The organism is Flavobacterium erigeronis, from assembly GCF_054075165.1.
Window position 1 is genome coordinate 57,672 of sequence record NZ_JBSKGP010000002.1, and the last position, 57,671, is coordinate 115,342.

58 protein-coding genes and 1 pseudogene (2 of these 59 cut by a window edge) are annotated in these 57,671 nt (G+C 35.5%); 26 read left to right on the plus strand and 33 right to left on the minus strand.

Translation table 11 applies throughout. From position 1 onward, the window contains the following. A protein-coding gene (locus tag ACWA1F_RS04310) for a M14 family metallopeptidase (protein WP_456891898.1) crosses the window boundary here: on the minus strand, positions 1–1,720 show its 5' portion. Its footprint begins 8 nt before the window's first position; the window shows 1,720 of its 1,728 coding nt (coding positions 1–1,720); it begins with the start codon at positions 1,718–1,720; its stop codon lies off the left edge, out of view. A 362-nt stretch (positions 1,721–2,082) separates the two neighbouring features. Between ACWA1F_RS04310 and ACWA1F_RS04315 the strand changes: the two genes are divergently transcribed. Together ACWA1F_RS04315 and ACWA1F_RS04320 are read left to right on the plus strand one after the other, a co-directional pair. Beyond that, the gene (locus ACWA1F_RS04315; protein ID WP_456891900.1) at positions 2,083–3,447 is read left to right on the plus strand and encodes a DEAD/DEAH box helicase; all 1,365 of its coding nucleotides are present in this window, start codon (positions 2,083–2,085) and stop codon (positions 3,445–3,447) included. 343 nt (positions 3,448–3,790) lie between these two features. Then, positions 3,791–4,234 (plus strand): hypothetical protein, encoded by a 444-nt coding sequence (locus ACWA1F_RS04320; protein WP_125719681.1) that lies wholly within the window; start codon positions 3,791–3,793, stop codon positions 4,232–4,234. 288 nt (positions 4,235–4,522) lie between these two features. On the opposite strand, the gene ACWA1F_RS04325 is transcribed toward ACWA1F_RS04320, so the two are convergent. From ACWA1F_RS04325 to ACWA1F_RS04345, 5 genes are all read right to left on the minus strand, one after another. After that, entirely contained in the window at positions 4,523–5,101 is a 579-nt protein-coding gene (locus ACWA1F_RS04325; RefSeq protein ID WP_456891902.1) for a PhnA domain-containing protein, read from the minus strand. A gap of 70 nt (positions 5,102–5,171) precedes the next feature. Further along, complete coding sequence (locus ACWA1F_RS04330) at positions 5,172–6,047, minus strand: alpha/beta hydrolase (protein ID WP_456891904.1); 876 nt, start codon at positions 6,045–6,047, stop codon at positions 5,172–5,174. Position 6,048: 1 nt separating this feature from the next. Then, positions 6,049–6,507 (minus strand): pantetheine-phosphate adenylyltransferase, encoded by a 459-nt coding sequence (gene coaD / locus ACWA1F_RS04335; protein ID WP_456891906.1) that lies wholly within the window; start codon positions 6,505–6,507, stop codon positions 6,049–6,051. Between the two features lie 179 nt (positions 6,508–6,686). Then, positions 6,687–7,379, minus strand: a complete 693-nt coding sequence (locus ACWA1F_RS04340) for a DUF421 domain-containing protein (RefSeq protein ID WP_456891908.1) — start codon at positions 7,377–7,379, stop codon at positions 6,687–6,689. A 177-nt stretch (positions 7,380–7,556) separates the two neighbouring features. After that, positions 7,557–8,528 carry a D-alanine--D-alanine ligase gene (locus ACWA1F_RS04345; RefSeq protein ID WP_456891910.1) on the minus strand — a complete coding sequence of 324 codons (972 nt, stop codon included), beginning with the start codon at positions 8,526–8,528 and terminating at the stop codon, positions 7,557–7,559. Between the two features lie 565 nt (positions 8,529–9,093). On the opposite strand from ACWA1F_RS04345, the gene ACWA1F_RS04350 reads away from it, so the two are divergent. Further along, on the plus strand, positions 9,094–9,714 hold the full coding sequence (locus tag ACWA1F_RS04350) for a PASTA domain-containing protein (protein WP_306157539.1): 621 nt from the start codon (positions 9,094–9,096) through the stop codon (positions 9,712–9,714). Continuing rightward, entirely contained in the window at positions 9,704–10,747 is a 1,044-nt protein-coding gene (locus ACWA1F_RS04355; RefSeq protein WP_125719693.1) for an RluA family pseudouridine synthase, read from the plus strand. The genes ACWA1F_RS04350 and ACWA1F_RS04355 overlap by 11 nt, the downstream gene beginning before the upstream one ends. A gap of 77 nt (positions 10,748–10,824) precedes the next feature. Here the strand turns inward: ACWA1F_RS04355 and ACWA1F_RS04360 are convergent, their stop codons facing one another. The 8 genes from ACWA1F_RS04360 to ACWA1F_RS04395 form a co-directional block, all read right to left on the minus strand. Then, positions 10,825–11,310 (minus strand): hypothetical protein, encoded by a 486-nt coding sequence (locus ACWA1F_RS04360; protein ID WP_456891913.1) that lies wholly within the window; start codon positions 11,308–11,310, stop codon positions 10,825–10,827. A gap of 15 nt (positions 11,311–11,325) precedes the next feature. Next, positions 11,326–11,937: a family 16 glycoside hydrolase gene (locus ACWA1F_RS04365; RefSeq protein ID WP_456891915.1), complete on the minus strand. Its 612-nt coding sequence runs from the start codon at positions 11,935–11,937 to the stop codon at positions 11,326–11,328. A 72-nt stretch (positions 11,938–12,009) separates the two neighbouring features. After that, complete coding sequence (locus tag ACWA1F_RS04370) at positions 12,010–13,242, minus strand: ABC transporter ATP-binding protein (RefSeq protein ID WP_456891917.1); 1,233 nt, start codon at positions 13,240–13,242, stop codon at positions 12,010–12,012. A gap of 91 nt (positions 13,243–13,333) precedes the next feature. Beyond that, a complete protein-coding gene (locus tag ACWA1F_RS04375; RefSeq protein WP_456891919.1) occupies positions 13,334–14,188 on the minus strand; it encodes a sulfurtransferase in 855 nt (284 codons plus the stop codon). Positions 14,189–14,216: 28 nt separating this feature from the next. Then, positions 14,217–15,017 (minus strand): hypothetical protein, encoded by an 801-nt coding sequence (locus ACWA1F_RS04380; RefSeq protein ID WP_456891921.1) that lies wholly within the window; start codon positions 15,015–15,017, stop codon positions 14,217–14,219. Between the two features lie 33 nt (positions 15,018–15,050). Beyond that, entirely contained in the window at positions 15,051–15,908 is an 858-nt protein-coding gene (locus ACWA1F_RS04385; RefSeq protein ID WP_456891923.1) for a ThuA domain-containing protein, read from the minus strand. A gap of 13 nt (positions 15,909–15,921) precedes the next feature. Beyond that, complete coding sequence (locus tag ACWA1F_RS04390) at positions 15,922–16,311, minus strand: DUF1398 domain-containing protein (RefSeq protein WP_306157551.1); 390 nt, start codon at positions 16,309–16,311, stop codon at positions 15,922–15,924. Positions 16,312–16,431: 120 nt separating this feature from the next. Then, positions 16,432–17,421 (minus strand): alpha/beta fold hydrolase, encoded by a 990-nt coding sequence (locus ACWA1F_RS04395; protein ID WP_456891926.1) that lies wholly within the window; start codon positions 17,419–17,421, stop codon positions 16,432–16,434. Between the two features lie 281 nt (positions 17,422–17,702). Between ACWA1F_RS04395 and ACWA1F_RS04400 the strand changes: the two genes are divergently transcribed. Then, complete coding sequence (locus tag ACWA1F_RS04400; protein ID WP_306157555.1) at positions 17,703–18,392, plus strand: hypothetical protein; 690 nt, start codon at positions 17,703–17,705, stop codon at positions 18,390–18,392. 92 nt (positions 18,393–18,484) lie between these two features. Here ACWA1F_RS04400 and ACWA1F_RS04405 read toward each other — a convergent pair whose 3' ends face one another. From ACWA1F_RS04405 to ACWA1F_RS04425, 5 genes are all read right to left on the minus strand, one after another. Next, the gene (locus ACWA1F_RS04405) at positions 18,485–18,922 is read right to left on the minus strand and encodes an acyl-CoA thioesterase (RefSeq protein ID WP_290969754.1); all 438 of its coding nucleotides are present in this window, start codon (positions 18,920–18,922) and stop codon (positions 18,485–18,487) included. A gap of 122 nt (positions 18,923–19,044) precedes the next feature. After that, positions 19,045–19,830: a peroxiredoxin family protein gene (locus ACWA1F_RS04410; protein ID WP_456891928.1), complete on the minus strand. Its 786-nt coding sequence runs from the start codon at positions 19,828–19,830 to the stop codon at positions 19,045–19,047. 129 nt (positions 19,831–19,959) lie between these two features. After that, positions 19,960–21,063 carry a nuclease-related domain-containing protein gene (locus ACWA1F_RS04415; RefSeq protein ID WP_456891930.1) on the minus strand — a complete coding sequence of 368 codons (1,104 nt, stop codon included), beginning with the start codon at positions 21,061–21,063 and terminating at the stop codon, positions 19,960–19,962. Between the two features lie 14 nt (positions 21,064–21,077). Further along, entirely contained in the window at positions 21,078–21,539 is a 462-nt protein-coding gene (locus ACWA1F_RS04420; protein WP_456891932.1) for an SRPBCC family protein, read from the minus strand. Positions 21,540–21,595: 56 nt separating this feature from the next. Next, positions 21,596–22,882 (minus strand): Na+/H+ antiporter, encoded by a 1,287-nt coding sequence (locus tag ACWA1F_RS04425; protein ID WP_456891934.1) that lies wholly within the window; start codon positions 22,880–22,882, stop codon positions 21,596–21,598. A gap of 261 nt (positions 22,883–23,143) precedes the next feature. Here ACWA1F_RS04425 and dnaK point away from each other — a divergent pair, with 261 nt between their 5' ends. The 5 genes from dnaK to ACWA1F_RS04450 all read left to right on the plus strand — a co-directional run bounded on the left by dnaK (position 23,144) and on the right by ACWA1F_RS04450 (position 28,237). Further along, the gene (gene dnaK, locus ACWA1F_RS04430; protein WP_456891936.1) at positions 23,144–25,027 is read left to right on the plus strand and encodes a molecular chaperone DnaK; all 1,884 of its coding nucleotides are present in this window, start codon (positions 23,144–23,146) and stop codon (positions 25,025–25,027) included. Between the two features lie 177 nt (positions 25,028–25,204). Next, complete coding sequence (locus ACWA1F_RS04435; protein WP_244165320.1) at positions 25,205–25,786, plus strand: helix-turn-helix domain-containing protein; 582 nt, start codon at positions 25,205–25,207, stop codon at positions 25,784–25,786. Continuing rightward, complete coding sequence (locus tag ACWA1F_RS04440) at positions 25,783–27,042, plus strand: site-specific integrase (protein ID WP_091491032.1); 1,260 nt, start codon at positions 25,783–25,785, stop codon at positions 27,040–27,042. The genes ACWA1F_RS04435 and ACWA1F_RS04440 overlap by 4 nt, the downstream gene beginning before the upstream one ends. Next, positions 27,039–27,788, plus strand: coding sequence for a hypothetical protein (locus ACWA1F_RS04445; RefSeq protein WP_456891938.1), 750 nt, complete (start codon positions 27,039–27,041; stop codon positions 27,786–27,788). The genes ACWA1F_RS04440 and ACWA1F_RS04445 overlap by 4 nt, the downstream gene beginning before the upstream one ends. A 107-nt stretch (positions 27,789–27,895) precedes the next feature. After that, entirely contained in the window at positions 27,896–28,237 is a 342-nt protein-coding gene (locus tag ACWA1F_RS04450; RefSeq protein ID WP_091491029.1) for a helix-turn-helix domain-containing protein, read from the plus strand. 352 nt (positions 28,238–28,589) lie between these two features. Here the strand turns inward: ACWA1F_RS04450 and ACWA1F_RS04455 are convergent, their stop codons facing one another. Beyond that, a complete protein-coding gene (locus tag ACWA1F_RS04455; RefSeq protein WP_456892597.1) occupies positions 28,590–29,513 on the minus strand; it encodes a Fic family protein in 924 nt (307 codons plus the stop codon). A 329-nt stretch (positions 29,514–29,842) separates the two neighbouring features. Here ACWA1F_RS04455 and ACWA1F_RS04460 point away from each other — a divergent pair, with 329 nt between their 5' ends. From ACWA1F_RS04460 to ACWA1F_RS04495, 8 genes are all read left to right on the plus strand, one after another. Next, the gene (locus ACWA1F_RS04460; protein WP_091491025.1) at positions 29,843–30,520 is read left to right on the plus strand and encodes a Crp/Fnr family transcriptional regulator; all 678 of its coding nucleotides are present in this window, start codon (positions 29,843–29,845) and stop codon (positions 30,518–30,520) included. 91 nt (positions 30,521–30,611) lie between these two features. Continuing rightward, positions 30,612–31,208, plus strand: a complete 597-nt coding sequence (locus tag ACWA1F_RS04465; RefSeq protein ID WP_091491024.1) for a peroxiredoxin-like family protein — start codon at positions 30,612–30,614, stop codon at positions 31,206–31,208. A gap of 7 nt (positions 31,209–31,215) precedes the next feature. Continuing rightward, positions 31,216–31,677 carry a YHS domain-containing (seleno)protein gene (locus ACWA1F_RS04470; protein ID WP_456891940.1) on the plus strand — a complete coding sequence of 154 codons (462 nt, stop codon included), beginning with the start codon at positions 31,216–31,218 and terminating at the stop codon, positions 31,675–31,677. A gap of 4 nt (positions 31,678–31,681) precedes the next feature. Then, a complete protein-coding gene (locus ACWA1F_RS04475) occupies positions 31,682–32,068 on the plus strand; it encodes a DoxX family membrane protein (RefSeq protein ID WP_091491020.1) in 387 nt (128 codons plus the stop codon). A gap of 2 nt (positions 32,069–32,070) precedes the next feature. Next, a complete protein-coding gene (locus ACWA1F_RS04480; RefSeq protein ID WP_456891943.1) occupies positions 32,071–32,559 on the plus strand; it encodes a DinB family protein in 489 nt (162 codons plus the stop codon). After that, on the plus strand, positions 32,547–33,257 hold the full coding sequence (locus ACWA1F_RS04485) for an NRDE family protein (protein WP_091491008.1): 711 nt from the start codon (positions 32,547–32,549) through the stop codon (positions 33,255–33,257). Before ACWA1F_RS04480 ends, ACWA1F_RS04485 begins: the two co-directional genes overlap by 13 nt. Positions 33,258–33,268: 11 nt before the next feature. Next, on the plus strand, positions 33,269–34,303 hold the full coding sequence (locus tag ACWA1F_RS04490) for an ATP-grasp domain-containing protein (protein WP_091491006.1): 1,035 nt from the start codon (positions 33,269–33,271) through the stop codon (positions 34,301–34,303). A gap of 1 nt (position 34,304) precedes the next feature. Then, positions 34,305–34,970 carry a hypothetical protein gene (locus tag ACWA1F_RS04495; RefSeq protein ID WP_091491004.1) on the plus strand — a complete coding sequence of 222 codons (666 nt, stop codon included), beginning with the start codon at positions 34,305–34,307 and terminating at the stop codon, positions 34,968–34,970. 18 nt (positions 34,971–34,988) lie between these two features. On the opposite strand, the gene hemH is transcribed toward ACWA1F_RS04495, so the two are convergent. The 5 genes from hemH to ACWA1F_RS04520 all read right to left on the minus strand — a co-directional run bounded on the left by hemH (position 34,989) and on the right by ACWA1F_RS04520 (position 38,539). After that, entirely contained in the window at positions 34,989–36,002 is a 1,014-nt protein-coding gene (hemH, locus tag ACWA1F_RS04500; RefSeq protein WP_091491001.1) for a ferrochelatase, read from the minus strand. Positions 36,003–36,079: 77 nt separating this feature from the next. Beyond that, positions 36,080–36,970, minus strand: a complete 891-nt coding sequence (locus tag ACWA1F_RS04505; protein ID WP_091490999.1) for an AraC family transcriptional regulator — start codon at positions 36,968–36,970, stop codon at positions 36,080–36,082. 48 nt (positions 36,971–37,018) lie between these two features. Then, positions 37,019–37,570, minus strand: coding sequence for a YceI family protein (locus tag ACWA1F_RS04510; RefSeq protein ID WP_091490997.1), 552 nt, complete (start codon positions 37,568–37,570; stop codon positions 37,019–37,021). 46 nt (positions 37,571–37,616) lie between these two features. Continuing rightward, on the minus strand, positions 37,617–38,156 hold the full coding sequence (locus tag ACWA1F_RS04515; protein WP_456891947.1) for a YceI family protein: 540 nt from the start codon (positions 38,154–38,156) through the stop codon (positions 37,617–37,619). A gap of 14 nt (positions 38,157–38,170) precedes the next feature. Further along, positions 38,171–38,539, minus strand: a complete 369-nt coding sequence (locus ACWA1F_RS04520) for a hypothetical protein (protein ID WP_091490994.1) — start codon at positions 38,537–38,539, stop codon at positions 38,171–38,173. A gap of 171 nt (positions 38,540–38,710) precedes the next feature. Here ACWA1F_RS04520 and ACWA1F_RS04525 point away from each other — a divergent pair, with 171 nt between their 5' ends. The 5 genes from ACWA1F_RS04525 to hemA all read left to right on the plus strand — a co-directional run bounded on the left by ACWA1F_RS04525 (position 38,711) and on the right by hemA (position 42,672). Next, complete coding sequence (locus ACWA1F_RS04525; protein WP_456891949.1) at positions 38,711–39,100, plus strand: OB-fold protein; 390 nt, start codon at positions 38,711–38,713, stop codon at positions 39,098–39,100. 27 nt (positions 39,101–39,127) lie between these two features. Further along, a complete protein-coding gene (locus ACWA1F_RS04530) occupies positions 39,128–39,967 on the plus strand; it encodes a DUF5777 family beta-barrel protein (protein WP_091490990.1) in 840 nt (279 codons plus the stop codon). A 128-nt stretch (positions 39,968–40,095) separates the two neighbouring features. Continuing rightward, positions 40,096–40,530: a hypothetical protein gene (locus ACWA1F_RS04535; RefSeq protein WP_091490988.1), complete on the plus strand. Its 435-nt coding sequence runs from the start codon at positions 40,096–40,098 to the stop codon at positions 40,528–40,530. 20 nt (positions 40,531–40,550) lie between these two features. Further along, positions 40,551–41,141 carry a globin family protein gene (locus tag ACWA1F_RS04540; protein WP_091490987.1) on the plus strand — a complete coding sequence of 197 codons (591 nt, stop codon included), beginning with the start codon at positions 40,551–40,553 and terminating at the stop codon, positions 41,139–41,141. Between the two features lie 226 nt (positions 41,142–41,367). After that, a complete protein-coding gene (gene hemA, locus ACWA1F_RS04545; protein ID WP_456891952.1) occupies positions 41,368–42,672 on the plus strand; it encodes a glutamyl-tRNA reductase in 1,305 nt (434 codons plus the stop codon). A gap of 871 nt (positions 42,673–43,543) precedes the next feature. Here the strand turns inward: hemA and ACWA1F_RS04550 are convergent. The 4 genes from ACWA1F_RS04550 to ACWA1F_RS04565 all read right to left on the minus strand — a co-directional run bounded on the left by ACWA1F_RS04550 (position 43,544) and on the right by ACWA1F_RS04565 (position 48,613). Continuing rightward, complete coding sequence (locus tag ACWA1F_RS04550) at positions 43,544–44,332, minus strand: anti-sigma factor (protein WP_456891954.1); 789 nt, start codon at positions 44,330–44,332, stop codon at positions 43,544–43,546. Then, a complete protein-coding gene (locus ACWA1F_RS04555) occupies positions 44,332–44,862 on the minus strand; it encodes an RNA polymerase sigma factor (RefSeq protein ID WP_456891956.1) in 531 nt (176 codons plus the stop codon). The genes ACWA1F_RS04550 and ACWA1F_RS04555 overlap by 1 nt, the downstream gene beginning before the upstream one ends. Positions 44,863–45,390: 528 nt before the next feature. Then, positions 45,391–47,382 (minus strand): BCCT family transporter, encoded by a 1,992-nt coding sequence (locus ACWA1F_RS04560; protein ID WP_456891958.1) that lies wholly within the window; start codon positions 47,380–47,382, stop codon positions 45,391–45,393. A 172-nt stretch (positions 47,383–47,554) separates the two neighbouring features. Next, a complete protein-coding gene (locus tag ACWA1F_RS04565) occupies positions 47,555–48,613 on the minus strand; it encodes a mechanosensitive ion channel family protein (RefSeq protein ID WP_456891960.1) in 1,059 nt (352 codons plus the stop codon). A gap of 472 nt (positions 48,614–49,085) precedes the next feature. Here ACWA1F_RS04565 and ACWA1F_RS04570 point away from each other — a divergent pair, with 472 nt between their 5' ends. From ACWA1F_RS04570 to ACWA1F_RS04580, 3 genes and pseudogenes are all read left to right on the plus strand, one after another. Next, entirely contained in the window at positions 49,086–50,828 is a 1,743-nt protein-coding gene (locus tag ACWA1F_RS04570; RefSeq protein ID WP_456891962.1) for an APC family permease, read from the plus strand. Between the two features lie 386 nt (positions 50,829–51,214). Continuing rightward, positions 51,215–51,277, plus strand: a pseudogene (locus ACWA1F_RS04575) (hypothetical protein); the annotation flags it as partial. 74 nt (positions 51,278–51,351) lie between these two features. After that, positions 51,352–51,537, plus strand: a complete 186-nt coding sequence (locus ACWA1F_RS04580) for a hypothetical protein (protein WP_456891964.1) — start codon at positions 51,352–51,354, stop codon at positions 51,535–51,537. A gap of 167 nt (positions 51,538–51,704) precedes the next feature. Here ACWA1F_RS04580 and ACWA1F_RS04585 read toward each other — a convergent pair whose 3' ends face one another. The 4 genes from ACWA1F_RS04585 to ACWA1F_RS04600 form a co-directional block, all read right to left on the minus strand. Next, complete coding sequence (locus ACWA1F_RS04585) at positions 51,705–53,141, minus strand: TolC family protein (RefSeq protein ID WP_456891966.1); 1,437 nt, start codon at positions 53,139–53,141, stop codon at positions 51,705–51,707. Next, positions 53,131–56,337, minus strand: a complete 3,207-nt coding sequence (locus ACWA1F_RS04590; RefSeq protein ID WP_456891968.1) for an efflux RND transporter permease subunit — start codon at positions 56,335–56,337, stop codon at positions 53,131–53,133. The genes ACWA1F_RS04585 and ACWA1F_RS04590 overlap by 11 nt, the downstream gene beginning before the upstream one ends. 21 nt (positions 56,338–56,358) lie before the next feature. After that, complete coding sequence (locus tag ACWA1F_RS04595; RefSeq protein WP_091491540.1) at positions 56,359–57,441, minus strand: efflux RND transporter periplasmic adaptor subunit; 1,083 nt, start codon at positions 57,439–57,441, stop codon at positions 56,359–56,361. 160 nt (positions 57,442–57,601) lie between these two features. Continuing rightward, positions 57,602–57,671, minus strand: partial view of a hypothetical protein gene (locus tag ACWA1F_RS04600; RefSeq protein WP_456891970.1) — the 3' end only. Its footprint extends 320 nt past the window's final position; 70 of the gene's 390 nt are visible here — the last part of the coding sequence; the start codon falls outside the window, past its right edge — the gene reads right to left on this strand; it ends in the stop codon at positions 57,602–57,604.

Consider the following 57,671-nt stretch of genomic DNA (forward strand, 5'->3'; position numbering starts at 1 on the left):
CCCGATAAACCGGATACTGCATATGTGCCTTTTCATAATGAGCAGAATTCTTATAAATCCAATTTAACTGCGCTTCAGGATTTTTAGCAAATTCGCGGTCGTTTTGCTTTTTAGCTTCTAATTCGGCTTTTAGAGCTGGATTTTCTTTTAGGATTTTTGCGGCTGAGTCTTCAAAAACATAATCAGAATAATGTTCTTTTTGCTGTAGAATCGCATCGAATAAATTCCAGTTGAAGAATGAATCAACACCTTCTGGTTCAAAAGCTTCTAAGAGATATTTTACGCCTTTTTGGTTCGTCGGAACGTAGTAATCTCCTTTAGCGAAATTCATTTTTACCATTTTAGAAGTTACGGTTGTGTTTCGATGTAAATAATGCCCTTCGTAAGCAGACGGAACGGTTTTAAAATCAGCAATTCTGTAGCTTTCAACCTCAGCAATAGTATCATTCCTAAATTGGCGGAAAGTAATATTATTGTTCTTTAAAAGATCAATAATATTCCAATAACCACGCGGAATAATATAAGCAGACGGAATAACAACGTCTTTTACCGATTTAAATTCTTTAATATACGGAACGTCTTTTTTATACGGTTTGCTTCTGTCATAATACAAGCGATCGCCCGTTGTGGCGTCGCTTTTTTTGTAACCCGCTTCGTAACCTAAAAAGGTAAATTTCGTTGCTTTTGTGCTGTCCATTTCCCAAAGCAAAGTATATTTTTTCTTTGGTTGGTATTGTTCTAGATTTTTTACACGAAGTTCTTTTATTTTTAGATAATTAGCATCGGTAAAATCCAAAGTCGATTTCATGTATTCGTAGGTTACTTTTACACGTTCGGCATATTTTTTCAACATGTGCGTTTCAACTATAAAGCCAATCGTATTAAACAAAGAAGTATAACCCGTAGTATATCGCGGACTGTCAACAAATTGCCCAAAACCTTTATCTGGCGTATCTTTAAATGAATCCACATAAGGCGTGGTTTCGATTTTTTTGTTTTGAAGATCTTTCACCAAAGCAGGCATCATAATATCGTTCATATAATCGCCCAAAACCGTTCCCAGTTTATTGTGCTGTGTCATGATGTAAGTTAGTTTGTATTGATAATCAGAACCATTACTTACGTGATTATCGATAAAAACATCGGCGTTTATTTTTTGGAAGATTTCGACAAAACTTTTGGTATTTCTGGTGTCGGATTTCATTAAATCACGATTCAAATCGTAGTTTCTCGCATTTCCTCTAAAACCATAAATTTCTGGTCCGTCCTGATTGGCGCGCGTTGTAGAGTTTCGGTTCAAAGCTCCGCCAATATTATAAACTGGAATGCAAACTAAAACGGTGTTTTTTGGTGCTTTCATTTTTCCAGTTGCCAAATCTCTGTAGAATTGCATCGAAGCGTCGATTCCGTCAGGTTCTCCAGCGTGAATTCCGTTATTGACGAATAAAACGGCTTTTGTTTTCTGTATTTTAACAAAATCAAATTCTTTGTCAGGATTAAAAGTGACCATATGCAACGGTTCACCAGAATCTGTCAATCCCATTTCTTTAACCTGAATCGTTGGAAAATCATTCGCTAGCATTTTAAAATAGCGAATGGTTTCGTAGTAATCTGCGGCTTGGTTTCCGTTTCCTTTCTCGAAAAACGTATCGTATTTTTTATTGTTTTGAGCGAAAAGAGTGATTGTGAAAAGTGAAAAGAGAATGGTAAAACGTTTCATGGTTTTGGTTTTTAATGCGAACCAAATATAGGATTTTTGTTTCAAGTTTCAGGTTTCAAGTTGGATGTTAAATACTCTGTATTTAGTTTTTGTTTCACGCTCCCGATAGCTATCGGGATTACAGATTTAAGCAGATAAATTTTGATTTTTTTTTAATCTACGTCAAATGCAATCTTTGTTTTTTGTCTCCCGCAGATTTTGCAGATTTCGCGGATTTTTTTATTTAATATTTAGATTTGATCTGCTTGATCTGCAAAATCTGCGAGAGCTAAATATTCACGTAATCTGCTTAAATCTTTTTAAATCTGCGTGAAACAAAAATCAAACTGTACACTGCCAACTATTTTCTCTACTTTTGCAAAATGAATAAAAAACACCATTCCAACGATATACTTTCCAATTTAGGAATTAAGAACCTGAATGAGATGCAGGAAATGGCACATGATGCTATTTTAAACGAAAACAACGTTTTATTACTTTCTCCGACAGGATCTGGGAAAACATTAGCGTTTTTGCTTCCCATTTTAGAAATGTTGCAACCTGAAATCCTTTCAGTACAATGCGTTATTTTAGTTCCATCACGAGAACTTGGACTTCAGATCGAACAGGTTTGGAAGAAAATGGGAACGCAATACAAAGTCAATATTTGTTACGGCGGACATTCAATAGATACGGAAATTAAGAACTTAAGCAATCCGCCTGCAGTTTTAATTGGAACGCCTGGAAGAATTGCAGACCATATTGACAGAGAAACTTTTAGAACCGATAAAATTCAGACTTTAATTTTAGACGAGTTTGATAAATCGCTGCAATTAGGTTTTCATGAACAGATGTCTTTCATTATCGGAAGATTGCCAAAAGTAAACAAACGCGTTTTGGTTTCGGCGACTTCAGATATCGAAATTCCGAAATATACAAGAGTTGTAAATCCGGTTACTTTAGATTTTATTCCAGAGGAAGAGGAAAAGGCCAATCTTTCTATGAAAATGGTGATTTCGCCAGCTAAAGATAAATTGCAGAGTCTATTCAATTTGATTTGTTCTTTAAAATCAGAATCTGCTATTATTTTTTGTAATCATCGTGATGCTGCAGAACGTATCAGCGATACTTTAAACGAAAAAGGGATTTACTCTGTGTATTATCACGGCGGAATGGATCAGGAAGAACGTGAAAGAGCTTTGATTCAATTTAGAAATGGAAGTGTCACGTATTTAGTGACAACCGATTTGGCGGCCCGTGGTTTGGATATCCCAGAAATGAAACACGTTATTCATTATCATTTGCCATTAAAAGAAGACGAGTTTACACATAGAAATGGTCGTACGGCTCGTATGCAGGCCACGGGAACGGCTTATATTATCATTCACGAAAGTGAAAAAGAACTAGATTACATTGATTATGAAATGGATGTTTTGGATGTGGAAGGAAAAGTTTCGCTGCCAAAACCACCTCAATTCCAGACGATTTATATCAGCGGTGGAAAGAAAACAAAACTAAATAAATTTGATATTGTTGGTTTCTTTTCTCAAAAAGGAAAACTAGAAAAAGACGATTTAGGCCTAATCGAAGTAAAAGATTTTGTGTCGTTTGCAGCGGTAAAATACAATAAAGTAAAAGATCTTTTAAAAAATATCAGAGATGAAAAAATGAAAGGCAAGAAATTCAAAATTGAAGTTGCCCGAAATGTTATTAAAAAAGAGGAAGAGGAGAAGAAGGGGAAATATTAGAAATTAGATAATTAGACAATTTGAGAATTAGAGAATTAGGTTTTTGCTATATACTCTCATAAATTTTTATGCTTGAATAATTTTTGAGAAGCTTATCCAGTGTTTGTCATCCTGAGGAACGAAGGATCTCCGCAAGTAGCTCTGCAAAGATTGGTTAAAAGATGAATTGGGATTTGGATTTTTTTTATTGGAATTTATCTTTTAAAATATTGTAATTCAGTGTTTTGGAATTGTGCAACCAAGTTTTACAATTTTATGTTAAAAAAATAATCAATTGATAGGTGTTTTTTCAATATTTCTGTGTTTTTTTGTGATCGTAAAATTTGTAAACCCCAAATACCACATGAAAAAGATTATTACTCTTGCCGCATTGTTTTTTAGTTTTGTTTCGTTTGCACAGGTTAAAGTTCTAGAAACGGTTCCTGTTGAGAAACTAGGAAAAGTAAACAACAACTACATTCAGAAAATTGGTGACGAATACACAGTGTATTACACTATTATTCAAAGTGATGACGATTCTACTTTGAGAAAATTTTCATTCAAAAACATTGATAATGCTTATAACTCTTTGTACAACATTATCATGGGCGGATTTACAGCGTCTCCGTTGTACGACATCAAATTGGAGTTACCTAACAACTACATTTGGTTACACTACACAGGAAATGTTGTTCCAGACAAAGCTACAGTTCAATTTATGGTTTCTGGTAAAGAAAGAGACGCAGCAACAAACAACGTTTCTGAGCCATTCGTAAAAGACCAAATCAGCAAATTATTCCAGAAATAATTTTCTTTAAGGTTCAAAGCCACAAAGTGACAAAGAGACAAAGTTTTTAAGCTTTAGCTCTAACTATAATATAAAAAAGCTGTTCTAATCGAACAGCTTTTTTTGTTTCTTGTTTTTACCGCAAAGTACTCAAAGTTTTTATTTTTTAGAGGCTTTATAAAAGCGCAAAGTTCGCAAAGCTTTGTCAAAAAACTTTGCGACCTTTGCGTATATCTTTGCGACCTTTGCGGTTAAGTTATTAAGCATTAAAAGAAACTTAGAAGCTTAGCAACTTAGAATCTCAGAAGCTTATATTTTCTTCACATATTGTGTAATAATCACAATCTGCTGACCATCGACTTTTCCTTCTATGTATTCAGCGTTTTCGTGATCTAAACGAATGTTTCTAACAGCAGTTCCTTGTTTAGCGACCATGCTAGAACCTTTTACTTTAAGATCTTTAATTAGAACAACTGAATCTCCGTGTTGTAGTACTACACCGTTACTGTCACGGTGAACCAGTTTATTTTCGTCATCTTCGCCTTCTCCAGTTGCTTTTGCCCATTCTAAGGTATCTTCATCAAGGTACATCATGTCTAGCAATTCCTGTGGCCAGCCTTTTGCGCGTAAACGGCTTAACATTCTCCAGGCAACAACTTGTACAGGAATATTTTCGTTCCACATACTGTCATTCAGGCATCTCCAGTGATTTAAATCAACGTTGTCTGGATTTTCTATTTGGTCAATACACGTGTTACAGGCTAATATAGCTTCATCAATTCCGCCTTTTTTAGTTGGCAAAACTTGATAAACTTTTAAATTTTCTTCAGCACCACAAAGCTCACATTTAGATCCGCTTCGTTTGCTTAATTCTCTTTCGATGCTCATTATTTATTGTTTATTTTGAAAATGCGAATTTACTTATAATATGAGTGCTTTGCAAATTTAATGTTTAGAACTATTTATGATTTGAATCGGGGTTGAGGCTTTTAATCCAACCAACAATTCCATTCAGGGCTTTTTGGTCAATGTGATATAAATCATTGTATTTTTTTGTTTCTTTCCAGTCATCATTTCCTTTTACTAAGAAGTGATTAAGCCCATCGATTATATTAACATCAATATTTTTATTATTCACTGAATGCAAAAGTTCTGCAGTTTTTTTACTTTCTAAGAAACTGTCGTTAGAGCCGGCTATGAATAATAGTGGAATATTTATGTTTTCAAATACAGTCTTAGCACTTACTTTTTTAATACTATCAAAAGGGAATTGTGATTTAGTAAATTTTCCATATTTTTCAAATGGGGTTGAGACTAATACAATAAAATCTAAATCCAGATCTTTTTGATAGTTGTCAATAGTTGCAATTCCTCCTAAACTATGCCCCAAAATTCCAATACTTTTTTGAGATAAAGAGCTTACTTTTTTGATATTAGTATAGGCATAATATAAATCACGTATTATCTGATCTACACTAAAATTAATTTTTCCTTCTGATTCTCCAACTCCACGATCATCAAATCTGTAAACAGCAATATTATTTTTTAATATTTCTTCTGCTAAAACATAGTGTGAATTTTTCGTATTCTTTCCACTACCGGGGACAATTATAACAATCTTTGAATATACTGTTTTTGGAGATATTAAAGTACCGCTTAATGTTTCATTGTTTTCGAGATCGATAAAATCAATTTTATCAAAATTATATTGGCTAGAATTTTCTATTTCTTTTTCAAAATTCTGATCTTTTTGAGCTAATAAATTGTTTGATGAAATTGTCAGAAAGAATGTTTGTGCAATAATATAAAAATGAATTTGTCTCTTATTTATCATATTACTTTTTCACTCTAACGGCATTCGGAACTAGCATTTCATATTCGCCGCCATGACGCAATACATCGCGTACAATGCTCGAACTGATAAATGAAGTACTTGCGGCTGTAAGCAAGAAAACAGTTTCTATTTTAGACAATTTTCTATTGGTATGAGCAATGGCTTTTTCGAATTCGAAATCGGCTGGATTGCGAAGACCTCTTAAAATGAAATTAGCTTTTAGCTTTTTTGCCAAATCGATTGTTAGTCCTTCATACGTGATAACCGAAACTTTTGGCTCGTCTTTGAAAGTTTCTTCTATAAAGCGCTTTCTTTCTTCTAAAGAAAACATGTATTTTTTTTCGGCATTGACACCAATTGCAATAATAATTTCGTCAAATAAAGGAATTCCTCTTTTGATAATATCTTCGTGTCCAAGTGTAATGGGGTCAAATGATCCTGGAAATATGGCTTTGCGCATTTGTTTAAGGTTCTAAGGTTCTGAGTCGCTAAGATACTAAGTTTTTTTTCTTTTGACGGTTAATGCTACAAAGGAACGAAGACGCAAAGTTTTTTTTAAGGTTCTGAGCTTCTAAGTTATTAAGCTACTAGTTTTTTTTGAGATTGGAATTTGGAATTTAAAATATTGGAATTTTAGATTTAAGTAATTCTCTTCGTATTTATAGATTCTACCCATTCTTCTTTTTGGCAGACTTGGCAGGTTGCAGTACCTTTTTTTTGTTCAGTTGTGTTGCCGCAGAAAGAGCAGGAATAGATTCCGTCTTTTGGAATAATCTTGCTTTTTGCTTCAAACAATAAAGGAAGAATAGGAAGGCCATAACCGACTTCTTCATCTTTATAATAAAATACACTTATTTCGCCACTGGTTTCAATAAAAGCATGTTTTACTTGCCCAAGATGCTCAATCGATTTGATGCGGAGTTCGGCGAAAAACTCGTCTTGCGCTAATGCTTCTTTTCTGAATGAAGTCAATGAAAATTTTCCGTCGTTAATGAGACATTCGGTTTTTCCTTCTATAAATTCTTCAAATTTCTTGCTTTTTCCTGTAAGCCAAGTCACGATGCGATATAAAACAATTATCACAGTAAACACGATAATGGCGGGAACAATTCCAACATCTTCATAAAACATGGGATCGCCAGCTGCAGAGCCAAGTGCTATAATAATTACAGTTTCAAAAATCGATAATTGTTTTACACCTCGTTTTCCAGCTAATTTTAGCGTTAGCAGCAAAATAATGAACATTACGGTAGAACGAAATATCACTTCCAATAGGAATATTTCAGGAAGTTCATTAAATAATAATCGGTTCCATTCGAAGATTTGTTTCATTTTTTTAAGTTGCTAAGGTTCCAAGTAACTAAAGGTACTAAGTTTTGTTATTCGAAATTTATCGTAATTTCTATGTTATGCAACAATGTCGTATGTAAATTATGAAAGACTTTTATGGACAGATTCAATGAAAATTAAAAAGGCGCTAAAATCTTAGCGCCTTAGTATCTCAGTAGCTTAAACCAAAGCTAACTCAATTGCATTTGTGAATAATTCTTCTAATGAAATTCCGGCTGCTTTTGCTTGTTGCGGAATCAGACTTTCGGTTGTTAAGCCTGGAATTGTGTTCATTTCGAGCATATGTGGTTCGTCGTTTACGATAATGAATTCGCTTCTTGAGAAACCTTTCATTTTTAAAACTTCGTAAGCACGTTTCGCAGTTTCGCCTACTTTTTTAGTCATTTCATCTGAGATTCTCGCTGGAGTAATTTCTTGTGACTTTCCTTCGTATTTCGCTTCGTAATCGAAGAAATCATTGTCTGAAACGATTTCTGTAATTGGCAATACAATGATTTCGCCTTTGTAATTTATAACTCCGACAGAAACTTCTGTTCCGTCAAGGAAACTTTCGATGATGATTTCGTTGTCTTCTTTATACGCCACTTCAATTGCAATTGGAAGTTCGGCTTCTGTTTTTACTTTTGAAATTCCGAAACTTGAACCTGCTTTGTTTGGTTTTACGAAACAAGGCAATCCCACTTTTTCGATGATTTCTGCTGTGTTTATTTTATCTCCTTTATTCAAATAATAAGAAATTGCAGTTTTGATTCCGTATGGTTTTAAAACCGATAATAAATCTCTTTTGTTGAAAGTTAAAGCCGATTGGTAATAATCGCAAGAAGATTGTGGAAGACCGATTAATTCGAAATAAGCTTGCATTAAGCCGTCTTCGCCTGGGGTTCCGTGAATGGCGTTAAAAACACAATCAAATGTGATTTTCTGACCGTTTACAGTAACAGAAAAATCATTTCTGTCGATTGGGAATTCAGCGTCGTTTTCGTCTACATAAACCCATTTTTCTTTGAAAATATGGATACGGAATCCGTTGTATTTTGTTTTGTCAAGATATTGGTAAACGACGTTTCCGCTGATTAATGAGATTTTGTATTCGCTGGAATAACCGCCCATGATAATGGCAATATTTTTCATTTTATATTTTTAGTTTTTAATTGTTTTATTTTTTTGTTGCCACGACTCGAGCGATAGCGAACTGGCGAAGCAATTCACGAATTACGCTAATTTTTTTTGCCACAGATTGTACTGATTAAAAAAGATTTTCCTCTAGGAACACTCTACAAAGATTGTCTGCTCACTTTGCGGTCCTTCGACTTCGCTCAGGAGGACAAACTTTGTCGTTATTTAAATTGCAAAATTTATTCTCATTTTATGTCTTCCTGAGCGAAGTCGAAGGACACGCACAGTAACCACAAAGATTGCAGAATAAAAGCAAATTGTACTATTTTAAAATAAAGAACGTTCTTATGAAACCGAGTGCCCTAGCCCTGATGGGAACGGCATCTCCCGATTTAGAAAAACAAGGCTTTTTAGCCGTAGTTTTTGTTAATCGGGAATACAGTGGACAGCAGGAATAGCTCCTTAAAAATAAAAAATCAAATTTTGAAATTCCAAATTCCAAGAGTTCTATGTTTAAAACAAAATTATCATTTTTTTTGAAACGAAATACTTTATCTTTGTCGCTATTAAAAATAAATTTATGAGTTTACGTCAGTATTTAACAAGCCGAGTTTTTTTCTTGCAATTGCTTGCTGCCGCTGCTATTATTGCGGCTATTGGTTATTTATTTATGCATTGGTTGACTTTTACGACTGATCACGGACACGAAATCGCGGTTCCGAATTTGTCTAAATTAACTGAAGAACAAGTAGAAGCAAAGCTAGATGAACTTGATTTGGACTATGTACTTTTGGATAGCGTTGATTATAGAAGTGAATTCCCAAAATATAGTGTTGTAGAACAAGATCCGCTGCCTGGAACGAAGGTAAAAGTGGGCAGAAAAATTTATATTAAGATTAATGCTTCTGGTTTTTCTTCCGTAAAGATTCCAGATTTGATCGAAAAAACATATCGTGAGGCTGTGCCGACGTTAAAGGCATTAGGTCTTGAGCCAGGAACGATTACGTATATTCCGAATCTTGGAAAAGATATGGTTTTGGAAATGCGTTTGAAAGGCAGAAACTTAAAAGTAGGAGACCGTGTGCTTAAAGCTTCAAAAATTGATTTGGTTTTAGGAGACGGAAAAGCAAGTTATGTAGATGAAAGTCAGGCAGCAGATAGTACTGCGGTGCCTGCAGAAACCCCAAGTGATGAACAATAATATTGAAGAAAATTTAGATCTGGAAGACGAATTATTTGAGCATTACAGATTTGAAGTCCCTAAAGGTCAAGCGTTTTTGCGTATTGACAAATATTTAATGTATTTGATTCCGAATGCCACGCGTAATAAAATTCAGAACGCAGCAACTAATGGAAACATTTTTGTAAATGATATTCCAGTAAAATCAAATTACAAAGTAAAACCTTTTGATGTGATAACGGTTATGTTGTCGCATCCTCCATTTGAAAATCATATTCTTCCTGAAGATATTCCGTTGAATATTGTTTACGAAGATGATGCTCTTTTATTGATTAATAAAGAGCCAGGAATGGTGGTGCATCCAGGTCACGGAAATTATACTGGAACTTTGGTAAACGCATTGGCACATCATTTTGATAATCTGCCAATGAATAGCAGCGAACGTCCTGGTTTGGTGCACCGAATTGATAAAGATACTTCTGGTCTTTTGGTTGTGGCTAAAACTGAGGCTGCAATGACGCATTTGGCGAAACAGTTTGAAGCTAAAACGACTGAACGTGAATATATTGCTTTGGTTTGGGGAAATGTTACTGCAGATAGCGGTACCATTGAAGGCAACCTAGCAAGACATTTAAAAGACCGCATGCAAATGGCTGTTTTTGCAGATCCAGAGATCGGAAAACCAGCCATTACGCATTATAAAGTTCTAGAGCGTTTTGGTTATGTAACTCTTATTTCTTGCAAGTTGGAAACGGGAAGAACGCACCAGATTCGTGCACACATGAAACATATCGGACATCCGTTATTTAATGATGAACGTTATGGCGGTCATTTGATTTTGAAAGGAACGACTTTTACGAAATACAAACAGTTTATTGAGAACTGTTTCAAAGCATTACCACGTCAGGCGTTGCATGCTAAAACGCTTGGTTTTGTTCATCCAAATACCGGTGAATTAATGCGTTTTGATACCGAATTGCCAGATGATTTTAAAGAATGTATTGAGAAATGGCGCAATTATGTGAAAACGCATAATACAGATGAGGAGGAATAAATTAGAGAATTTGGCAATTAGATAATTCTGTCTCACCTTATAAATAAAATAACAAAAAGCTCCTTTGGGAGCTTTTTTTATGATTCTATTTTTATATTTCGATTAAGAAATATTGAGATTCTTTCTGCTATTTCATGTGCCTCTTTTTCTTTTAAGTGTTTTTTTATAACGTAGTCATTAGAAGAAATGGGAAAGACATCCAAGTATACCATCCAGCCTAGACTATATTTCGCGTTTATATAAGCAACATTTACTGATTGCAACTTAAATAATTTGCAATGAAAATTATTATTGATGTACAAATCTTCATTTCTAATGCTAAGGATATGTAACTTGTTTTTGTACCATTCGAAATAATCATTAAATAGTATAAATACACTTACTAGCATTAGCATAATTATTGCAGTAAATGTGTTAGCCAATGTTTCAGGTTTTAACAAAATGAAAATTAATAAGAATGTTGAAATGAAAATTATTGAAGGAACAATTAGCGATTTTTTATTGAAGTAAAATGAGATAGTCATTTCGCTATCACCATTTTGTGCTATTTCATGTTTTTCCATTCGTTAAGACTGATTCTATAAAGTTTTGATTTTCAAATCGGTTATTTTGACCTCTCCGTTGGTTATGAAACCTAATTTTCCTTTTTGGTTTAGATTGCTTTTTTCAAGAGAACATTCTAAAGTTGTTTTATCATCTACAGAAAAGTATAGTTGATTGTTTTCGACTTTGATTTTTACCGAATACCATTTGTTGTTTTGTAGTTCCATTGGTTTTTTAAACAACGTTTTTCCACCTCTTTTTCCATACGAATCGTCTTTTTTATCATAGACACCATCTCCAATTACAATGTTTTGGTCAATTTGATACAAATAGGTTCTAATGTATTTTCCTTTATCCAAATTGAGCATTATTTCAAATAAAGATTCGTTGGTCATATTGACTTTCAAATCGATTTCATAATTCTCTGGAAGCTGTTTTTTGGATATTAAAACTCCCCAAGGCGAAAGTGAACCTTTTCCTATGATGGTGTCATTTTTTAAAATCCATTCTTTAGAATTAATCGTCCAATCTGATTTTAGTTCTTTAGAATCCTTTAAAGTATATTCTTTTTTAGAAGTGGATATCGTGCTTGAACACGAACTTAAAATCAGTAAAAAAATAAATGTAATGCTTATTTGCTTTGTCATAATTTGGTATCGTTCCGGTATTCTGTAGATATGCTTTGCGTTCTATAGATAAATTATCTAATTGACTTATTTTTAATTCAATTCTGAATGATACTTTATTTTTCCGATAGATCCCTTTTCTGAAGGTAAAAGTTCGAAGATAGAAGTAGGAGCGAGGCCTTGTTCTATTCTATGAGAAACGTAAATAATGCTCACATTTGTTTCCTGCTTGATAGTATTGATTAATTGAATTACCAAATCTACATTTTCGTCATCTAAACCTTCAACCGGTTCATCCAGAATTAATAACGGCGGATGTTTTAAAACGGCACGAACAATTAACGCAACACGCTGTTGTCCGATAGAAAGATCAATAAAACGTTTTTTTCTTAAATGCGTCATCTCGATCACTTCCAACCATTGGTTTACGATGTTTTTTTGATGCGTAGTTGGCTCCGTGTATAATCCGATAGAATCGAAGAAACCTGATAGAATCATTTGTTCTAGCGTATGTCCTTTTTGAAATAAATCGGTCATAGAAGTGGTGAAGATTCCGATTTGCTTTTTGATTTCCCAAACGCTTTCTCCGGTTCCTTTTTTTCTCCCGAACAAAAATAAATTCTGTCCAAAACCTTTCGGATTATCTCCTGTAATTAAAGAAAGAATAGTGCTTTTTCCAGAACCATTTGGACCAATTAATTGCCAGAATTCACCTTGTTTGACGGTCCAAGAAATCTTGTTCAGAATTTTTCTCTCTTCGTAACTTACCGAAACATCTTCGAGTTTTATTAATACACTTTCGTGAAAAAAATGCGGTTCTGCGGGTTTTGGAATTGCAGCAGTATTTAAAGTTTTAAAATGATTTTCGGTTTTCACGAAAGGATGCAGTTCAAACGTGTTGTCTTTTATTAACGCTTTGTTCGGAACAAAATCTAATATATCAACAGTACGATTCAGTAATTGAATAATGGCGATAGAATCGGTTAATTTCTGTAATGATTCTGCCAAAACCACTCGAGAAGCTTGATCTAAATGATCAAAAGGGTTGTCGAAAATGATGAAATCAGGTTTTTGGTCAATACAGTAACGTAAAAACTCTTTTTTGCGTTCTCCAGAAGAAAAGGTACGTAATTGTCTGTTTGAAGCCTCAACGCTATCGTATTGAAATTCTTTTTCGATGAATTTTTCGATGGAAATATCAGAGAAAAGAATTCCCTTTTTGCTGTTAAAAATGGCTAAATCTCCTTTTGCTTCGCCTGCAAGTAAAGTGTCTATAAAAGCTTTTTTATTTACTTGATTTGATAAGAGTATATCCCAGTGCTGCATTATTATAATTTTATATTTTTAAAAAGTTTTTGCCTCAGCTTAAAATGATTTAATCTTTTCTAATCCTTTAATTTGTGGCAAAAAGCAATCATTAATTTTGTTTTTTTGTTGCCATTTCGCGGTCATTTCTAGACCATTCACTCCAAGAACCGACATATAATTTCGGAATTGGAAGTCCGGCGTAATCCATTGCTAATAAGGTATGGCAAGCTGTAACACCAGATCCGCAATGAACAATTGTATTTTCTGGTTTTATATCTCCAATTACGGTTTTGAATTTTTGAGCCAATTCCTCTACGGATTTAAATAATCCGTTTTCGTCTAAATTTTCGGTAAGAGGAACATTGATGGCACCAGGAATATGTCCTGCGATCAAATCTAGCGGTTCTGTCAAGCCATCGTAACGGTTTTTATCACGAACATCGATTACGATATTTTGATTGCTTTTACGCGCTTTTTCGACTTCTTCAATATCTGCTAAAAGAAGTTGCCATTCCTGCGAAGGATAGGCTATTTCTTCAAAAGTTTGAATTCCAGAATTTGTTGGAAAACCAGCTTGAATTGCAGCTTGATAACCGCCGTTTAAAACTTGAATTTTCTCATGTCCAATGGCGCGCATCATCCACCAGAATCGTGCAGCGAAATTAGACCCGTTTTTATCATCGTAAACCACAACATGATCTGAAGGAGAAATTCCTAAAGCAGAAAGTGTTTTGGCAAATTCTTCAGGAGAAGGCAAAGGATGTCTTCCGCCATTGACAGGATTTTCTGGAATTTTGGCTAAATCACGATTTAAGTCAACAAAACGAGCATCTTTTAAATGTTCTTTTTGATAGTTTTCAAAAGCATTTACGCCAGCTCGAGCATCAATTAAAATGATTTCAGATGAATCTTGAAGTCTTAACAATCCCTCAACGTTTATAATAGATGAAAATGTAGTAAGCATATTATTTTTTATAGTTTATTTTGAGTAATTAATCGGCAAATGTTTGACTGTAAAAAAGCGAAAAAGTATTATTTGTTTTGTCGTATTTCAGACATTCCCAATTGTTGTATGCAGAACTTGTTGAAATGCAAATTGTGTTTTCTAAATTTGTTTTGGAAGCATTCTTTGAAAAACATCCTTCCTCCAATAAAAAGTTTTCATCTTTTGAGATATCAGTAATCATAACTGGTATAAATTCTAGAAAATATTCTGGATTTATGGTAATAGCACCTTCATTTGTAACTAAATGGTCAACCGCAAATCGATAATCAAGTGTTCCAAAAGAATAGCCGTTACAATTTGCATCTTCTAAATCATTTTTAACTTTAAGATCTTTATAAAGCTCAGCATATGTATTTGTGGCTGCATTGAAAAACAATATTTTAGTTCTGTTATCTTTTACATCATAAACTATAAAAATATAATCTTCGCTATTTTTTTGAAATATATTGCCTTTTGCAAATGAGATTAGCTCATAGTTAGTGTTGGTTTTGAAAAATTGATTCTGTTTCTCATTTAGTTTTGCTGTGATTTTAGCGCTAATATTCGAGAAAAGATTATTCGCAGAAAGCTTTTTTAAGCTTTCTCTTGTATTTAAAATTCTATCTGTAAATTGAGGATCGTCATAAACTGAGATTTGATAATGAGTTGCATCTGCAGTTTTGTCCGTTTTATTTACTTCGGCGCTTTCGTGTATTATTTCTTTTTGATTGCTAGATTTCACTTGCTCTTTGGAGTTGCAGGAAAATAAAGCTAGTGTAATGAGAACGAAAATAATTTTGTCTTTCATGAAAAAAGTAATGTGTTTATTTTGCGTAAATGTTTATTTTTTCTTTGAATTTCCAAGCCAAAGCAAGGCGTTCAAAATTAACTGACTTTGTGTTTTGTTTTCAAAAGTGTACGACAAGGTTTTGTTGGTTCCGCCTTCATAATCGATATCATTGTGCCCCATATTTACGTACAGCATTTTATATTTTTTATTGGTCCAAACAACAGGATAATAACCGCTGTGCCAGATTTCGTGAGCTTTTGGGCCAGTTCCTAAAGGAAAACTGGATTCGTCAATAGCCAGTAAAATCTCAATATCTGGATTCTTGGTTAAATCATTTGACCATCTGTACCATTCATTTGGAGCAGACGTAAAAGTTTTAGGCAGATTTTTGGTTAATGGATGCTGATTTTCGACTCTTAAAACTGCGGAAGTTGGTCGCCAAGTATTGCTTCCGTATTCGCCAGAACCTAAGAAAGTATTGTGGTACCAATCCCAATTTTGCGGATAGCTAGAATCGTTTAAAGCAAATGCCGAAAAATGAAAACCAATAAAACAGCCACCATTTTCCATGTATTTCTGGAAAGCTTCGCGCTGTTCTTTTTTCTCAGGACGGGTGTCTAAAAACAAAACAACCTGATATTTTGCCAAAAATTGTGCGTTTAAATTGTCCCAATTGCTGGTAGAATCGTATTGAAAATGATTTTCTTCGGCTAATTTTGGAAAGTATTTATTGGCTTCATGCACAAAACTGATATGCGCCTGATCATTTTTTGCGGTATAAAAAGCAATAACTTTAAATTTTGGATTTTCTTTTTTCTTCTGCGAAAAGCCAAAAAGAGAAAAAATTAAAATAAAAAGTAAAAGACTTTTTTTAAAAAAGGTTTGGTGGTTTTGGTTAGAAATAGTCATGAATGCTCGAGAATTAGCTAGGAATTTTTTCGATTAAAATTTCATGCTCAGATTTATCAAAATAAGTGCAAGTCATTTCGACAATATCAACTCTCCATTTTGCAATTCCGCATTGTGCACAATGATTGCAGAAAGTCATATAATCGGTTTCTCCGTGCTGATGTTTTACCAAAAGTTCGATAAAAAGTTCTTTGTTTGGAAAATCGGCTACTTTAATTTCAGCATATTTTTCTTCTGCTTCTGCAGTAAAATTATTCAATCCGTAGTAAACAACGCTTCCGTTATGTACATAAGTATCGTATCCTTTTACGCCTAAAATGATTAAATCCTGAATGTAATTTGGGAAATCTGCTCCGCTTTTTACTTTTGAATGCGCTTCTTTGATTTGTTCGATTGTAAACATATTTATTTTAGATTTTAGATTGTTGATTTTTTTATAGCCACGAATTCACGAATTTTATATTAAATAATTCGTGAATTGCTTCGCCAGTCGCTGTCGCTCGAGTCGTGGCGAATAAAAATATTATTTCAAAAATACGATTAATGGTTTTATAAATGAATCAAAAGATTCGATATGTGGCAAATGACCTGTATTTGGAATTTCTACCAGTTTTGAGTTTGGAATTGCCTTCTGTGTTTTTTTGCCTAATTCAGCGTAATTTCCCATTGTTTTTCTCACTTCTTCAGAGACCAAAGGTTTTCCTAAAGCCGTTTTATCTCTAGTTCCGATAATTAATAGCGTTGGACATTTGATGTTTTGAAATTCATACAAAACAGGCTGTGTAAAAATCATATCGTACAAAAGAGCAGAATTCCAGGCAACGCGGTCGTAATCTGGTGCGGTTGTCCATCCAGCGCCAAGTTCGGCCCATTTTTGATAATCGGCATTCCACTTTCCGTCATAATAGTTCGCCATTTGGTATTGCTTGATTCCTTGATAATTCTGTTTCAATTCCGATTCGTACCACCAATCAACAGGTTTGTAAGGAACGACTAATTTCCAGTCTTCCAAACCAATCGGATTTTCTAAAACCAGTTTTTCAGTAGTTTCAGGATACATTAAGGCAAAGCGCGTCGCCAGCATTCCGCCCATAGAATGCCCTAAAACTGTTGTTTTGCTAATTCCTAAATGATCTAAAAGCTTTTTGGTGTTTTCTGCAAGCTGCTGAAAAGTGTATTGAAAATTATCTGGTTTTGTAGATTTTCCAAAACCAATCTGATCCGGAACAATTACTCGATAACCTTCTTTTGTTAACGCTTTAATAGTGGTTTCCCAATAAGCTCCGTTGAAATTTTTTCCGTGCAGTAAAACAATATTTTTCTGATTGTAGTTTTCTGGAATAATATCCATATAACTCATTTTTAAATACTGGCGCTGGACGCTCAATTCGATAAAATGAACAGGAAAAGGATATTCGTAGTTACTTAAATTAATATCCAATTCTTTTATATTTCCCTGCTGTCCAAAACTTAAGCAAGGAATTAGTATTAATAATAGTTTCAGAATTTTCATTTTAGTGGCATTTGTTTTTATGATTTATAAAGTTAAACCGAACCACTTTTAAAACAAAGCTTAAAATCTTAAAATTATCAGAAAAAAAGCGATTGAAATGATTTCATTGTTTTGGTGTTAATAATCGATGATTTATTGAAATTTTATCGATTAAATGATAGTGATTGTGAAAATAATGCATTTTGACGAGTAATGTAGCACTTGAAAGAACTTCTTTTATTAACACGAAAAATGGCTGTAATTTAGTGTTAGAAATGTTGTAAGCCTTAAAAAATAGTATCATGAAAACACTACTTTTGCTCCTGCTCACTGTCCCCACATTTGCCCAAGAACTCAATACTTTTGATTTCGCCGTTATTAATTCAACCTTAATTTCTCCAAATATCGATCTCGACAAAGGCCGGAGTGTTGTTGCGGCAAATAAAGATCAATATTCGGCTTATTTTCAGTATGCTCTTACAATGTGTGAAGACGACATAATTTTTGGCGCTGGAATCGATAAGTCTGAAATTGACCGAACTTATGTTGGCTACATCGGAAAAATTTGCGAGAAATTTAGGGCCACAATTGGAATAGGTTATGTAGATTCTAGAAGCGGTTATGAGGGAACTTTTACAGGTTTTAGCATCTCATGGCACTTTTCTGAAAACACTTATCTTGGCGGAAATTTAGAAAATCTGCATTCGTCTATAATTGATTATGAAACTGATGAAAGCTTTGATTATTATAAAAAACTGGTTCCCAAAGTTTTTGGAAGTTATGAGATAATCCCAAATGTGATAGCTTTTGGACAGCTGAGTTCGAGAGTAAATGACATTGCACTAAAATATCAGGTTCACCGATTTTCAGCGGGAGGATTTTATTCTGGACATTCAGTAGGTGGTATTTTCGGAACTGTAAATGTCGGGCGATTTGCCATTTCCTGCAGTACAACTTTTGAAAAAGTAAACTTTGGATTAAAATTTCAATAACAAAATCAATTAAACTTTTGTTTAGAAAAAAATCCCAAAAACAAGATTTATATGTTTTTGGGATTTTTTATAAAGTTGAAAAGAATGTTGTTTTATAATCCAACGAAATCATCGCTTTTTGGGAAAATGCTCAAAGCTTGAATTGCAATCTCTGGCGTTGGAGAAGCTAGCTTTCTTAATTTAGTGTCCATCCAAGCACCGTCAACCGTAATTGTTGCGCAAAGTGTATCATCTTCTCTTCTAAACTCATGAACGATAGACCAGCGAGAAGCATCGGCTTTCATTTTCGAAGTTTTGGTATGAATGAATATTTTATCAGAAAGTTTTAATTCTTTTCTGAAAACGCATTCTTCTCTAAACAAAACAGGGCCAAAACCTTGTGTCTGCATTACTTTTAAAGTTAAACCTAATTCTTCTAGAATTTCGATACGATGCTGTGCGCCAAAATCGTAATATGCGCTGTGACGAACGTGAAAATTAGGATCAAGATCTGACCAGCGAAATGATATTTCTTTTGTAAATGAAGCCATTTTTAATATTGTATTTTATTGAAAAACCGAAATTACAAATAAAAAATAAATGAATAGCATAAAATTACTATGCGTGCATAATTTTTTTTGTCTTTCAAAATATCAATATGTAGGAGACTAATTTATTTTGAAAGCAGTTTTTTGATCTCGTTTGCGATGTTGTCCAAGTTTCCTTCAGCATTTCCTACGGCCACATATTTTATAACTCCGTTTTGATCGATTAAAAAGTTTTTAGGAATAGCATTTTTAGCATATTGATTCCAAATTATTTCGTTTTGGTCAATTCCGAAATTAAAATCTAAACCGTCTTTTTTTAATTTCACTACTTTTTTGGCAACTTGAGCTTCAGTTTCTCCGCTTGAAATAGCTAAAAACACAAAATTGTCACTTTTAAAAGGCTCTAATATTTTTGATGGAATATCATAAAACTCCTGTAAACACGGCGCGCACCAAGTTGCCCAGAAATTTACAAGCACCACTTTTCCTTTTAAATCAGAAAGTTTTACCTCTTTTCCGTCTATCAGTTTTAGAGTAAAATCTTTGGCTTGATCATTTATGTTTAAAAGAAATTGTTCTTCTTTTGGTTGAGGTTTTTGCTCTGTTGCAACAGCAGTATTTTTTTTGTCATTTTCAATTTTTTCTTGCTTCGTAAAAACTTCAATGACCATTATAAATTCTCTATCGCCAATTTTATCGCCAAATTTTTGAGCCAATTTATCGCGTTCTTCTTGGCTAACGCCTTTGTTCATTGATTTGACATAACCCTCATTGCTATATTTCATTACTTGATCCATTGTGGCAATTTCGTTGTTGATGATAATAACGGTTTCAGGTTTTTTTGCAACTCCGTTTTGGGCATAAAAAAGTTGCGTTGCGAATAGAATCGCAAGAGAAATGATTTTTTTCATGTGATTGATTTTTGATTGTTTAATGATTGATGATGATTGTAAAGATATGTAATTAAGTTTTCATAGTTTTATTTTAGATGTTTATGTACGAATGAATATTTTGTTTGAAAGTTTTAATTCTTTTCTGATTTACTGAATAGTTAATTTTGAAGTTACTTCGTTATGCTGAGAAATGTTCAATAAATAATTACCAATACTTTCTGTTTCATTTATTGTTAAGCTAGAATTAAAATATTGGATGTACGGGATTAATTCGTTAATTCCGAGTATTTTAGTATATTGAAATTGTTCCTTTGGAGTATTGTTTATGAAAACGATTATATTTTTTATGGGAATTTTTCTGTTTCCCCAATGTTGCCTAGCAAAATTCCAATTGTATTTTTTTGCATTATTATCTAAGAGTTTAAATAAAGCATAATTAGTTCTGAGAATTTGTTGAACCGGAGAGCGCAAGTCTAAATTATCAAGGGATCGATTGCTCCAATTTTTCGTTTCAATTATAAAAATGCCAGCTTGAGAAATTAAGAGATGATCAATTTGAATAGATTTTATAAAATCACCATTGCTCTGCTTAATTGGATTTTCGAAACTATAACAGAAATTGTTTATTAAAATATAATCATCAGAAAGTTTCTTTAATTCATTTTTTACTTTTTGTTCACCAATTGCTCCGTAGATTGTATTGTTAAGTGCAGTTATGATTCTTTTTTTTAGTTCAAATTTTTGTAAATCTACAAAGCTGCTATTCGCTACAGCATCTTGAAAATTTGTAGAAATATATAGAAAACGCTTATTCTTTTTTGAAATTAATCTTTTAGCTGAATGCTTAAAGAAAATAATTCTAATAGGAAATGCGAATTGTACAAACCAAAACTCTAGATGAATTATAAGATTTATCCAATAATCTTTTATTGTAGCAAAGATTTTAGAATTGGTTTCAGGCAAATCATCAATTTCTTGATTTAGGTCATTTAGCTTTTGTCTTAATTCATTCTTTAAATCAATTACTTTTTGAGGTATAAGACTATTTAATTCAGAAATTTCATTCTCAAGAAATATCTTTTCATCTTGTATTGATTTGTTGTGATCTGAAATAATTTTTTGTTCGGTGATGTGAAAGTTTTTTTGAAAATCAATAAGTTCATTTATTGAAGAAAATTCATCGATATTATTTCTGAATAATTCAAGTTGTATGGTATTTAGACATCCAATTGTATTATAAACTTTACACATAATCTTATACTTCTTTATAATTTCATTTTAGATAATTCAACTTCCAGTTTATCAAAGTTTTCCTCATTTTTATCCACCACATAAGGCTTTAGTTTTTGGCATTCTTCCTCAGTTTCAAAAAGCATTTTAAAAACCACTTTGGTTTGGTTTTCTGCAACAGTTTCAAAAGTGGTTAAGATTTGAAAAAGCGGTTTTGAATGGCGTTTCCAAGCAATAAGATTCGGTTTTTCTATTTTAATGAATTCAACATCATTTTCATAATTGCCTTTTTCGGGACCGTGCATCGTAAAAGTCCATTTTCCGCCTTCGCGAAAGTCAAACTCGTGAAAAGTATTGGTGAAACCTTTTGGTCCCCACCAATTTTTTAAATGTTCGGGTGTGCTCCAGGCTTTAAAAACAAGTTCTTGTGGGAAATTTAAAACGCGAGTAGTTACAATTTCTGAATCTGGCGTTATAGTAAGAATAGCTGAAGTCATTTTTCTTGGTTTTGATTGAAATTCAGTCGAATAAGTAAAATTACATTCTTTTTCGGTTAGTTGGAATTATCTTTTATTTGCTTTTTCGCTTCAATATCATTTATTTTTTTGACGATAAAAGGCAATGTTAATCCTTGTCCAATTAAAGTCAGCAGTACTACTGCAACAGAAATAAATATTATGGCATTTCTGAGCGGAAAAGGAGTTCCGTCTTCTAGAAATCTCGGAAGCCCGATCGCGATAGCTAAAGATACAATGCCTCGCATTCCAGACCAGCTAATAATTAAACTATTTCCAAAATCAAGAAGAGCATGTTCGCTTACTCTTCTTTTTCCTTTTTTAGTACTTTGAAAGGCTTTTTGCAAATTGATTTTTTGCAGATAAACTCTGACCATTCTGATTAAAAGCGCAACAATGGTAATTATGAGTGCATAACCAATATAAGGAAGAATCATGTCGTTGTCGATATCTTTTAGAATGTATCGAAAGTTGAGTCCAATTAAGATAAAGATTAATCCGTTTAATAGAAAAACGATAACATCCCAAAGCCCTTTTGATTGGTTTTTAAGGCTTTCCGGGAATATTTTTTTGCTGAATCTTGAAATCGCCAATCCTAATATTACCACAGCAATTACTCCAGAAACATGTAGATGTTCGGCGATAAGATAAGTTACAAAAGGCATTAAAAGCATGAAACTAATAGTAACTTCTGGCTTGTTTTTTACTCGTGCTAAAATAAAAGACAGGATTTTTGACATTACAAATCCGACAAGGAATCCGCCACCGAGTAATAGCACAAATTCTAAAGCCGCTTTCCAGATTATAAAAGCGGCACCCATTACAGCAGCAACCGCAAATCGATAGGCAACTAAAGCAGACGCATCATTAATAAGACTTTCTCCTTCTAGAATGGTTATTGTTTTGTGAGATATTTTGAGTCCTTTGGTAATACTTATGGCGGCAACAGCATCGGTTGCCGAAAGTATTGAACCTAAAACGAAAGCTAACGGCCAGGTCATTTCAGGAATTAAATAATAGGCCGCCACAGCTATGCCGACTGTTGTTAGGAAAACAAGCCAAATGGCCAATGTTGTGATGGTATGAAGGTTTGTTTTAAAATCTTTGGACGAAATATTAAATGAGGCATCATATAATAACGGAGGTAGAAATAATAAGAAAATAATTTCGGGATTTATTTCGATTTCTGCCATAGTTGGTATAAAACCAATTTCGACACCAACAATAACCAAAAGAATAGGATAGGGGAGTTTTAGCTTGTCTGCAAATGCAGATAGGCCTATTACGACAGTTAAAATGAAAATGATGATACTGTAGTTTTCCATTGGTTAAATTTAATTAGCTAATGTAATTAATTTAAAAATCATTCGGCTTAGTTTAAATTTTGTACATGAAAAAAAACTAAAAATGACAGCTAAAGTACTGATATGCCATACCTGACAGGTCTTAAAAATGTCATGTTGTCAGATGGTTTTGAGTGCTCAGACAGTAAAACTGACAAATTCTATTGGTTTTTTATATTGGCACAAAGATTGACTTATGCCACCTGAGTTATTAAATTTAAATCAAAATTAAATATATAAAAAATGGGTAAAATAATCGGAATTGACTTAGGTACGACGAACTCTTGTGTTTCTGTAATGGAAGGTAACGAAGCAGTTGTTATCCCTAACGCAGAAGGAAAAAGAACTACACCATCTATCATCGCTTTTGTTGAAGGTGGAGAAATTAAAGTAGGTGATCCTGCAAAAAGACAAGCAGTAACTAACCCTACAAAAACGATTGCTTCTATTAAACGTTTTATGGGACACACTTTTGCTGAAACTCAAGAAGAAGCAAAAAGAGTTCCTTACAGTGTTGTAAAAGGTGACAACAATACTCCACGTGTGGATATTGACGGTCGTTTATACACTGCTCAAGAATTGTCTGCTATGACACTTCAAAAAATGAAAAAAACTGCTGAAGACTATTTAGGTCAAACAGTAACTGAGGCAGTTATTACAGTTCCTGCTTACTTTAACGATGCTCAGCGTCAAGCTACAAAAGAAGCTGGAGAAATCGCTGGTCTTAAAGTTATGCGTATCATCAACGAGCCAACTGCAGCTGCACTTGCTTACGGATTAGATAAAAAAGGAAATGATCAAAAAATTGCTGTTTACGATTTAGGTGGAGGTACTTTTGATATCTCTGTTCTTGAATTAGGAGACGGTGTATTTGAAGTATTATCTACAAACGGTGATACTCACTTAGGTGGTGATGATTTTGACCAAGTTATTATTGACTGGTTAGCTGACGAATTCAAAACTGAAGAAGGTATTGATTTACGTTTAGACCCAATGTCATTACAGCGTTTGAAAGAAGCTGCTGAGAAAGCTAAGATTGAATTATCTTCTTCTGCAGAAACTGAAATCAACTTACCATACGTAACGGCTACTGCTTCTGGACCAAAACACTTAGTGAAAAAATTATCTAGAGCTAAATTTGAGCAATTATCAGATTCTTTAGTAAAACGTTCTATGGAGCCAGTTGCTAAAGCATTAAAAGATGCAGGTTTATCTACATCTGATATCGACGAAGTAATCCTTGTAGGAGGTTCTACTCGTATGCCAAGAATCGCTGACGAAGTAGAGAAATTCTTCGGTAAAAAAGCTTCTAAAGGTGTTAACCCTGATGAGGTTGTGGCTATTGGAGCTGCTATTCAAGGTGGAGTTTTATCTGGAGATGTAAAAGATGTATTGTTACTTGACGTAACTCCTCTTTCTTTAGGTATCGAAACTATGGGTGGTGTATTGACTAAATTAATCGAGTCTAACACAACTATCCCAACTAAAAAATCTCAAGTATTCTCTACTGCTGCAGATTCTCAACCATCTGTTGAAATCCACGTATTACAAGGAGAAAGAGCAATGGCTGCTGATAACAAAACTATCGGTCGTTTCCACTTAGATGGTATTCCACCAGCACCAAGAGGAGTTCCTCAAATCGAAGTAACTTTCGATATTGATGCTAACGGTATCATCAAAGTTTCTGCAACTGATAAAGGAACTGGAAAATCTCACGATATCCGTATCGAAGCTTCTTCTGGTTTAACAGCTGAAGAAATCGAAAAAATGAAAAAAGATGCTGAAGCTAATGCTGATGCAGATAGAATCGCTAAAGAAAGAGCTGAGAAATTGAACGAAGCTGACAGTACTATCTTCCAAACTGAATCTCAATTGAAAGAGTTAGGAGATAAATTGACAGACGATCAAAAAACAGCTATCGAGTACGCTTTAACTGAATTGAGAATGGCTCACCAATCTCAAGATCTTGAGGCAATCCAAAAAGGATTAGACAATGTAAATGCAGCTTGGAAAACAGCTACAGAAGCAATGTACGCTCAAGGTGGTGAAGGACAGCAAGCTGCTCCACAACAAGAGCAGTCTTCTGGAGATAACGTAGAAGACGTTGAATTCGAAGAGGTCAAATAAGTACTGATTAACATCAGTTAACAATAAGTGTTAAACCGCTGTAAACGTAAAGTTTACAGCGGTTTTTCTTTTTTATGCATTTTTGTTTCTGCTGTTTTTTAATCGTTTTTTATCATATATTTGTACCATATTTGTACCGGCACTTAAAAGGCGATAATGTGGCACTTATGTATACTTATGGCACTTAAATTGGAGATAAAGGCGATGAAAAGAATAAACAAACAATGTATCGTATGCGGGGAAGTGTTTCTGCCCAAGACCGTAACTTCTGTCTACTGCTCGCCAAAATGCAGTAAAAAAGCATACAAGCAGAAGATGAAGCAGCTTAAAAATGAAGCAGACATCAAAGCGATGATAGAGAAAATACCACAGGATAGGGCATTTCTTTCCGTCTCTGAGGCTGGCATGCTTTTTGGGATTGCCAAAAGAACCCTCTACAGGTTTGTGGGGCAGGGAAAAATTCCTTCGGTTAATTTGGGAACCCGCCTTGTAAGGATCGACCGCAGAGTCATGGAAGGGATGTTCGGCCCTGCCCGAAGCCTGCCGCAGGCTGAGAGCGCACCGAAGAAAAAATTATACAGCCTTGAAAAAGAAGACTGCTATTCGATTGGTGAAATTGCTCAGAGATTTCAGATATCTGAAGGTTCTGTCTACAGCCATATCAGGAAATATTCAATACCTACCAGGCAGATCGGAAAGCATGTATATGCTCCAAAAAGCGAAATTGATAACTTGTATAATGGAAATGATTTTATATGAAACAATTAGCAAAAACCAAGGTGACTGTGCGTCTTCGAAAAGCAGAAGACCGAGAGGAATGGTATGTCTACATAGAAAGCTATCCTGTTGAGGTTTCCGGAAAGAAAACGCCACAGAGAATCCGTGAATACTTAAACAGAACCGTAAAGACCGTGGAGTGGGACAAGCAGAGAACCGCCCGTACTGATGCGCAGGGCATAAAATCCTATAAGCCCAGACGCAGCGATAACGGAATAATAATCACCAGAAGCGAAACCGACCGTGAAATTATGCTCTATGCCGACGGAGTGCGTAAAATCAGGCAGAAAGAATACGATAATACAGATCTGTACAGTGATGCCGAGAACCTATTGGCTGAACAGAAAGAAAAAGCAAAAGAGGATTTTATCAGATACATTGCCTCTGTGGCAGCAAAAAGGCATGCCCGAAGCTCAAAATCCATTATGATCAATTGGGAGCGGACCAAAGAGTTTTTAAAAAGCTATTCCAAAGGCAGGCTGGTGTTTTCCCAGATTGACAGCAGAATGGCGGAAGATTTTAAGCTGTTTCTGCTGGCTGCGCCGCTCGGAGGAGGCAAAAAAGGGATACTTTCCCGCAACACTGCAGCAAGGTATTTTTCCATATTTAAAGCGGTTTTAAAACAGGCCTTTATCGACGGATATCTAACCGTTGATTTGTCTTCAAAAATAAAAGGCATACCTGAGCAGGAATCAAGACGCGAATATCTTACCATTAAAGAATTGAACGTGCTGGCTGAAACGCCCTGCGAAAAAGATGTCCTTAAAAGAGCCGCGCTTTTCTCAGCGCTTACCGGCCTGCGGCATTCCGACATCCAGAAGCTCCGCTGGAAAGAGATAAGCCTTGAAGACGACATGGCCAAACTGCATTTCACACAGAAAAAAACAAGGGGTGTCGAATATATGCCTATTTCCCAGCAGGCTTTGCAGCTCTGCGGAGAGCCAAGGCTTCCCGGGCAGCTTGTTTTTGAGGATCTGCCGGACCCGTCGTGGATTTCACGTCCTCTGAAAAAATGGGTTGAATCTGCCGGCATTAAAAAAAACATTACCTTCCACTGCTTCCGCCATACATTTGCAACACTGCAGCTGTCCAGCGGGACAGACATCTATACGGTCAGCAAAATGCTGGGGCATACCAACGTAAAAACGACTCAAATCTACGCCAAGGTAATAGATGAGAAGAAGAACAGAGCTTCTCAGGCAATACAATTGGAATCTTTAAAGAAAAGAGCGCAATGAAAATAAAGTACTTTGAATATATTGCAGTTTACCTGTCTGTTTTTTTAGTCTGTGTTTTTGTCGGTGCAATCGGAAGACTGGTGCTTTTGGAAAAAGGTGCGGATGAATATACGGCCGGCGTTTTCTTTTGGATCAGCACTGGATTTGGAGTTTTAATGTTTGCAATTCTAAGTTTATTTCTAAATGGTCTGGCTGAGAGATTGGTTAATCGTTTTTTGAAGGCAGAAAAAAATGAATCGCCTGAAAGCTGCATTGCAAGTAAGGACCATGTAAAAATAGAAGAGGAACGGCAGGATGCTTTAATCAAGTCAGAAATTCCTGAAAATAAGAATGCAGCCATTGATATTGAGAAGATAAGGAAAGAGCGGCAAAATGCAGCCAGAGATCAAAAACAGGCCAGAATTGATATCGCCATGCGATATGCGCATCAGGAGTTCGCGCCTTACATGTCGGATGATGATCTGGAGCAATTGGGCAGCAACGTAATTATATATGCTGAAGGCCTAAATTTTGAAAAGATTAAACCGGTAAAAGTAAAAGAGCTGTCCAATCTGGATCTGTATCATTTTGGCTGGAATATCTGGAATTGCTTTAAAGCCACCAGACAGGACAGAGCCGCGGAATTTCTAAAACTGACTTTTGCTGAAGCTCTAAAAGATGTCGAGCAGAACAGCATTAAAACACATCTCAAAGATGATGAACAGAAAGGGCTTATAAAGATTATGGAAGATCTTGCAGATTTTTAAATACCAATAGGTTTAAAGCACTGTGTTTTTTAGGTGTTTCTGCTGTGAAGAAAGACACAGAAGAAACACTTTTTTCATTTGCACCATAACTGTTAAAAACGATAGCTATGGACATTAACGAAATCTCTTTTGAGAACCTGCCCAAAGCAGTAGCGCATTTAGTGAAAGAAATTGCCGAGATCAAACTTCTGATTCAGAATGTGCAGGTATATGAATCTAAAGAAAAAAGCATTCCTATCGGGGTTGAAGAAGCAAGCCGGCTGATAGGGAAAGCAAAGCCTACAATTTACGCTCTTGTAAAGCAGAGAGAAATTCCCTGCTATAAATATGGCAAAAAGCTGTATTTTTTTGAAGAAGAGCTTTTAGAATGGATTTCTAAAGGGAAAAGGAAAACCATGCAGGAAATCGAATCAGAAGCAATGAAATACAATGATAATCGAAATAAATAGAGAGATAAAAGCTGGCAAGAATACTTATATCACTTCATTGCATCATCAAAAAACATTTAATGCAAAGCGATAAGTTATTTTAGACTAAATACAGCTTTCTATTCAAATTTATTGATTTGATACGATTTCAACCGTTTCAAGGAGAGCAGGATTTGAACCTTAAGCCCGGAACCCCCTTATTTGCTGCGTTTGTCGTTTTTTAAAACCTAAGTTGCCATTAAACAAAATGGTTGATTTTTAAGTGTTAATACTTTGATTTTTAATGTGTTATTTTGTTTTTTGTTATTGTAATTCTTTTGCAGGTAATTTAATTGTTTTTCTTGTCAAATTGATTGTTTCGTCCTGTTTTTTTTTACCTGTATTGTATCTCGAAATAATTTAGTATTGATTTGTAATTATCCTGAGCAGTGAGACATGTGTCCATCAGGTATTCTTTTATATTATTCCATTCCTGAAGCCCCCTGTAATAAAACAGTTTTAGTTTTTCATCTATTATAAATGGGACTATATTGTTGGCCAGGCATTCCTTAAAAATGATTAATCTCCCTACACGGCCGTTTCCGTCTTGGAAAGGATGTATAATTTCAAATTTATAATGAAAATCGATAATGTCTTCGATACTTTTATTTTTTATCGCATGGTAATCCGACAATAGTTCTTTCATCTTTTGGGAAACTTCTTTCGGCGGACAGGTCTCATTGCCCCCCACTTCATTTGGCATTCTTTTGTATTCCCCTACATTAAACCAATCTTTTCCGCTATCAGAAGTTCCGGACTTTAATAAAAAATGGAGTTCTTTAATAATGGATTCATTAAGCTTGTTATTTGCTTTTTCAATAATAAAATCAATGCATCTAAAGTGGTTAGAAGTTTCAATAATGTCATCTACATTTACACTTTCTTTAGATGCCCCAATTGTATTGGTTTCAAAAATATATCTCGTTTGATCATGGGTTAGTCTGCTGCCTTCAATTTTATTCGAATTGTAGGTTAAATCTATTTGCGTGCGGTGGTAAATACCTCCTTTTAGCTTCATATTCTTTTGTTCTTTCAGAATTTCCAATAAAACATTTGCACTTCCTTTTTTATTTTCTTTTTGTGATATTACGGCATCTTCAGGAATATTCCATGTTTTACCGGTTAGGAAAGCCCCTTTTAATTTTCCTGTAGAACAATAATTACGAACCGTCCTTTCAGAGAGATTCAGTTTTTTTGCAAATTCGACTACTGAAAGATACTTCATGTTTTTATATATGATTCCGTTATCGGCAAATATACGTTAAAAATCTTGGGGAATAAATGTTTTTTTTGCCGATATCGGAAATGTGTTGAACCAAACACTTTTTCAAAGTTAATTGCTCAAGGATATTATACAATGAAAAAACAGCTTCCTTGATTATAAATTTTATTTAAACCGCCTTAGCTTTTTGTGGCAAAATTGAAGGCAACTCCAGTCCTTTGTTTATTGCTAATTGAATTAAATAATAGTTTAGTATCTTAATTACGGCGAACCTTCCTTTACATTAAGTGATGCGTTATCAGAGCAGTTTTGCAGAATTTACATATTATAATTATTATATTTACTGAAATAACAGCTGTCAGTCTATGTACGAGGAATTAAAGTATTGGTATTTAAGGGATCATAAATTATTTAGAACACTTAGCTATTCGCAAATTAAGCAATTATGCATTATTACTGGTTTTAAAAAAGCAGCTAAAGGGGAGATTATTTATTTTTCCTCTTCAGATGTACCTCGTATTTTTTTACTCAAAAAAGGAAACATAAAAATTGTGGCTATTGATGATGATGGCAATGAAACAATAAAAGACATTATTCAAAAAGGAGATTTGTTTGGCGAATTGACTTTGGAAGCTGATAGTAAGGAAGAAGAATATGCAAAAGTACTTTCTGATGATGTTGTAATCTGCAGTTTTTTAATGTCTGATTTTGAAGATTTATTGCTGCGAAATCCTACTCTCGCAATTTCATATACCAAATTTGTTGGTTTAAAAATGAAACGGGTCAAGAACAGCTATGCCAATTTAATTTCTAAAGACGCCAAAACCAGAATGTATCAGTTCCTTAAAGACTGGGCAGAAAAAGAAGGTGTTAGAAATGGAAATACGGTAGCAATCGAAAATTATTTAACCCAAAATGATATTGCCCAGATTATCTGCACTTCGAGGCAAACCGCTGTACAATTACTGAATGAAATGGAAATTAACCAGCTGTTGAGTTACAACAGAAAGGAAATTATCATTCCTGATATTACCAAACTATAATTATTTTAGGCAAAGTGTAAATTAGACGACATTTTGCTTTTTCGCAGTGCTATAATTTTACATCATCAAAAAGATGTAAAACAAATACACTATGAAAAAAATACTTTTAATTTTTCTGACAGCCCTGACTTCGGCTGCTTATGCACAAAAACCGACTCCTAAATCGGCAGCGGATATTGCACCTTTATTGATTGGTGAAAAAATTCCAAATGCAAGTTTGAAAACACCTGAAAATGTAGATGTTAGTATTTTAGACCTGCTTAAAAAGAAAAAAACGGTTCTTGTTTTTTACCGCGGCGGCTGGTGTCCGTATTGCAATATCCATTTGCAGTCATTGGCCGGAGCCGAAGAACAAATTATCGATTTAGGTTACCAGATTATTGCTGTAAGTCCGGATTCTCCTGAAAATCTAAAAGCAACAGCAGAAAAAGACAAAGTAAAATACAGTTTGCTTTCAGATTCAAAAGGAACATTCATAAAAGCAGTAGGAATTGATTATCAGGCTCCCGAAAACTACAAAGAGGTAATTAACGTACATTCTAATGGAATCAATAACAGTTTACTGCCGGTTCCATCAGTTTTTGTAATAAGCACAGATGCTGATATACTTTTTGAATACATCGCACCTGATTTTAGACAGCGTATCTCAACAGAATTATTGGTATCAGTATTAAAAAACTTAAAATAGAGTAAAGATGAAAAAGCTGGCATTATTGTTATTGATTTTAATTTCAGGCAGTTCATTTGCTCAAAACGATGCAAAAAGAATCAGCCAGTATAATTTAGAAAACAAGATAGGTATCCAGGGTTATGATCCTGTTGGATATTTTAATCAGGGAAAAGCAGTTAAAGGGAAAAAAGAAGTTTGGGTTTCGTATCAGGGCGTGACTTATAATTTTTCTTCTGCTGAAAATAAAAATGCATTCTTAAAAAATCCATCAAAATACGAACCTCAATATGGCGGCTGGTGTGCTTATGCCATGGGGAGCACCGGAGAAAAAGTCGAAATAAATCCGGAAACTTTTAAAATTGTTGATGGCAGACTGTATTTGTTCTACAATGCCTATTTTAATAATACATTGAAAAGCTGGAACAAAGATCAGGATAATTTAAAAGGGAAAGCAGATACGAATTGGAAAAAAATATATAAAAACTAGGGTCATGAAAACACAAGTATTAACATGGGTTTTGAGGCTGACGGCATCTGTAATTTTACTGCAGACTTTGTATTTTAAATTTACAGGAGCACCAGAAAGTGTGTATATTTTTTCGACTTTAGGGATTGAGCCCTACGGGCGATTAGGATCTGGAATTGCCGAACTGATTTTTGCGATTTTAATTTTGATTCCTAAAACAACGTGGCTAGGCGCTTTAGGCGGAATTGGTGTTATGACGGGCGCTGTCTTTTCGCATTTTTTTGTTTTAGGAATTGAAGTTAAAAACGATGGCGGGCTTTTGTTTACTCTCGCTCTGATTACGTTTCTATGCTGTTTAGGATTGCTTTATTTAAATAAGAACAAAATAATTAACCTTCTAAAAACAAAATAATCATGCTGATAAAATCAATAAACCAAAGTTTAGATGAGTTAACAGATTTATTAAACCAGTTATCTGATCCATTATATTCAAAGCCTTGTGCGGCTTTGAGCAGCTCAAGTATTGGAGAACACATGCGCCATATTATTGAAATGTTTCAATGTCTTGAAAACAGTTATGAATCTGAAGTTTTAAATTATGACAGCAGAGAACGCAGCAAACGTATTGAAACCGAAACTCAATTTGCAATTGAATGTATTCTGAAAATAAAAAAAGGTCTAAAGTCAGACAATAAAATTCTTTTTTTAGAACAAATGATTGACGGACTTACTTTCAGGATTCAGAGTAATTATTATAGAGAACTGCTTTATAATTTAGAACACTGCATCCATCATCAGGCTTTAATAAAAGTAGCTGTTTTGCAATTTGAAAATGTCTCATTAAATGAAAATTTTGGTGTAGCAAGTTCCACAATCGAATATAGAAAACAATGTGTACAGTAAGTTTTGTAAATAATAATGGGGCTGCCATTATTACCTCAAACAGGGATGAAAAAGTAATTCGGCCGGGCGCAATTGTGCCGCGAAATTACAGTCGCAACGGAAAAAAAATTATGTATCCTAAAGATTCAAAAGCGGGAGGAACCTGGTTTGCCGTTGATGAAAACGGAACGGTCGCGGTTTTATTAAATGGAGGAATTATAAAACATACGCCAATTCTTCCGTATCGAAAAAGCCGCGGATTAATTGTACTGGATATTATCGAAAATGATTCTCCAAAAGATTTTTGGAAACAGATTAATCTCGAAAACATAGAACCTTTTACGCTGGTTTTGTATCAGCAGAAAAGTTTATACGAACTGATCTGGGATGGTTCCGCCAAAAGAACAGCAAAGCTGGATGAAACGCAGAGTTACATTTGGTCCTCGGTTACTTTGTATCCCGAAGAGGTTAGAAAAAAACGATCTGATTGGTTTTTTGAATTCATCAAAGACAAAAATGAAATCTCGGCTCCGGATATGCTTCATTTTCATAAAAACACTCATACTGATGATGTGCAAAACGGTTTAATCATCAACAGAGAAAATATAATGAAAACCTTAAGTGTAACTCAGGTAGTAACAGAGCAAAATAAAGGTGCCATGAAATATTATGATTTAGTTAAAAACAAAGATTTTTCGGCCTCTTTTATTCAAATTTAAAATCGAAAACAATGAAGTTATTTTTTCATAAAGTTACCAATTGGGAATACTGGCCGTTTCAGGTTTTATATTTTCCCATTTATTTTCTTTGGGCCTATTACGCTATAAAGGCCAGATCTGTTTTTTTCTTTAATGCTTCCAATCCCAAAATTAAAAATGGCGGGTTTATGATGGAAAGCAAAAAACAGATTTACGATCTGCTGCCCAAAAAACATTATCCGAAAACTATTTTGATTCACGAGAATTCTGATTTTAAAGAGATCCTAAATCTATTGGAGGAAAATGAAATTGATTTTCCGTTAATCGCAAAACCCGACATTGGACTGAGGGGTTCTGGGGTAAAAAAAATCAAATCTGTTTCTGAGCTGGCTGATTATGCAGGTAAAGCAAACTTTGATTTTTTACTGCAGGATCTCATTTCGTTTGAAAAAGAAGTAGGGATTTTTTATGTACGCCTTCCGTTTCAGAAAAACGGAAAAATCACTGGAATCGTTTCTAAAGAATTTTTGATTGTGAAGGGAGACGGTAAATCTACCATTGAAGATTTGATTAAACAGAATCCAAGATTTGAACTCCAAATGGATGCTTTAAAAAAAGAATATGGAAAACAGCTGCAGCAGATTTTACCTCAGGATGAAACATTGAATTTAGTTCCTTTCGGCAATCATGCGCGCGGAGCAAAATTTCTTGACGGCAGTGAGTGGATAACGCCGGAATTAACCGAGACAATTAACAGGATTGCTGTTCAGATTCCGGAATTCTATTTCGGACGTTTTGATATCATGTATCATACTTTCGAAGAATTAGAACAGGGAAAAAATTTTCAAATAGTCGAACTAAACGGTGCGGCAAGCGAACCTACTCATATTTATGATCCCAAACATTCCCTATGGTTCGCATGGAATGAACTGGCCAGACATATAACCTATATGTATGAAATAAGTACGCAAAACCATAGAAGAGGAGTACCCTATCTGGATTATAAAACAGGCATCAAAGAATATAAGCTGCATGTAAGACACAACAGTAAAATTATAAATTTTTAAGATGAAACAGTTCATGAATTTTACCTCTGGATTTGTGGTAGGCTTTTTAGGATCGGTCCTGCCCGGGTATTTAAGTTTTGCCGGATTGGAAATTTATTCAGATTCAGGGCTGTATCATTTAATGCTTTTTTTATTGGGGATAATTTTTGTGGAATCTTTTGTTGTTTATTTTACCCTTTATTTTGCTGATGGCCTGGTAAGGATCAGGAAACTTTTAGTAATAATAGATATATTTTCAATAGTATTAATGTTTGCAATAGCCTATGTCTTTTATAAGGGGAGTGGCCATCAGACATCATCTTATGAATTTCTTATGCGATCCAGAAGCTATTCCCCTTTTGTAATGGGACTAGTTTTAAATGCTTTTAATTTTTTGCAGCTGCCTTTCTGGACAGCTTGGAATTTGTATCTGCTAAAAAAGGGGTATATTGATCCTAAAAAAAAATTGAAGCACTATTATTTAGCCGGAACTATGATTGGAGTTTTTCTGGCAATGTTGATCTTCATCGTCGTTGTGCATGCCGTTTTTCAGAACATAAATCCGTTTTATAAGTCTGCATTTTCTAATATGATCTCTTTATTTTTTATAGGTTTAGGAATTAACAATTTATATAAAGCATATCAGAAATATTTCAAATCTCATCCGATTAATTTAATGGATCGATAGAGAAGTGCCCGTTCAGGATTATTCTGACCAGTCCCTAATCCATTTACCCACTGTCCGGCACCATTGGTCGTCGTCATTCAAACATGGAATTGCCAAAAACTCTTCTCCTCCTTTTGCTTCAAAATCTTCTTTGGCGCGCATGGCGATCTCCTCTAAAGTTTCTAAACAATCCGAAACGAAAGCCGGTGTTACAACCGCCAATTTCTTGATTCCTTTTGCCGGCATGTTATCAATTTCAACATCTGTATAAGGTTCCAGCCATTTATCGCCGGCTAAGCGGGATTGAAATGTCAGACTGTATTTGTCTTCTGAAAGACCTAATAATTTTACGACTTGTCTTGTTGTTTCGTAACATTGGTGACGGTAGCAGAATTCGTGCGCCGGCGATGGTGTGCTGCAGCAGGATCCGTCAATTTTACAATGCGATTTGGTCACATCGGTTTTGCGAATATGACGTTCTGGAATTCCGTGGTAAGAAAACAATAAATGATCGTAATCAAAACCATTTAAATGTTTCTGAATGGAATCGGCTAAGTTTTTGATGTAATCCGGTTTATTATAAAATGCCGGAACATCTATAAATTTCATGTGAGGGAATTTCTTCTTGCGAATTTCTTCGGCCTTTACTAAAATAGTTAAAGTTGAAGCCATTGCATATTGCGGATACAAAGGAAAAAGCATTACGTCTGTAACTCCTTTATCACTTAATTCCTGAAGTCCTTTTTCTATTGTCATGCTTCCGTAACGCATCGCTAAAGAAACTGGAACATTTACAAGAGGCTGAACCTTTTTCTGCATTCTTTCAGACAATACTACCAAAGGAGAACCTTCATCCCACCAAATTTTTGCGTAAGCGTGCGCTGATTCTTCTGGTCTTTTTCTTAAAATAATACCGCGAACCAATAATGCTCTCAATAAATACGGAACGTCGATCACGTATTTATCCATTAAAAATTCATCTAAATAAGGTTTTACATCTTTTGGAGTTGGACTTTCTGGAGACCCAAGATTTACTAATAATACGCCTTTCATTATCGTTTTTGTTTTAATTTTCCTCAAACTCAGTGCTTGCCGCTTCTTAAAATTAATCAATATATTTTATTTATGCCCTAATCTATAAAAGCGATACTGTTCTTATGATTGGTATTAATGGACATCAGATATCTTTTTGGGGTTGTGGAAAATTTTTTCTTGAATCCAGCAATAAAGTGGCTTCCGGTGCTGTATCCTATTTTCAGCCCGACTTCATTTACATTGTAAGAACCGCTGTCCAATAGTTTTAAGGCGAAATCCATTTTGTAGTCAAACAGAAAACCGTATACCGTATCACCATAAATTTGTTTGAAGCCTATTTTTAATTTTTTCATATTCAGTCCAATTTCATCTGCCAGCTGCTGCAATCCTGGCGGTTCGGCCATATTAGCGATAAGTATTTCTCTGGCTTTTTTGATTTTCAGCACGTTATCTTCATCAATCAAAAATGGACATTGCAGTGCGTTTGGATCTTCCATTTTATTGAAATACAAACTCAATAATTCATATCCTTTTCCTTTATAATAAAGGTTCTTTAGGGAAGGATGAAGGCTGTAATGAAACAGCTGGCTCAAAACAACAGCCATAGAAGGACAAATGGTCCCTTCGGCATAATACTTTTTTTTCTTCTTATCGGGGCTTAAAATAGAAATATAATCTGCCTGAACGGAAAATAACGAGTGAAATTTATTAATCGAAACAATAACAGAAATCACCCATGAATTTGGAGAAAGTTCTAACTTAAGCAATGACTGATGCTGCAGATTGCACAAAATCAGGGATTTTTCCTCTTTCAATTCTAAAGCACAATGATCATGATTGGACAAAAACAATGCATTGCCTTTTAGTCCGAAATGAAACTGTAACAGGCCAGCACTAATTTCGTGCTGTGCAAAAAAAGATTCTGAACTGTCGTTCTGGAAACGAATAAGGGTAAGACCGTCCTCAATTTTTATTTCTTCCTGCATTTTTTTTATATAAAAAATTATTGACTTTTCAAGATAGTTTTTAGGCGGTTATTGCCTATTGGACCCTAAGACTGCGGCAACCTGGATATTTATTTTATTGGAAAGCTTGCTTTTAACCAAATTTGGGATTTCAATATTAAAATCACTGGCATTTACGCTGAAATTACATGAAATGCTGACCCCTGATGGTGATCTGCTTATCCTTGCAGCAGTATTTATATCCCTGGATTTACCGTGGAGTTGTAATTTGCCTTTAATGATAAAATCCTTAGCATCTGCGCTTAGGCTTTGAAGATCAAAACCTTCTATTTTTCCTTTAAATACTGCTTTTGGATATTGGTCACTTTCGATGTAATTTTCATTAAAGTGTTCTTCCATTAAAGCAACCTTAAACTGGAAACCTTTCATCAGGGCCAAACTTGCAATCTCTCCTGTTGCTGGATTCAAAACAAAAGTAACATTCTTGTTTACTGCTTTAACTTCTTCAAAAGAAGGAACGGAAGCTTCAAAAATGACTTTTGCTGATTTACTGACCATTTTTTCTTGTGATACGCCAATGGCGCAAACACACAGCATTGCAATAAGTATTGTTTTTTTCATTATTTCGCCTTTATTTTTTTATAAAATCATCCTGTTTTGCGCAGTCTTATTTTAAAACTGCAATAATTTGAATTTTGACTTTATTATCCAGTTTATATTTAATAAGCGCTGGAATTGGAATGTTGAAATCACTTGCATTTACTTCAAAATCAGATATAAGGGTGACTCTGGAACCCGATCTTGTAATTTTTGCATCGGCACTTATATCCTTGGATTTTCCATGCACTTCTAATTTTCCTTTTATGATATAATCTTTATAATCTTCAGTTAGATTTTTAATGTCGAATCCTTCTATTTGCCCTCTAAAAATAGCTTTTGGATATTTATCGGTTTCCATGTAATTTTCATTAAAATGTTCTTCCATCAATGCAATTTCAAACTGGAATCCTTTCATTAAAGCCAGACTTGCTACTTCTCCAGTTGCGGGATTCAAAACAAAAGTTACATTGCTGTTAGTTCCTGCAACCGGCTGAAAAGAAGGTACTGAAGCTTCCAGAGTTATTGTTGCAGATTTAGTTACTATTTTTTCCTGTGAAAAAACAATAAAAGAAGCCAATAGCATTGGCATTATTATGATTTTCTTCATGTTGCTGTTATAGATTATTTTTCTAATAATCCATCCTGATTCCATTTTTTTATAATGTCGATAGTAGCTTGAGGCAATCTTGGTCCACCTTGCGGCATTAAGGAACTATCTCCATTTTCTAAAGAAATTCGTGTCAGCAGTCCACGGTTTAAAACTGCATTTTTTACCTGTTCATAAGTAACTAAAGACATTGGCGCGCCATTTTTAGGAACTGCCGCATGGCATACAACACAGTTATTATCAATAATAGATTTTACATTTTGGTTGTATGTTGCCAAACCATTCATTGGTGTAGAGTCAATTAAAGTACTTGGATCGTCATTGGCACAACTTACAAAAATTGATGCTAATGATGAAATGGCGAAAAGGGTTTTTAAATTCATAAGATTGGTTTTTAGTTATAAATAAATGCATGATTTTTTTAAGGATCATCAGGCATTTCAAAATCATATACGTTGAAAAGAATAATACAGATTTGGCAAGAGGCATATTTAATGTTTTAAATCCAATAGGTATTTTTTAACGTAGATAATTTGAAATACTAAAAACCAGTTATGAGAAAAAAAATACTAATTGCAATTTTCCTTTTTATAATAATCGGAATTTCAGCGTACCTCTACATCTACAAAGGGCATAGAAATATAGAATCAGAAACTGCCGATTATGCTGTAACGGTCAGCGGACTGGAGAGAGAGTTTACTTCAAACGACTCTCTGGCTTACATCAAATATCAGGACAAAACAATTGAACTATCTGCAAGGGTAACTAGTATCGATAAAGCCGGCAATGGTATTGTTATGGGCGAAAAAGTATTTGTGACATTCAAAGACCGTTTGCCGCAAAATATTATATCCGGGAAAAACCTAAAAATTAAAGGGCGTTTTTTAGGATATGACGAACTGCTCCAGGAATTTAAAATAGACCAATCTTCAGTTGTACACTAATGCAAATAACAATTTAAAACTAACCACATGAAAAACTTTATTCTACTACTTTTTTTATTTCCGCTGTTAACCTTCTCTCAAACCGATTTGCTTAATGGGGTAGAAACTCCTTCTGTAAAAGAAAAAGTGACTTCTGCATTCAAAGCCTTAAAAATTGTTAATCTCGAATCTACAAAATTGGCAGCAAAAGGCGATTTGTATTTTGTTGTTGCACACCGTTTCGGCTCAATTAAAGACGGCTTTGAAGGGTTTTACGGACTCGATAATGCCAATACGCAGATTAAATTTATTTACGGTCTAACAAATGGACTCAACCTAAGTGCCGCCAGGAGTGAATTTGCTTATGATTTTGCGACAAAGTATATGCTGTTTCCTCAAATAAAAGACGGTTTTCCTGTTACTATCGCGGGCTTTAATAGTTTGTCTATTAATAACACATTAAAAGAAAGCCTGTATCCGAAACTTCAATTTAAAGACAGGCTGACTTATGTAGCGCAGCTGCTGATTTCCAGAAAATTTTCTGAAAAGCTGTCTTTAGAAATTGTGCCGTCATTCTTTCATCAAAATTTTGTTGAAGACGTAGACCAAAGCAATTCCCAATATGCCATAGGATTTGGAGGGAGGTATAAATTCGCAAAGCGCTGGTCTTTAAATATGGATTATGCGGCGCATTTAAACAGGGCGCCAAATTCTCTTTATAAAAATCCGCTGTCTATTGGTTTTGATCTGGAAACCGGCGGTCATGTTTTCCAGATGCATTTTACCAGTTCACAGGCAATTGATGAGGCTGGGTATCTGGGAAGAACCACTGGCGACTGGACAAAAGGAGATATATTTTTTGGATTTAATCTTGCCAGGGTTTTCTAGTATCTGCTTTATAATTAAATTATTAGGTAATTTCTGTATTTAAAATGATTCTAAATTGATCGATTTATTGCTATTTCTAAAACCGCATTGATCAAGTACACGTAGATAATTTTAAAACCATAAAAATTATGAAAACTAATAAAATAATCAAAAAAGGACTTTTAATTCTGAGCGGCATATTTGTACTGTTTGCCGCGATTTTGCTTTTTCACATTATAACGGCCAAACCGCCCGTTTATGACACCCCGAATCTTCAGGTAAGCAGAATCGATTTTAAATCAGACATCGATTCTCTGCAGGCCAGAAAAATCTGTGCCGACCTGAGAACCATAAAAGGCCTGACATCAGATTCTATCATCGTTAAAAGAAATGTTGTGGTGTACTTTCACAATAATAAAATTACAAACTCTGAGAAAGTTTTCAACGAGCTGATGGCTAAAGGACGTTACGATGCGAAGCGTTATATACTGCCGGCAAATTTAGCAGACAAAGAAGTCTGCCCAATGAATCAAAATAGTTTGAGCTATAGACTGTCTCAAAAGATAAATCGTTTTTTTAATTAACCCTTTAATACTTTAAATTTATGAAAGTTTATTCAAAACTTACACTTAGTGTACTAATTGCTGCATCGGCAGCTATGATTTCCTGCAGCAGTAATGACGACGAAACCCCAGCACCGGTTAAAGCTTCTATCTACGAGCGTTTAGGCGGAACTAAAATGGTTTCTGATCCTGATAATTCCGGCCAGATGATCGAGCAGGGACGTTTAAGTTTCCGCAAAGTGGTAAATTCAACTATCGGATTGATTGTTGCTGATATCCAATCGAACGCATCAGGCAATCTGCAGGCACATTTTGCTCCTTTGCTGGCAGAAACGGGAACTACCCAGTCTACCAATATTGCTAAATTATCAGATAATCTGACTGATTTCTTTTCGTTTAATACGGGAGGAACAAATGCTGTAAATACATATTCTGGTTTGAGTATGTCAGCTGCTCATGATCCTGCAAAAAATCCTCGTATGGGAACAAAATCCAGCAATGCAGATTATACAAAATTTGAAGGATATGTTGGAGCTGCTGCCAATGCGAATGGCGTTGCTTCAAATACAGAACTTTATACCGATATAGTTGCTGTTTTGGAATCATTGAGAACTCCTATAGTTCAAAAATAAATTTCTTCTCAAAACGCTGCCTGAAAAAGGCAGCGTTTTATATTTCAATACTATTTGAAGTATATAAATATTTTTCAAAACCTGTTAGTTAGCTTTATAATACCTGGAAATTATCTAAAACCGCAGTTTAAGTACATTTATTCCATAGTGATCTAAAAAGCATTTCCGGCGCTGTTATATAAATCTGCAGTTACTAATTTTTGAACTTTTTAAGGAAACCATAAATATGGAAAATTTTACTATGTCCGGATCCACTACTTTTTACGCATTAGGGCTAAGCTATAAGAAAGCAGATGCAGTTATAAGAGGAAAATTTAGTCTAAATTCTAAAGCACAATCTGATTTATTGCAGCAGGCCAAGGCAGAAGGCATAGAATCACTGGTTGTTACTTCTACCTGCAATAGAACTGAAATTTATGGTTTTGCCCATCATCCTTATGAACTCATCAAACTGCTTTGCGAGAACAGCAATGGCTCTGTAGAAGAATTTCAGCAGGCTGCTTATATATATAAGAATGAAGAAGCTGTCAGCCATATGTTCCGGGTAGGAACAGGTTTAGACAGTCAGATTCTGGGTGATTTTGAAATCATCAGCCAGATTAAAACCGCCTTTAACAATAGTAAACGGGAAGGTTTGGTCAATACATTTCTGGACCGGCTGGTAAATACAGTTATTCAGGCGAGCAAAAAAGTTAAAACGGAGACGAAAATTTCTTCCGGTGCAACGTCAGTTTCTTTTGCATCAGTGCAGTATATCATCCGAAATGTGGCGGATATTGGAAACAAAAATATTTTGTTATTCGGAACGGGGAAAATAGGAAGAAATACGTGCGAAAACTTAGTAAAACATACTAAAAACAGCCATATTGCCCTTATAAACAGAACAAAAAACAAAGCCGAATTATTGGCTGGCAAGCTGAATGTTATTGTAAAAGATTATGCTGATTTAAAACAGGAACTGCAGCAGGCCGATGTGCTGGTTGTAGCTACAGGAGCACAAAATCCGACTATTGACAAAACAGTGCTTGCTTTACAGAAACCCTTATTGATCTTGGATTTATCCATTCCGCGCAATGTAGATACCAATGTAGAAGAAATACCCGGCGTAACTTTGATACATCTGGATGATCTGTCTCAAATTACAGATGACACGCTGGAAAGAAGAAAACAGCATATTCCTGCAGCAGAAGCCATTATTGATGATCTGAAATTAGAACTGAATACCTGGGTGAACGGCCGAAAATGTGCTCCGACTATCCATGCCTTAAAATCCAAGCTAAATGATATTGTATCAGCAGAATTTGCTTTTCAGAAAAAGAAAACAACACATTTTGATGATGTACAGATGGATTTAATCAGTTCAAGAATTATTCAAAAATTAACAAACCATTTTGCCAGCCATTTAAAAAATGAAAACACTTCAGTGGATCAAAGCATTGAACTCATTGAAAAAGTATTTCAGATAGGACACCTTGCACCGGATAAGGCTTCTTCGCCAATAGAAGAAAAATACAAAATCAATCTGTCATAAATGCTTATTGAGCTGCAGTTTTAAAGCTTGCCAGAGTTCTGAAACAAGTGATGCAAAAATAGAACCCGTCAGCTGCGCTGCACGCTGCGACGGGCTTGTCCATAAACATAATCTTCCAAAAAATGTTTACTTAATTCTGCATGGGAGTAATCAATTCCTCATTTGGTAAAGTTAGACTAATTAATATGGTGATAATTACATGATTATTAATTAATTTTATCGTTACCTTGTTTACTATAAATAATATGAGATCATTGATCCATATTATAAAAAAGGCAGGCCGGCGTGCCAGCTTGAGTAGTAAACTAATTTTCTGCCCCAGCTGAGCAATAATTGATAATTAGAGAATGAGAGCGGAAAATTCAATAAATGATAAATAGTCAACCATTTTTAATGGGTTGTCATTATTTCAATTAATAGAAATTTAAAAAAAAGGAGGATGTAGGCTATTCCATTTTTGGCGTTCGAATCCTGTTAACTTTTAACTTACGCTAAGCTTCAATTTATCTTATTTTTCAAGTCGATTGAGAAGATGATTATTTGAAATTGTTAGTCAAAAACAGTTTATAAGCATCTTTAAGGGTTAAACACTAAAAAAAACTTAAGCATAAACTTTTTAATCAAATAAAGTATCAGTGGAAAGTATCTAATTATTGAAAGCATGCTTTAAAATTCTACTTTGGCGGCACAAATTTAAACTATTATCATGAGAAAATATTCAAATCAAAATTTGACGATGATTTTAGATTTTTTTACTACGGCTAAGGGGTTTGAATAAAGTTCCGCCAGAGTATAGTTATAGTATTGAATCCCAAAAAGCGCATATTGAATAGGATCAATATGCGCTTTTTAGTTTGGACTTTTTATGGAATTAGACTTTTCCTAAAGTATAAAGCTGCTCCATTGTAGGTGTAAGGCTTCCCCCTGCAGGTTCCAGCGTGATGCCAAAAGCTTCAGCTGAATCGGTTTGGCTTACAGCGAAGATTTTTTGAGAGTTTTCTTCAAAATTATCCAGAAGACCAATACTTGTCGGGGTAAGCACCGGACTTAGTTTTAAAGACCAAACCTGGTAAACCATTCCTTTTGGAGGGTTTGGCAGACCTGCCGCGTCGATATAAGTCGTTTTTGCTTCTTTGTTCCAGTACACTTTTGCAAATGATGCCGGAGATACAGATTGTCCTCCCAGAGTAACGCTTGTGTTTTTAATGTCTCTCACAATGCTTAGGTTTTTCTCAGTCTGTTTATTCTGCTGATCTAAAAAAGCATATTCTCTTTCAATTTTATTTTTTTCGTCTCCGGTCTCAGATACTGCCTGTTTGGATTTTGCCAGTTCTAAAGTCTGATATCCAAAACCTAAGAGTAGTAATACGGCCGCAGCCCAGCTCAAGTACTGCGAACGGTTTGATGGTGATTTTATATTGAAAACTTTACCGTCGTTAAGCTCTAAACGCGCTTTTGTTTTCTCGAAATTGGCGACCGAATGGAAAGGAGAGAAGCTTGATGATAAGGCCGAAACAGCTTTTTCTATAGAAATGATTTCACTTTCAACCTCGGGGTTTTCTCTGGCCAGTTCGGCAATTTCCAGGTTCTCTTTTTCTGTCAGCAGGCCGTAAACGTACAGTTCTAAAATGCCTGATTCAATATATTGCTTCGCTTCCATTATATCTTTAAATAATTTCTTAAATCGTTGATACAGTTCCTATTTTGTGTCTTTACAGTCCCCAAAGGTATAGCTAACTCTTCTGAAGCTTCCTGCTGGGTATATCCTTTAAAAAACAGCAGATCAATAATCTCAATGCATTTTGGTTTCAGTTTTTTAACGAACTCCTGAATACCAATTGCATCTAGTTTATTAGCTAATTTATTGCTGTCATCTAACAGATTTACGAAATTATCCGAAGAAAGGTTTTTTTGGGTGTTGTTGAAATTTTTGGAACGCAGCTTGTCAATCGATGCATTCCTTGCAATATTAAGGATCCAGGTGTAGAACCGGCCCTTGCTTTCACTGTAGCTATCGATGTTTTTCCAGATTTTCACAAAGACTTCCTGCAGGACATCTTCGGCTTCTTCCCGGTTTTTTACCAGAACATTTATGACCGAAAACAAGCTTTTTGAGTACATATCGTAGAGATGGGTGAAAGCTCTTTCATCTTTTTTGCGGATTAATACCAATAATTCTTCTTGGCTCATAGGATTGGATTTAAAGCTTAAATAAATTTTGATTTCTTATAAAGTGGTAATGCCGGATAAAGGTAATTTATTTTTTACGCAAATAATCCAAAAGCAGAAATATAGAGTATCACTTTAAAAAAAGCCAATTTTCGAAGGTTTATGCCTTGAAGCTGTTTTTGCCTCGCACCACTTTTTATAGACTTCGTTAAAAGTCTAGCAGTTGCTGCTGCGTTTTTTTTTGTATTATACAGCGGCATTGGCGATAAACCTCTGGTGCAGACGCGCATAATTCTGCACGGACTAAATTAACAAGGAATTTGGAACTGTCAGCCGGCATCTGATATCAGAGGCCGGCACAGTTTTTTTTTGACATTATTTTTCAGCTGCTCTTCCCGAGATGCTTTCTTCCCGAGTGCTATAGAACTTGCGAAGCGATCTTTTGTCCCGAACATCGGCACAAAAGTATTTCCAATGCAGCCGGGCTGATATCATTGATTCGATTGCAGGGATAAAACTAAGATTATCCTAAAGGGCAGCTTTTTCAACTTATTTACTGGTAAACATTTCGTTTGACTGTTCTGCAGTAATATCAATGAATCTTTCGTAATGCTTCAGGACATCACTGATCAATTCATTTTTAGTAAAATATTGCACATCGTATCCTGCTCTGGTATCGCCAAAGTAAGTTTTAGGATAGTAAGTTCTGCTGTTTTGGAATTCAGGCAGATTCTGCTCTTCAACGAGATTATTTGAAACCATTTTTGATTCGAGCTTAACGCCGTATATGAAATTATGCACCAAATCATGTGAAATTTTGAGCTCCACACTAAAAGGATCTGATAAAGATCTGATTGATGCCTGAATTCCCCTCAAAGCAAATTCATCCTTCAGTTCGGTAAAGGCCTGTTCTGCCTTAATGATAATAAATTCCTCTACAGAGCGCTTGTCTTTGAAAGCAACAATCTGTTTTAAGCGCTCTTTCCATAATTTTCCCGACCAAGGTACGGTCGATACGGAAAAATTGCGCTGGTAATATCTGTAATCGATAAAGAGGCCTTTCATTAGCGCAGCAGCCATAAAAAGCATGATCGCTGCAAAAGGCAGGGCAGTTATAAGTGTCATAGTCTGGAGTGCTTTGAGCCCTCCCGCCTTTAAAAGCATAAGGGCCAGAGCAGCAAGCAGTACGCCCCAAAATATTTTCTGCCATGTCGGGGAGGATTGAGAGTTTTTTGTAGCAATGCTGTCCATCACCAAAATTCCCGAATCGGCAGAGGTCATAAAAAATATAATTACAATCATGATAACCAGTGCCTTTGAAATCAGGGGAAAAGGCAGGTACTCCAAAAAGCTGAACATCAAAGCTTCAGAATTCTTTACCAGGCTGCTTAGTCCTCCTGAGGCTATATGAAAGTCTGTCCAGATGGCGCTGCTGCCAAAGACGGACATCCAAATCAAATTGAATATTGTCGGCAGAAGAAGTACTGCCGCTATAAATGATTTTATAGTGCGTCCCTTTGAGATGCGCGCTATAAACAATCCCACAAATGGTGCCCACGAAATCCACCATGCCCAATATAATATCGTCCAGTTGTAAAACCATGGCAGGGACTTTTCGTCATACACGTGTGTGTTGAAAGATATGGTGAAAAAGCTGCTTATATAATTCCCCAGACCCTCGGTAAAGCTTCCAATAATATATACGGTTGGTCCTGCAATGAGCACAAAAAGCATTAAGACTATCGCGGCCGTTATATTAATATTGCTTAAAATTTTAATTCCTCTGCTGACTCCAGAAATGGCTGAGAAAATAGCCAGTGAGACCAATACGGCAACAATGCTCACCTGAGATATGAAGTTAGTGTCGGATACTATATTTAAAGCCTTAAGGCCTGAATTAATCTGCACTACTCCGAAACCTAATGTGGTTGTAATTCCAAAGAAAGTGCTGCACAGCGCAAAAACATCTATGGCATTGCCCCATCCGCTGTTAATTTTGTCTTTTAAGAGCGGATAAAGGCAGCTTCTAAGGGATAAAGGCAGGCGATAGCGATAAGTAAAATATGCAAGCGAGAGCCCCACCAGGCCATAAACTGCCCAGGCATGAATACCCCAGTGAAAAAAAGTATATAATTGCGCATTTTTTGCCTGATTGATGTATTGATCGGCAGCAAATGCATCATCAGAATAATGGGACATAGGTTCCGCAACGGCAAAGTACATCAGACCGATTCCCATTCCCGCCGCGAAAAGCATGGATATCCAAGAGAAGAAAGAATGTTCAGGCCTGCTGTCATTATCTCCCAATTTGATGCTTCCATACTTGCTGAACATGAGATATACCAGAAAGATTACAAATATTGTAACGGACCAGACGTAAACCCCGTTCAGATTTATAAAAATGAAATTTTTAATATTTTCAAGTATTATTTCAGTTGGTTTGGGAAATAACACTGTAAATGCGCAGATTCCCAAAATAAATAGCAGTCCGGGAATGGTGACTCCTTTATCAAAAGTTGTTTTTTTATTATTTTTTTCCATATTAAGAGTTTTATGCAGACTGATCAGATAGCTTCCAGTGTTGCTCGTATGTCCTTGTTTTAGAAATCTGCATACTGAATACAGCCTTAAGTGGTAGTTTCAGCGCTGCTTCGAATTTTGGTAAAGCGTATTAGAATTATAGCCGGAATTGAGAATTTAAACAGAATGCCATTCAGTTCAATCTGGATTCTTTGTCCATAACGATGGTTTGGGTAGGATAAGCAAAATCGATACCCCGATTCTCAAAAGCAGAAAAAATTTCAAGATAGACCTCCTGCTGGTTATCCATATAAAGGTTATAATCCGCATCAAGCACGTAATACACAAATTCAAAATTCAGGCTGAAATCACCGTATCCCGAAAAGTGCCCTCTGTCAAATTGGAGCTGGAGCTTTGAGGATATAACTTCCCTTACAATTTTAGGTATTTCTGATAATTGGGAATGCGTGGTCTGGTAGGTAACCCCAAGAGAAAAAACAACACGTCTTTTTTCCATTCTTTTATAGTTTCTCAATCTGGAATTGGTAAGGTCCGTATTGGAGCAGATCAGCTGTTCTCCGCTTAGCGTGCGGATACGTGTGGTCTTAATGCCAATATATTCTATCACTCCATTGTCAGATCCCAATTGCACGAAATCGCCAATTTCAAAAGGTCGGTCAAAAAAGATGACAAAATAGCTGAAAAGATCCCCCAGAACGGCTTGTGCAGCAAGGGCAATTGCAATACCTCCGACACCCAGTCCTGCAATAAGCGTAGTGACGTTGTAGCCCATATTATCAATAAGGAATATAATGCCGCAAATCCATATAATAATATTGACAATGGCAATAAGCCCCCCTGCCTGTTTTTGTTTGCTTTCGCTTTCTTCGGATCTCTGGATAAAAGAATATACAAATTTTTTAAAGGCGGCACTGATAATTTTAAGGACAAAAAATGTAAAAGCAAACATGTAGGCGGTATGGATGACTTTAGCAATGTCCTCTGGAAGCTTAAGTGTGAGCAATGCAAAATAAAAAGCAGTGATATACAATATAGGCAGCACAGATTTATCTACCACTTCGATAATAAAATTATCCCAGGTAGTCTTGGTGTTCATAGCCCAGCGATTAAGCCTTTTAATTACGGTAGCTCTGACAGTCTTGACAATAATTACAGAAGCTATTATTATTCCGGCTGCTATAAGCCAGCTTATGATAGTGTTGTCTAAAAAGGTTGTGTTTAAGATATCCATAGAAAATTTTTAATGTTTCGATTGAAAAAGATTAAACTAATGGAACACCTTCAATTACAGAAGCATAAAATAGATGCAAATTTTGCCATCAATATTTTTAGTTGAAAAAAGCTCAAAGAGTGCTGTCTCAAGACAGTGAAAGCTAGGAAATAATGATAAATATTGGATCAACGGTTATTGATATAAGCAGCAACGAATTATTTACACAGCTACAATTTTGCAATAGGTGAACTGATAATTAATATTTTCAAAGTTACCCATATAAAAAGCCGATTCCAAGAAAAATTCTGAATACTTCTATTTTTTTTGAATATTTTCAGATAGCAGATGAATCAGCCTTATTGGACTTTTAGAGCTTTTGTTGGGTAAATTATTAATTTAGGCTTAACTTTGTGATTAGAGGTATTAAGCCTAAAAAAAAAACAAAGGTTTAAAAGCCTTAAGCCATAGCTGATAATAACCTTTAATTTTTATGAAAAATCATATTGCTAAAAAACTGAATGAACTTCAGGCAACTGCCATCTGCGGCAATGACATTACCTCTTCCTGTCTGTACGTCTCTGCTCTTACTATTGGTTATGCAGGCCAGTATGCTTGGATCTCACTTTTAATTGTAGCATTTGTGCTGCTGCTTTTTCGGAAAATTTATGGTGAAGTTGTTGGCGCACTGCCTCTTAACGGAGGAGCTTATAATGTGCTGCTTAATACATCAACAAAAAAAATAGCTTCATTTGCCGCTATTCTGACCGTACTGTCCTATATGACAACAGCAGTTATATCAGCCACCGAGGCCATGCACTATCTCCATACCATATTTGACGGACTCAATATCCTTATTGCGGCGGCAGTCGTATTGGTTTTATTTACCATGCTTGCAATTATAGGAATAGGCGAATCGGCTACAGTCGCTGTGTGCATATTTGTAATTCATTTGGTTACACTGATACTCCTTGTAGTATTTTCAGTTTTTTTCGTTTTAAACAATGGATTGAATACTTTTAATCTTAACTGGGAACTGCCATTGAGTTCAAATGGTATCTTATATACGCTTTTTTTGGGCTTCTCGGCAGCAATGCTTGGTATTTCAGGTTTTGAAAGTTCTGCTAATTTTGTGGAAGAACAAAGGGCAGGGGTATTTCCTAAAACCCTCAGGAATATGTGGGTGATTGTCAGTTTTTTTAATCCTGTGATTGCCCTTCTGTTAATTGCGATAATACCTATTGCCCGCCTTGGAGAGCATAAAGAATCGCTTTTATCGTATATGGGGCATGCCACAGGCGGAGAATGGCTTTCATGGCTGATCTCCATTGATGCAGTTCTTGTTTTGTGCGGAGCAGTTCTTACTTCTTTTGTAGGGGTATCAGGACTTCTTAAAAGAATGACTCTGGACCGTATACTGCCTAATTATTTTCTTAAAGAAAACAAAAGGGGATCAAGCTACAGGATCATAGTGAGCTTTCTGGTGCTCTGCCTGTCTGTTATGGCCGTTACTAAAGGGAGGCTTGAATCATTGGCAGGTGTTTACACTTTTTCTTTTCTTGCCGTTATGGCGCTTTTTGGAATTGGAAATCTGCTTCTTAAAATAAAGCGCAGAAAACTGCCCAGACCTGAAAAAGCAAAGGGAATAGCGGTAGTGGTTGCGATAGCATTTATAATAATTGGATTTGCAGGAAATATTCTTCTAAATAAGACGGCTTTTTACACTTTCATTAATTATCTAGTGCCAGCAGCTTTATTTGTACTCATTATGCTAAATCGATCCATGCTGATACAGACTATGGTCGATATTTTGGAATATTTCTATGAACCTGTCCGCAGATTTGCCATTGTAAGTAACCGCTATCTGCGAAAATTACAGCATAAAATCCATTCCCAAGAATTTGTATTTTTTACAAAAGGGGATGACGTGGCGATACTAAACAAAGTAATGCAGTATGTGCAGAACAATGAGACTACCAGAAGGCTTAAGATTGTAAATGTACATCATGAGGGGAATAGTAATGAAGAACTTAAAAAAGATCTTGAAGTGCTTGATAGGGCTTATCCCGAGATTCATATAGAGTTTATTGAGCTTATTGGAATATTCGGTCCTGATCTTATAGATAAGCTTTCCAAAGAATGGGCAATCCCAAAAAACTTTATGTTCATCGCTTCTCCAGGGGATAAATTCTCCTATCGTGTGTCAGAACTCGGCGGGGTAAGGCTGATTATGTAGCAGCTTGAAAACAGTCGTTTATTTTATTTTTTTTTGCCAAAAAGCAGAAGTCCTAATGGTGTGAACTTCTGCTTTTAGCTCTAGGTAAACTGTTGCCTGGATATAGAAACAATTTTCAGTAACAGTCCCGCTTTCTGGAATGTCAGGCATTCACTGCCAATAAAAGAAGTCATAACATAGCAGAACAGGAAATTGAAATACTGTTAATCAGAACAGGAATGATGCATTGTTAAGAAAAAAATAGCGTGCATCTGAGCAACATCTCAACACGATAGTGCGTCCCCTTATGCAATTCCGTCTCAAGTGCATGGAAGTTACAGGCGTATCTTACCTGAAAGGCCAGCAATTACTATTGTGCAGGCGCCTATTATGAAAAGGATGGGAAAAAATACACCCTTGCAGCTCCAACTGCTGGAATTATAGTGGAAAACCTTTCGGATGGCCGATGAGGTTACTATCGGGAAAAAGAAGCTAATGTTTTAAAATATGGCCTGCGTGACGGATCTGCTGAAAGAGCACACAAATGAAAACAAAACAGGCAATCAGGATAAAAGCGGTCTGGAAACAGTGCAGAATTAAAATTCTAAGCCGAAAGTTGCATGATCTGCAGAGGCCGGCCAAATTGGCAATAGCTGGTAAAGATGGAATGTATTATCTCAATTATTTTTTAACGGCCTCTGAAAATGATGCAGAGCTGATAAAATCATGATAGATGCAAGGGAAGATTGCGGACAGACTCTATCGCCTCAAGGGCATACGCTTAGGAATTGTACAGCTGGATTAATTTTAAATTTGATTCGGGATTAAGCGGAAAGCAGAAAAGAGACCTGTTTTTCAACAGGTCTCTTTTTCAAAAATAAATAAAAATGAAAACTACTAATTCCAGCCGCCTCCTAATGCTCTGTAAACATTTACAAAGGCATTCATCTGCTGTTTTTTGGTTTCAATAAGTTCAAATTTAGATTCTAAAGCATCTTTCTGAGTTAGCAAAACTTCCATATAATCTGCTCTCGCAGAACTGAAAAGGTTATTGGATATTTGCACAGACTCGTTTAAAGCCTGAACCTGTTTTGACTTCAAATCATAACTTTGTGCTGTATTTTGAATTTTAGAAAGCTGATTCGCAACTTCAACATAAGCGTTTACCAAAGTTCTTTCATAATTGTAAACTGCCTGAATTTGCTTGGCGCTTGCAGTAAGATAACTTGCCTTAATAGCATTTCGGTTAATTAAAGGAGCAACCAAATCACCCGCAATGGAATACAATAAAGATTCTGGTGATGTCAGCAAATATTTGGTATTAAAAGCCTCATATCCAATTCCGGCTGAAATTCCAAGTGAAGGATAGAATTGTGCTTTCGCTGATTTTATATCCAGTTTTGCGGCGATTAATTCCATTTCTGCTTTTTTGATATCCGGACGATTTTCCAGAAGCTGGGAGGGTATTCCGGCATGAACATCCGCAGGAGCTATAGTACTGAAAGTATCGCTGTTCCTTGCAATTTTCTGAGGAAAACGACCCAATAAAAAATTGATTTTATTTTCGGTTTCTGTAATCTGTTGTTGAATGTCAAACTGCAGACTTTGCGTACTTAAAATCTGAGCTTCAAATCTGCGTACCGCCAGTTCATTAACTCTGGCAGCTTCTTTTTGAATTTTTACAATTCTTAATGCGTTAGACTGAATATCAATATTTTGTTTGATAATTTCCAGTTGATTGTCCAAAGCCAAAAGTTCATAATACGAATCTGCTATTTCTGCAATCAGATTGGTAACTACAAAATTCTTTCCTTCAATAGAACCTAAATAACGATTCAAAGCTGCTTTTTTAGCATTATGAAGTTTGTTCCAAATATCTATTTCCCAGCTTGATGTAAGCGCAAAGCGAAAATTTGGAAGCGGATCCGGTGTTTCTTTACCAGGCATAATTTCTGTTGTAGCTTCACCTGAGCCTGTGCTTGTATATCTTCCGGATTTAGTTACATCAGCACCGGCACTAAAACCTACAAACGGCAGGTATTCTCCTTTTCTGGCTTTTACTTCACTTTTTGCAATTTCGATTTCCTGAAGTGTAATGTTTAACTCCTGATTATTTTTCAGTGCAATATCAATCAAACTGTTCAGGTTTTCATCCGTAAAATAAGTTTTCCATTTTACTTTTCCGGTATTGAGCGTGTCTAAACTGTTATTAGCGTAAGTTTCGGGTACTGTTTTGTTTTCATTTTTTTCTACTATAGCAGGAGTTTTACAGCCAACGATAGAGAGTAATACGCAGGCGATGCCTGCGTATTTTATATTTCTGTTATTCTTCATTTTCATCTATTTGATTGTTTTTCGAAAAATCATCTACATGATGCATAAACTCATCAGACAATGAACTTTCTTCTTCTCCTTTAATTAGTTTTCTGCCTTCGGCCATCGAACCAAAGATGTAGTAAAGTCCCGGAACGATAATCACACCGAAAATAGTCCCGAAAAGCATTCCTCCAAGCGCAGAACCTCCAATAGTTCTGTTACCAATTGCACCGGCACCTGAAGCAAAAATCAAAGGAATTAAACCGGCAATAAAAGCAAATGAAGTCATTAAGATTGGTCTGAAACGCACTTTTGCACCTTCAATAGCCGCTTCGAGTATTGTAGCGCCCTGCTGATGCTTGAGCACCGCAAATTCAACTATCAGTACGGCATTTTTTCCCAGCAGTCCGACAAGCATGATTAGTCCGATTTGCGCATAAATATCGTTTTGTAATCCCATCATTTGAAGAATTACAAAAGAGCCTAAAATTCCAACAGGAATAGATAAAATTACAGACAGCGGAATAATAAAGCTTTCGTATTGCGCAGCAAGAACAAAATACACGAATGCCAATACAACAAGGAAGATGTAAAGTGATTCATTTCCTTTTGCGGCTTCATCATAAGATAAACCTTCCCAGGCAATATCATAGCCTTTAGGAAGTGTCTTAAGAGCGGTTTCCTGCACGGCTTTAATGGCATCTGCAGTGGTGTACCCTTTTGCAGGCTGTCCCTGAATAGCTGCAGAGTTGTACATATTGTATCGCGTTACCTCATTTGGTCCCTGCGTTTTCTTAAGCGTCATAAAAGCAGAGTAGGGTACCATTTCACCATGATCATTTTTTACAAAAAGATTCAGTACATCTGAAGGAAGTCTTCTGAATTTTGGATCAGACTGTACATACAATTTAAAGAAACGCCCGAATTTGATGAATCCTTGTTCGTAAGTACTTCCGATTAAAATATTCAGGTTTTCCATGGCTTTACCAATAGAAACTCCTTTTTGCATCGCCAAATCATTATTAATTTCCAGTTCATACTGTGGATAATTGGCAGCGAAGAAAGTAAACAAACCCGAAAGCTCTTTACGTTTCCCTAATTCATTCATAAACTGTTTGTTGATTTTATCGAATTCCTGATAATTGGTACTCGTCGTTTTGTCTAGTAAACGCATAGAGAAACCTCCTGAAGAACCAAATCCCGGAATTGCAGGCGGTTCAAAAAATTCCACAACAGCTCCCAGATCTTTTGATTTCTTCTCCAGTTCTTCCATGATTTCTGTTACAGAATGTTTTCTGTCAGACCATGATTTTAAGTTAATCAGACAGGTTCCTGCATTAGATCCTCGACCTTCAGTCATAATTTCATAACCTGCCAATGATGAAACCGATTCAACTCCTTCAACACTTTCGCAGATTTTCTGCAGTTTCTGTGCTACCTGATTGGTTCTTTCCAAAGTAGCTCCCGGTGGTGTCTGAATAATTCCGTAAATAGTTCCCTGATCTTCACTTGGAATAAATCCGGAAGGCAATACCTGATTTTCAATGAAAATAAAAGCACAGAATGCGATCAGGATTCCAAAAGTCAATACTCTTCTGCTTACTATAGATTTTAAAACGGTAACATATCTTCCTGTAAGTCTTTCAAACCAGGCGTTAAAAGCATCTAAAGATTTTGTGAGTACATTTCCTTTTTTCTCTTTTCCATGATTATTTTTTAGAAGAATAGCGCAGAGAACAGGAGTAAGGGTCAAAGCTACAATTGCGGAGATAATAATCGAACTGGACATAGTAACCGAGAACTGTCTGTAAAAAGTTCCCACCGGTCCTGACATGAACGAAACAGGAATAAATACAGATACCATTACGGCAGTAATAGCGATAATAGCACCACCAATTTCGCCCAATACCAGTTTCACTGCATGATAAGGCGTAATATGCGGAAATTCTTCAAATTTGGCGTGAACGGCCTCGACGACGACAATGGCATTATCCACCACGATACCGATCGCTAATACCAAAGAGAATAAGGTTACCAAATTGATAGACATTCCAAAAAGCTGAATCACAAAGAATGCTCCAACCAAAGAAACCGGAACAGCAATAATTGGAATTAAAGTCGAACGCCAGTCTCCTAAAAATATAAATACAACCAAAGCAACCAGGATGAAGGCGTCTCTCAAAGTATGCACTACCTGATCGATAGAAGCATCCAGGAACTGCGAAACGTCATAACTGATTTTATAATCCATTCCGGGAGGAAAACTGCCTTTCATTTCTTCCAGTTTTGCTTTAACGGCATTGATTACATCACTGGCATTACTTCCGTAATTTTGTTTTAAGACAATAGCTGCAGAAGGATGACCGTCCAGATTCGAGTAAATATCAAAGAATTCACTTCCTAATTCTACTTTTGCGATATCTTTCAGGCGAATACTTTCTCCTTCAGAATTGGCACGTACAATTACATTTTCGTATTGTTTTGGTTCGTCATATCTTCCTTTATACGTTAATACATATTCTAAGGACTGTGCTGCAATTCCAGAACTTTGTCCCAATCGTCCGGGACGACCAATAATACTTTGTTCCTGAAGCGCTTCCATAACTTCTTCAACAGAAATTTTATAAGCTCTCATTCTGTCAGGATTCAGCCATACACGCATTGCATATTTACGGCTTCCTAGTATTTGCGTTCTCGCAACCCCTTTTACACGGCTGATTTCGGGAATCATTTTTACATCGGCATAGTTGTAGAGAAACTTCTCATCCATGCTTTTGTTTTTCGAATAAAGGTTCACATACATCAACATACTAGGCTGAATAGGAGTAATTACAACTCCTTCTCGTTGAACCAGTTCAGGCAATAATGGCATTACCTGATCGACTCTTGTTTTAACCCTGATTACGGCTTCATTAGGATCGGTTCCCGGTTCAAATATTATTCTGAGTGTTGCTTCTCCGGCACTTGTAGCATCTGTTGCCATGTAACGGACACCTTCTGTACCGTTAAGAGAATTTTCTAAAGTAATTAAGGTAGATTTCACCAATACATCGGCACTTGCTCCGGGATACGCAATAAAGATATTTACAGTGGTGGGCGCAATTTGTGGAAATTGCGATATAGGAAGCTGTTTGATGGACAGCGTACCTAGAAAGACAATTATAATCGAAATTATAATTGCAAATACGGGTCTATGTATAAATTTATTAAACATTGCTTCTTTTTTTAGATTCGGTTATTCTGCATATAGCTCTAAATTGGACATAACCGATTGAGGTTTTACCACTTCGTAGTCTATTTTGTCATTTTCTTTCACAAGACGAAGCCCTTCTAAAAGTATTTTATCATTGATTGATAAACCTTCTTTAATAACAAATAAATGTGGCATTTCGGCAGCAATAACCACCTCTCTTGATTTTACAGTATTGTTTTTGTCAATTACGTAAACATATTTTTTATCTAAAACCTCGAAAGTTGCTTTCTGAGGTATCAACATGGCATTTTTCAGTTCAATCGGCATCTGGATGCTTCCGGTTTCGCCATGTCTTAATAATCTTTTTGGATTAGGAAAAACGGCTCTAAATGGAATGTTTCCGGTTTCATTATCGAAATCCGCTTCGATAGTTTCAACCACTCCGGAATAAGGGAATTTTTTGTTATTGGCCATCAAAAGATTGACTTTCATCTTTCCACTTTTTTCAGCCTTTTCCTGATAATCCAGATATTCAGATTCCGGAACATTATAATATACCCACATCGAACTGTTGTCTGCCAGTTCTGTCAGCAATTCTCCTTCATCAACCAAACTTCCCTGACGCACATGAAATTTGTCTATAATACCGTCAAAAGGCGCTCTGATTTCTGTAAACTGAAGATGCACTTTGCTTAAAGCCAGTTCGGCGTCTGCTTTTTCCAGTTTTGCTTTTGCCATTGCCAGTTCGTTTGGCGAAACCACTTTTTCATCGGCTAATTTTTTTGCATTTTGGTATTCAATCGCGCTGAAACTTACTTCTGCTTTCGATTTTTTCATTTCTGCTTCGTAAAGTGCAGGCATAATTTTAAATAACAGCTGACCTTTTTTTACCATTTGTCCTTCGTCAACATAGATTTTTTCGAGATAACCGCGTTCCTGAGCTCTTATCTCGATATGTTGGATGGAATGTATCTGCGATACGTAATCTTTTGTAATTGTAGTATCTCTTTCAATTGGAGTTGTAACCACAAATTTGGTTTTTTCTTCTTTTTCTTCTTCTTTTTTGGAGTTACAGCCAGCAAAAACTAAGGCGCACAAACTCATGATCATGAAAGTTCTTTTCATAATTATTTCAGCATTAAAATGTAATTTATTTTTGATTTTTAAATAAAAAGGCCTTTGGGAACAAGCCATAGGAGTTCATATCCGTCTACTTTCTAACTAAAGAATAACAGAGGATAAAACTATAAAGTGATTGGCTATTGGTAAGCAATAGCGTTAAAAATCAAATTCTAAATACCTGAAATAGCAGATAGACTTTGTTATCCAGTAAACTGAAAATTTTGCAGTCATTT

Bases quoted from the DNA above. Each gene is read 5' to 3' on its own strand.
- ACWA1F_RS04315 (WP_456891900.1), top strand. From the start codon at position 2,083: ATGAATAAAAAACACCATTCCAACGATATACTTTCCAATTTAGGAATT.
- ACWA1F_RS04320 (WP_125719681.1), top strand. From the start codon at position 3,791: ATGAAAAAGATTATTACTCTTGCCGCATTGTTTTTTAGTTTTGTTTCG.
- ACWA1F_RS04325 (WP_456891902.1), bottom strand. From the start codon at position 5,101: ATGAGCATCGAAAGAGAATTAAGCAAACGAAGCGGATCTAAATGTGAG.
- ACWA1F_RS04330 (WP_456891904.1), bottom strand. From the start codon at position 6,047: ATGATAAATAAGAGACAAATTCATTTTTATATTATTGCACAAACATTC.
- coaD (WP_456891906.1), bottom strand. From the start codon at position 6,507: ATGCGCAAAGCCATATTTCCAGGATCATTTGACCCCATTACACTTGGA.
- ACWA1F_RS04340 (WP_456891908.1), bottom strand. From the start codon at position 7,379: ATGAAACAAATCTTCGAATGGAACCGATTATTATTTAATGAACTTCCT.
- ACWA1F_RS04345 (WP_456891910.1), bottom strand. From the start codon at position 8,528: ATGAAAAATATTGCCATTATCATGGGCGGTTATTCCAGCGAATACAAA.
- ACWA1F_RS04350 (WP_306157539.1), top strand. From the start codon at position 9,094: ATGAGTTTACGTCAGTATTTAACAAGCCGAGTTTTTTTCTTGCAATTG.
- ACWA1F_RS04355 (WP_125719693.1), top strand. From the start codon at position 9,704: ATGAACAATAATATTGAAGAAAATTTAGATCTGGAAGACGAATTATTT.
- ACWA1F_RS04360 (WP_456891913.1), bottom strand. From the start codon at position 11,310: ATGGAAAAACATGAAATAGCACAAAATGGTGATAGCGAAATGACTATC.
- ACWA1F_RS04365 (WP_456891915.1), bottom strand. From the start codon at position 11,937: ATGACAAAGCAAATAAGCATTACATTTATTTTTTTACTGATTTTAAGT.
- ACWA1F_RS04370 (WP_456891917.1), bottom strand. From the start codon at position 13,242: ATGCAGCACTGGGATATACTCTTATCAAATCAAGTAAATAAAAAAGCT.
- ACWA1F_RS04375 (WP_456891919.1), bottom strand. From the start codon at position 14,188: ATGCTTACTACATTTTCATCTATTATAAACGTTGAGGGATTGTTAAGA.
- ACWA1F_RS04380 (WP_456891921.1), bottom strand. From the start codon at position 15,017: ATGAAAGACAAAATTATTTTCGTTCTCATTACACTAGCTTTATTTTCC.
- ACWA1F_RS04385 (WP_456891923.1), bottom strand. From the start codon at position 15,908: ATGACTATTTCTAACCAAAACCACCAAACCTTTTTTAAAAAAAGTCTT.
- ACWA1F_RS04390 (WP_306157551.1), bottom strand. From the start codon at position 16,311: ATGTTTACAATCGAACAAATCAAAGAAGCGCATTCAAAAGTAAAAAGC.
- ACWA1F_RS04395 (WP_456891926.1), bottom strand. From the start codon at position 17,421: ATGAAAATTCTGAAACTATTATTAATACTAATTCCTTGCTTAAGTTTT.
- ACWA1F_RS04400 (WP_306157555.1), top strand. From the start codon at position 17,703: ATGAAAACACTACTTTTGCTCCTGCTCACTGTCCCCACATTTGCCCAA.
- ACWA1F_RS04405 (WP_290969754.1), bottom strand. From the start codon at position 18,922: ATGGCTTCATTTACAAAAGAAATATCATTTCGCTGGTCAGATCTTGAT.
- ACWA1F_RS04410 (WP_456891928.1), bottom strand. From the start codon at position 19,830: ATGAAAAAAATCATTTCTCTTGCGATTCTATTCGCAACGCAACTTTTT.
- ACWA1F_RS04415 (WP_456891930.1), bottom strand. From the start codon at position 21,063: ATGTGTAAAGTTTATAATACAATTGGATGTCTAAATACCATACAACTT.
- ACWA1F_RS04420 (WP_456891932.1), bottom strand. From the start codon at position 21,539: ATGACTTCAGCTATTCTTACTATAACGCCAGATTCAGAAATTGTAACT.
- ACWA1F_RS04425 (WP_456891934.1), bottom strand. From the start codon at position 22,882: ATGGAAAACTACAGTATCATCATTTTCATTTTAACTGTCGTAATAGGC.
- dnaK (WP_456891936.1), top strand. From the start codon at position 23,144: ATGGGTAAAATAATCGGAATTGACTTAGGTACGACGAACTCTTGTGTT.
- ACWA1F_RS04435 (WP_244165320.1), top strand. From the start codon at position 25,205: ATGGCACTTAAATTGGAGATAAAGGCGATGAAAAGAATAAACAAACAA.
- ACWA1F_RS04440 (WP_091491032.1), top strand. From the start codon at position 25,783: ATGAAACAATTAGCAAAAACCAAGGTGACTGTGCGTCTTCGAAAAGCA.
- ACWA1F_RS04445 (WP_456891938.1), top strand. From the start codon at position 27,039: ATGAAAATAAAGTACTTTGAATATATTGCAGTTTACCTGTCTGTTTTT.
- ACWA1F_RS04450 (WP_091491029.1), top strand. From the start codon at position 27,896: ATGGACATTAACGAAATCTCTTTTGAGAACCTGCCCAAAGCAGTAGCG.
- ACWA1F_RS04460 (WP_091491025.1), top strand. From the start codon at position 29,843: ATGTACGAGGAATTAAAGTATTGGTATTTAAGGGATCATAAATTATTT.
- ACWA1F_RS04465 (WP_091491024.1), top strand. From the start codon at position 30,612: ATGAAAAAAATACTTTTAATTTTTCTGACAGCCCTGACTTCGGCTGCT.
- ACWA1F_RS04470 (WP_456891940.1), top strand. From the start codon at position 31,216: ATGAAAAAGCTGGCATTATTGTTATTGATTTTAATTTCAGGCAGTTCA.
- ACWA1F_RS04475 (WP_091491020.1), top strand. From the start codon at position 31,682: ATGAAAACACAAGTATTAACATGGGTTTTGAGGCTGACGGCATCTGTA.
- ACWA1F_RS04480 (WP_456891943.1), top strand. From the start codon at position 32,071: ATGCTGATAAAATCAATAAACCAAAGTTTAGATGAGTTAACAGATTTA.
- ACWA1F_RS04485 (WP_091491008.1), top strand. From the start codon at position 32,547: ATGTGTACAGTAAGTTTTGTAAATAATAATGGGGCTGCCATTATTACC.
- ACWA1F_RS04490 (WP_091491006.1), top strand. From the start codon at position 33,269: ATGAAGTTATTTTTTCATAAAGTTACCAATTGGGAATACTGGCCGTTT.
- ACWA1F_RS04495 (WP_091491004.1), top strand. From the start codon at position 34,305: ATGAAACAGTTCATGAATTTTACCTCTGGATTTGTGGTAGGCTTTTTA.
- hemH (WP_091491001.1), bottom strand. From the start codon at position 36,002: ATGAAAGGCGTATTATTAGTAAATCTTGGGTCTCCAGAAAGTCCAACT.
- ACWA1F_RS04505 (WP_091490999.1), bottom strand. From the start codon at position 36,970: ATGCAGGAAGAAATAAAAATTGAGGACGGTCTTACCCTTATTCGTTTC.
- ACWA1F_RS04510 (WP_091490997.1), bottom strand. From the start codon at position 37,570: ATGAAAAAAACAATACTTATTGCAATGCTGTGTGTTTGCGCCATTGGC.
- ACWA1F_RS04515 (WP_456891947.1), bottom strand. From the start codon at position 38,156: ATGAAGAAAATCATAATAATGCCAATGCTATTGGCTTCTTTTATTGTT.
- ACWA1F_RS04520 (WP_091490994.1), bottom strand. From the start codon at position 38,539: ATGAATTTAAAAACCCTTTTCGCCATTTCATCATTAGCATCAATTTTT.
- ACWA1F_RS04525 (WP_456891949.1), top strand. From the start codon at position 38,711: ATGAGAAAAAAAATACTAATTGCAATTTTCCTTTTTATAATAATCGGA.
- ACWA1F_RS04530 (WP_091490990.1), top strand. From the start codon at position 39,128: ATGAAAAACTTTATTCTACTACTTTTTTTATTTCCGCTGTTAACCTTC.
- ACWA1F_RS04535 (WP_091490988.1), top strand. From the start codon at position 40,096: ATGAAAACTAATAAAATAATCAAAAAAGGACTTTTAATTCTGAGCGGC.
- ACWA1F_RS04540 (WP_091490987.1), top strand. From the start codon at position 40,551: ATGAAAGTTTATTCAAAACTTACACTTAGTGTACTAATTGCTGCATCG.
- hemA (WP_456891952.1), top strand. From the start codon at position 41,368: ATGGAAAATTTTACTATGTCCGGATCCACTACTTTTTACGCATTAGGG.
- ACWA1F_RS04550 (WP_456891954.1), bottom strand. From the start codon at position 44,332: ATGGAAGCGAAGCAATATATTGAATCAGGCATTTTAGAACTGTACGTT.
- ACWA1F_RS04555 (WP_456891956.1), bottom strand. From the start codon at position 44,862: ATGAGCCAAGAAGAATTATTGGTATTAATCCGCAAAAAAGATGAAAGA.
- ACWA1F_RS04560 (WP_456891958.1), bottom strand. From the start codon at position 47,382: ATGGAAAAAAATAATAAAAAAACAACTTTTGATAAAGGAGTCACCATT.
- ACWA1F_RS04565 (WP_456891960.1), bottom strand. From the start codon at position 48,613: ATGGATATCTTAAACACAACCTTTTTAGACAACACTATCATAAGCTGG.
- ACWA1F_RS04570 (WP_456891962.1), top strand. From the start codon at position 49,086: ATGAAAAATCATATTGCTAAAAAACTGAATGAACTTCAGGCAACTGCC.
- ACWA1F_RS04580 (WP_456891964.1), top strand. From the start codon at position 51,352: ATGAAAACAAAACAGGCAATCAGGATAAAAGCGGTCTGGAAACAGTGC.
- ACWA1F_RS04585 (WP_456891966.1), bottom strand. From the start codon at position 53,141: ATGAAGAATAACAGAAATATAAAATACGCAGGCATCGCCTGCGTATTA.
- ACWA1F_RS04590 (WP_456891968.1), bottom strand. From the start codon at position 56,337: ATGTTTAATAAATTTATACATAGACCCGTATTTGCAATTATAATTTCG.
- ACWA1F_RS04595 (WP_091491540.1), bottom strand. From the start codon at position 57,441: ATGAAAAGAACTTTCATGATCATGAGTTTGTGCGCCTTAGTTTTTGCT.